Raw genomic sequence first — 57,671 nt, forward strand, 5'->3', positions numbered from 1 at the left:
TCCGCGATGAGCTTTCGCAGCCGATCGTGTTGCTCCCCTTTGCCGTAGATGCGCAACTGCCAGTCCGGGCGTTCGGCGGCGACCACGGCGAAGGCCTCGATCAGTAGGTCGTACCGTTTCACCGGGACCAGCCGGCCGGCCGCGACGACCACCTTCGCGGTGCCGTCCGCGGCGGGGAGCGCGGGATCGGGCACGCTGTTCGGGAGGGTCTCCACCCGTAGACCGGGCAGCCTCATCTTGCGCCGGTAGGCGGCGGCGTCCGCCTCGGTCACCGTGGTGAGCGCGTCGAGCCGGCGGTAGGCCCGGCGCAGCGTGTTGCGCAACCGTGGCGGATGGTTGTCCAGAGTGAGGTGCTCCTGCCCGATGCGTACGACGTGTCGCGGAGCCTGGAGCGCGAGATGCACGTTGAGCCCCGGCCGCGTTCCGATCACCACGTCGGCGTCGATCGTGGCGAGACAGTCGCCGATCCGCTGGTCGGTCAACTCGCTGTACTGCCGGTACCGGTACTCGGCGCGTGGGAACACCCTCGCCGGACTCAGATGCAACGGATGCCGCTCCTCCTGCCTGAGGTCCACCAGCGGCCGCAGCGACACGCTCGGGTCCAGGGTGAAGGTCGGGTGCTCCCGGTGCCGCAACACGGAGACGATCTCCACCTCGTGCCGCTCGGCCAGTGCGTGGGCCAGATTGAACGTGGTGGTGATCGTGCCCCCGATCCCGTAGGCGTTGTGGAGCAGGAAAGAGATCTTCATGGTGGGCTAGACCACGGCAAGTTCCTTACGGTTGTTGCCCGTTATCACTTCGTAGGCTCATCGGTGCAGCCTCGACAGGCCGCCCGGGACGCGTGCGGGGTGAGAGGCGGTCGGACACACCGGCCGGTACAGTCCTCCTTGACCGGTACGGCTCGAGGGATGAACGTGGCCATATGTGATGAATCTTGTCATCATGTGGTGAATACCCTCAAGGGAGGCCCTCGTGACCACGGCATCAGAGCCACGGGTATCGGGTCTGGAGATCCGCTCCATCGACTACGTCCCCCTGGACGAGCGGCACGGAAAGCTGTGGCACCTGGGGCCTCTGTGGTTCATGTCCAACGCGCAGATCGCCACACTGGCGGTCGGACTGATCAGCATCACCGAGGGCGGCAACCTCGTCTGGTCGCTGATCGCGATCGCCGCGGGCACCATCCTGGGCACGTTCTTCATGGCCTTCCACTCCGCGCAGGGCCCGCAACTCGGGCTGCCGCAGATGATCCAGTCGCGGCCGCAGTTCGGCTATGTCGGGGCCCTGCTGGTGTGGCTGTTCGCCTATGTGCAGTACGCCGGTTTCAACGTCTTCAACACGATCCTGGCCGGCGAGGCCCTGCACACCACGGTGCATGGCGGGGTCAAGTTGTGGGTCGTCGTGGTCACCCTCATCGCGTTGGTCATCGCGCTGGTGGGCTACGACGTCATCCACCGCGCCGAGCGGGTCCTCACCTACACCTTCCTGGTCATCTTCGGGATCTTCACCGTGGGCGTGCTGGTCACCCTGCACTATCCCCCCGGCTCCTTCGACCTCGGCGGCTTCAAGTGGACCCCGTTCCTCGCGCAGTTCGGTGTGGTCGCCGGTTACCAGATCAGCTGGGCCATCTACGTCTCGGACTACTCCCGCTACCTCCCTCCGGACGTGACCGTCCGCAAGACCTTCTACTGGACGTACTTCGGGTCCGCGCTCGGCGGCATCTGGCTGATGATGCTCGGGGCGCTGCTCGCCGCGTGGGCGGGAAAGGGTTTCGAGACGATCCGCTCGATCAACGCCGCCGGCGACAAGGTCTTCAGCGGGTTCGGCGCGATCGTGCTGCTCTTCGCCGCCCTGGGTCTGGTCTCGGTGACCGCGCTGAACATGTACGGCGGGTCTCTCACGCTCATCAGCGCGATCGACTCCTTCAAGAGAGTGCGGCCGACCCTCGCCGTACGGCTCGTGACGATCGGCCTCACCGCGGCGCTCTCCGTGGTGGGTGCGCTGGCCGCCACCGCCAACTTCCTGGAGAACTTCAACAACTTCCTGCTGCTGGTGCTCTACCTGTTCATTCCGTGGACGGCGGTCAACCTCATGGACTACTACGTGGTGCGCCGCGGCCACTACGCGGTCGCCGAGATCTTCAATCCGCACGGCATCTACGGCCGCTGGGGCTGGCACGGCATCATCGCGTACCTGGTCGGGTTCGTCGTCATGGTGCCTTTCTTCTCCGTGGGCACGCTCTACGTCGGACCTATCGCGGATGCGCTCGGCGGTGCGGACATCGCCTTGTTCATCGGACTGCCCGTCTCCGCGGTGCTCTACTGGCTGCTCACCCGGTCGATCGACGTCGATGCCGAGGCACGCCTGGCCGAGGCGGAGGCCGAGGCGCTGGAATCGGCGTCGCACGAGCACAGGGAGCCGTGATCCTCCCGCCGGGCCGCCTCATCGAGTGGCGGGAGCCGACCCGATGACCACCACTCGTGCCCAGTCGGGCGGCGGGTCCGGCACGTAATCGGGATCGTCCTCGTCCCACGACCGGGCGGCGTGCCGGGGGAACAGACCCACCACCGTCCGGCACGGTGGCCGCGTGCTAGGCCAGGGCGTCTGACCGTCGGTCAGGACCACGATGACATCGGGGCGGGGATTCACTCGGAGCGCCTTGGCGAAGCCTGTGCGAAGATCCGTACCCCCACCGCCCAACAGCGGTATTCCCTCACCACGGCACAGCGGATGCACGATGCGGGCTGCCGCGTCGCACGGCAGCACGGTGATCAGGTCGCGACGACCGCCCACGGCTCGGGAGATCGCGGCAACCTCCAGGAGCGCGCTGCCCAGTTCGATGTCACTGACCGAGCCGGATGTGTCGATGACCACGGAGACTCGGGGCGGCCTGCGCCGAAGGCTCGGCAGTACGGTGCCGGGCACCCCGGCCGAGCGCCGTGACGGCCGCCCGTAGGTGTAGTCCTCGCCGGCGCCCTGGCCGGAGGCCGCCGAGCGGACCGCCGCGCCCAGCAACTCCCGCCACGGCTGCGGGGGATGGAACGCCTCATCCGCCCACCGCTGCCACCCCTTCGAAGCGCTCCCCGGACGGCCGGTGATGCCCTGCGCCACCCGGAACCGGACGGCGTCCCGCTCCTGCTCACTGAGGCCGTGGGCGCCGTCCGGTCCCAGGTCCCACTCCCGCTCCAGTCCGTCGGCCCCACTGCCGCAGTCCAACCAGGCGGCAGTCAGCGTGAGGGGCTCGATCCGAAGCTTGCGCAGGTAGTCCTCCATGAGCCACCCCTCGGGCAGCCCCAAGGTTTTCGGCCGCACAGCGCCTTTGGGCCGGACCAGCCCGTCGCCGAACACGTCGTCGTTGATCTCGCAGTCCGCGGCGATGTTCATCCGCAGCCGTTCTCCCGGGCCGGTCAACTCGTGCTCCCGTGCCACCCGGTCACTGCGCCCGTGGTGGTCGCGAAGGAGGTGCGAGACCTCGTGCACCCAGACCCCGGCCAGCTCCTCCACCGGCGTCCGATCCACGAACGCCGGCGAGACGTAGCACCGCCAGTGCCGGTCGACGGCCATCGTGGGGACCCGTCGGGACTCGACGGTGTGCAGGGCGAACAGGGCCGTCGCCAAGTAGGGCCGGGCCCGGGCGGCATGCAGTCGGGCGGCGAAGAGCTTGTCGAGGTCCAGAGTCCCCGGTGCGTCCGCGATCACCGGCCCGCCTTCGCGGCGACGGCGGTCCGGGCCGCCGCGTGGTCGGCTCGCCGGGACAGGGTCACCACTCCGGTGAGCCGCTCGATCGACGCCGGGACGTCCCAGTCCTCCCGGCGCAGCGAAGCGAGGGTGGTCGCCGGGACGACGACCAGGTCCGGAGCTCCCGTCTCCACCGCCCGGACCAGGAGCGTCCACGCCGCGTCCCAGCGGGACTTCTCCGGGCGCTTGCGGACCGCGTCCACCACACCGTCCAGCACGGCCTGGCGCAGGTCTCCGCGCTCGGGCAGGACGACACCGTCCGGGTCGGCGAGGAGCACCTCGGGGTCCGGGAGGTCCATCCGGTCCAGGCTTGCCAGTAGTTCCAGTCCCGGACCGTCTCCCACGGTGCCTCTGACCAGCAGGGAGAGCACCTCCCGGGAGGAGCCGGCCGCGGTCGCGAAGGCGACCAGGTGCAGGGCCATCTCCCAGCTCCGGGGTGACGGCCAGGCGCCGCCCCGGCGTGTCTCACTGCTGGGCAGTTGGTGCACGAGTTTGGGCCGCCCGATGAGGAGCCCGCACACCGCGCGGCGGGCGAAGTCCACGGCCTCCGGAAGCTGTCCCGGGTCGAGCCGCGGCAGGGTCGCCCGGGGCCACGTCCCACCGAGGCCGCGTACGACGACCTCGTGGTCGTGGGTCCACTGAAGATGAACGAAACGGTTGGCCAGAGGCGGGCTCAGCTCCCAGCCGTCGGCCGCCGAGGAGCGCGGGTTGGCGGCAGCCACGATCCGTACCCCGGGCGGCAGTTGGAGGGCGCCGATCCGCCGCTCGAGGACGAGGCGGAGCAGAGCGGCTTGAACGGCCGGCGGTGCGGTGGACAACTCGTCGAGGAACAGCAGCCCGCGGCCGGCCCGTACCAGACGCACGGCCCAGTCCGGCGGGGCCATCGGGACACCGTGTTCCGCGGGATCGTCGCCGATGATGGGCAGCCCCGAGAAGTCCGACGGCTCGTGCACACTGGCGATCACTGTGGTCAGCGGAAGGTCCAAGGCCGCGGCGAGCTGTGTCAGGGCCGCGGTCTTGCCGATCCCCGGCTCACCCCACAGAAGTACGGGCAGGTCGGCGGCCACGGCCAGCGTCAGGGCCTCCAGTTGGGTGTCCGGGCGCGACTCCGTGGTGGCGTCGCGCAGCAGGGTCAGCAACTCGCCGGCGACGTCCAGTTGGGAGAGGGTGGTCGGAGCGGAAGAGGTGTCCGTTGCGACGGACGGGGTGCATGTGGGCATGTGTGATCACCTGTGGGTTCGTAGGTAGCCGAGTGAGTGCGGGGACGCAGGTCCCCGAGTCAGCGAGAGGTCGCGTGGCGCGGGTGCGAGCGCCGGTCAGGGGAACGGCGACGATCCGGCTCGACACGGACGCGGCCGGGGCCGGGTCCGGCCAGGCCTGCCCGGAACAGTCCGTAGGCGATCCGCCGCTGTGCGGCCGCCTCGAGTTCGTCCCGCAGAGCGCCGGTGCGCAGCAGTGCGTCGGGGCCCAGCAGGCCCTCGACGACGGCCAGCGCACCGGCGATGTCGCCGTGGTCCAGACGTTCGCGGACACCGGTGAGGCAGTCCGGGCGACGGTGCGCCTCGTCGATGGCCTGCAGGCAGGGAAGCGGAGTGCCGGTCAGCGCGGCCAGCAGTTCCTCCCGCCGGATCTCGGCAGGGTCGTGGTCCAGCGGCGCCAGTACCCCGTCGACCAGGCCGATCCGGTGCTGAGCTCCCCGGCACTCCACGAGGCGCGGTTGCCCCGCCCGCTGCGAAATCCGCGGCGAACCGGTCGGTGCACAGCCCGGTACCAGTGCCGAAGCGACCAGCGGGTGCAGTCGATCGACCTCGATCCGCCCGGTGCGGATCAGTTCCAGGTCGGGCAGCGCCCAGGTCGCCGCATCGGGCAGGACGGGCAGCGCGGAGGCGCCGCCATCCGTGGCGGCGGCCACGATGCGCAAGGCGGGCGGTGCGAGGCCGTCTCCGTCCGCGACCAGGTCAAGGACCAGCCGATGGCGGGTCTCGAACCGCACGGCGACGGTACCGGTGGACCGTCCTTCGGCGCGGAGCAGAATGCCCGCCTCGTCCGCCCACCGGTCAACGGCGCAGCGGTGCCCCTGCGGCACCGTCCCCAGCAGATCCGGGTCCAGCACAAGGCAGCCGTCGGCGGCCGGCCGATCGGCCCCGGACCGGGTCCGCAGCTCCTCGGTCCTGCGCGCGTCCCACAGGTGGCGGTGCAGGTCGAGGCGGAATCGACGGCTGGGTCGGGGATGGGGATGCGGACCACGGCAGGTGTCGGCCCCGGAGTGGGATCCGTCCCACAGCGCGAGGCTGATGCGCTGACCGCCGTCCGCCCAGGCGGGCGGAGTCCGGGCCACCAGGTGCACGGGGCCTTCGCCCTGACGCCCCGCAGGGGCGTACCGAGCCAGAGCGATGGTCAGACCTGGGCGCAGCAGTCCATCGGGAGCGATCCTCGGCATGTGCCAGCGCAACAGGTCAGGAGCCAGATGGCGGAGATCGGCCCGGACTTGGGCTGCGAGTTCCTCGCCATGGGTACGAGCCAAGGAACGCAGATGGAGATCGACATCGATGCCTGCGGCGGCGCACGCTCCGGCCCAGTCCCCGATACGACGGCGGGCAGTCGCAGTCTCGATCATGGACGGCGGCACGGCGAACTCGCGCACGCGCAGCCAGAAGGAAAGGCGGGAATCCCTGTTCGCGGTTCGAGTGAGCATCAGCACTCACCTTGCGCGGACGGGTCCCCCAATCTGTCAACAGAGTGAGTCGTCATCGAGGCGATCGTAGCGCTCCGCACTTCCATCTGCCAGGCGCCCCGGCTGCAGCGCCGCATGGGGCCCGAAGGGGGACCCCAGGCGCGCGAGTGGCAACCGCGGGTCCGAGCAGGGGAGTTGGCTCGCTGCCGGAGCGCGGAAGACGCCAAGTGGCGGTGTCAGAGCAGGTCTTCGATGGTGATGGGCGTCTTGCGTACGCGCCGGCCGGTGGCGTGGTGGATCGCATTGGCGATGGCCGCGGCCGCGCCCACCTGGCCGACCTCCCCAACGCCCTTGACTCCGAGCGGATTGACGATCTTGTCTTCGACCTCGATGAGTTCCACGTCGACCTCGGGGGCGTCGGCGTTCACCGGGATCAGGTAGTCGCCCAGGCTGGAGGCGACCCAGCGGCCGCGCACCGGGTCCATGTAGTTCGCCTCCAGGAGTGCCTGGCCGAGCCCCCAGATCATGCCGCCCATGAGTTGGCTGCGAGCCGTCTTGGGGTTGAGGACCCGTCCGGGGGCGAAGGCGCCGACCATGCGACGAACCCGGACCACGCCGAGTTCGGCGTCGACGGCGACCTCGGCGAACTGGGCGCCGAAGGTCATCATCCCGTAGTTGGCGGTCTGTGGGGCGGGCGACCAGGTCCCCATCGCCTCGGTGTCGGGAAGGAAGTTGCGGTGCAGCAACTCGCTGTAGCTCTCCCCGGTGTCGGGCCGGTCACGCAGCATCATGCGGCCGCCCCGTACGGTGACCGAGGCGGGATCGGCGCCGTGCAGCGGCGATTGGGCGTCGGCGACGGCCTGGGCGATGAGCTGGTCGCGCAGATTGCCGGCCGCGGTGTGGACGGCGGCGCTGATCATGCCGGCACCCGAGGAGCCGACGGCGGCGGCGATGGTGGGCAGCATGGTGTCGCCGCCCTCGAACCGGCAGCGCTCGATCGGGATGCCGAGCGCGTCGGCCGCGACCTGGGTCATCACCGTGGCCACGCCGGTGCCGAAGTCGGGCGTCGCGGCCTGGACGACGGCACTGCCGTCGGCGTAGATCCGGGCGCGGGCCCGTTGCGGGTTGTTCGGCCCGTAGACGGGATAGCCCGCGGCGGCCATGCCGTAGCCGATGAGCCAGTTCCCGTCCCGGTGCGAACGGGGTTCGGGATTGCGGCGCTGCCAACCGAAGCGCTCGGCACCGCGCCGCAGACACTCCTGGAAACCGTCGCTCGACCAGGGGTTGCCGGTGTTGGGGTCGACGTCGGTGTGGTTGCGCAGTCGCAGTTCGACGGGGTCCAGGCCCAGCTGCTGGGCGAGTTCGTCCATCGCGCATTCGAGGGCGAACATGCCCGACGCCTCACCCGGAGCGCGCATGAAGGTGGGCGTCATGATGTTGGCGCGGATCAGCTCGTAGACGCCCTCGTAGTTCGGGCATGCGTAGATCTGGGATGCGACACCGAGGGAGGGTTCGGCCCAGTCGTCGAAGGGGGAGGTGGGCGACAGCTTGTGGTGCCGCAGCGCGGTGAGGCGGCCCTCATGGGTCGCGCCCAAGGTGATGCGCTGCTCCTGCTCCTCGCGGTGGCCGACCGACGTGAACATCTGCTCGCGCGTCAGGGCGAGCTTGACCGGTCGCCCGACATGGCGCGCGGCGAGCGCGCTGAGCGCCGGGTGCGCCCAGATCATGGCCTTGCAGCCGAAGCTTCCTCCGACGAAGTGGGAGACGACCCGCACCTTGGACGGGGTGAGTCCCAGCAGCGCGGCGACGGTCAGCTGGGTGGCCGCCACCCCTTGTGTCGCGTCATAGAGAGTGAGCTCGTCGCCGTCCCACACCGCGGTGGTGGCCGACGGCTCGATCGGGTTGTGGTTGTTGGCCGCGTAGGTGAACGCGGCATCGATCTGCACCTCGGCCCGGGCGAGTCCCGCGCGGAAGTCGCCGCGTTGGTTACGACCAGGGATGAAGCCCGCGAAGATCGCCTCGGGCTCGTACACCTGATCGCGGCCCTCGTCGAGCGTCGTGACCGACGGCGTCCGATCGATCGTGACGCGTACGAGCGCGGCCGCGTGCTGTGCGCGCTCCAGTGTGTCGGCGACGACGACGGCGACGGGCTGGCCCGTGTAGTGGACCGCGTCGTCCTGCATGGGGAAGAACGTCTGCCCCGGGGCGGGCATGCCGGCCAGCGAGGGGATCAAGGGCGGCTGGGCAGCGGTCCTGGGCAGGTTCTCGTGTGTGAGGACGGCCAGGACCCCGTCGCAGTCCAGCGCCTCGGAGGTGTCGATGGCGGTGATCCGGCCGCTCGCCACACGCGCGCCGACCAGGAAGGCGTAGGACATGTTGTCGAGTACGTAGTCCGCCGAGTAGTGCGCGGTCCCGGAGACCTTGTGGCGGCCGTCGACCCGGTCGGTGGGCTGCCCGATCGCCATAGGGGCTGTCGTCGTCATGAAGGACGCTCCGGGTTCGTGAGGGTCTCCAGTGCGCGGACCATCGTCCGTTGCGCCAGCTCGACCTTGAACGCGTTGAGTGGCGTGGTCCGCGCGAGGGCGAGTTCCTCGCTGGCGGCCCGTGCGAACGTCTCACGGTCCGCGCGCGCTCCGCGCAGGACTTCTTCCACTCGCCGCGCCCGCCACGGCTTGGTGGCCACTCCGCCCAGCGCCAGCCGCACATCGCTGATGACACCGTCCGTGGTGGTCACGCCGACCGCGACGGAGGCCAGCGCGAACTCGTACGACTCACGGTCGCGCACCTTCAGATACAGCGAGTTGTCGGCCACAGGCGTGTACGGCACCTCGATGCCGACGATGAGTTCGCCGTGCTCGAGGGGGTGCTCCAGGTGGGGCGTGCCACCGGGCAGCCGGAAGAAGTCGTCGATGTCGTAGACGCGCCGTCCCGAGGCTCCCTCGGTGTGGATGCGGGCGTCGAGGGCCATCAGCGCCACGGCGACGTCGGAGGGGTGGGTTGCGATGCACGAGTCGCTGGTGCCGAGGACGGCGTGGCCGCGGTTGAAGCCGTCGAGGGCGCTGCAGCCGCTGCCCGGGTCGCGTTTGTTGCAGGGAGACACGGCGTCGCGGAAGTAGCCACACCGCACGCGCTGCATCATGTTGCCGCCCATCGTGGCCATGTGCCGCAGCTGCGCCGACGCACCGAGCACCAGCGCTTCGGCCATCATGGGGAATCGTTCCCGCACGCCCGGGGCCTCGGCTACGTCGCTCATCCGCGCCACGGCGCCGATGTACACGCCGCCGTCCGGGCGGTCTTCGACCTGGGTGAGCGGCAGATCGTTGATGTCGACGAGCCGACGCGGGAGCAGGACGTTCTGGCGCAGCAGATCGATCTCGGTCGTGCCGCCGGCCAGGAAGTCGCTGGTGGGGTCCGCCGTGACGGTGGCGACGGCGCTCGCGACGTCGCCGGCGCGCGAATAGCTGATGGGCCGCAACTCTGTCTCCCTACGCTCCGTCGCGGACCGCGCGGATGGCGGCGCGAATGTGCGGGTACGCGGCGCAGCGGCAGATGTTGCCGCTCATCCACTCCCTGATCTCGGCGTCGTCGCCCGCGTGCCCCTCCTTGAGGAGCGCGGCTGCCGACATGATCTGGCCGGGTGTGCAGTAGCCGCACTGGAACGCGTCCTCGGCGATGAACGCGTCCTGCATCGCGTCGAGTTGCTCGTTCTTGGCCAGGCCCTCGATCGTCGTCACCTCGTGGCCCTCGCAGGCGATCGCGAGGGTCAGACATCCCAGAACGCGCCGATCATCGACCCAGAGCGTGCACGCGCCGCAGGTTCCCTGGTCGCAGCCCTTCTTCGCACCCGTGAGATGCAGGTGCTCACGCAGCGCGTCGAGCAGGCTCACCCGGGGCTCGATCTCCACGGACCGCTCGGCACCGTTGACCTTCAACATGACCTTCACCGGGCCGGGACCGCGTTCCGGCAGCACGGAAGGAGCAGCCTTCACCGTGGGCGGTTGTTGGACAGACACGACGTTACCTCCCATGACGTGATGTCCATGGTGTGGCCGATGGGAGCCGGCGGCCACTGGAAGCATCGGCTCAGGCACCGTTCGAATTCGAAAAAATGAACGAACGTGAGGAATGCGCTGGGTGCAAGGATCATCACGTCAGAGCGACCAGGATCGCCGCACTGCGCCGCCGACCTTCACTCTCCGCCGAGGTCGCGGTTCACAGTTCCTTGGCGGGCCAGTCCAGCAGCCGGGCACCGATGACCGCGGTCTGGAGCATGTAGCGGTGGGCCGGGTCGGCGGGATTGGCGCCGGTGAGTTTGTGGATGCGTTCCAGGCGGTACGTGAGGGCGCGCACGCTCAAGGAGAGGCGACGGGCGGCTTCGGTGCCGACGCAGCCTGAATCGAAGTACGCGGTGAGGGTGTCCAGGAGGTGCTGGGCACCGCCGCGGGCGGCGGTGAGCGGGCCGAGGGCGGCGAGGACGAGGTCCGTCATGGCCTGGCGGTCGCGGGTGAGGACGGGGTAGACCAGCAGGTCGGCGGCGCGCAGCACCGGGTCGTCGAGTTCGAGCCGCTCTGCCAGCTCGAGGGCGTTCAGCGCCTCCTCGTAGGACTGGACGACCCCGCCGGGGCCGGGCTGGGGCCGGCCGATGGCGACGCGTCCGCCGTCGGTGGCCGCGTACGCGTGCTTGGCGAAGTGGGTGAGGACGTCCTCCTGGTCGCCGGGGGCGATGCACAGCATCCGGCCGTCCTTGGTGGTGAGCAGGATGTTGCGGTCCCCGAAGCGGGCGATGAGGGCCCGTTCCACCCGGCGCGGTACCGGGTCGGCCTCGTCGTACGCCGTCGCGGCCTGCGCGACCGCGACGGCGTGCGCGTGGGAGAGACGCAGCCCGAAGTGCTCGGCCCGCTCGGCGAGGCGTCCCAGGTCGCTGCGGCCGTAGAGGAGATCGTCGATGAACTCGCGGCGGGCCGCCTCCTCCTGTCGTACGGCGAGGAGTTGTGCCCGCTCGTAGCCTTCGGCGAAGGCGTCTATGACCTGCTGGATCGCGGCGAGCGTGCTGTCGGCGGAACCGGGCGTGGTGGACCAGGCGGCGCGGGCGGCGGACAGGTGCGCGCTGACCAGGGCACGCAGCGCGTGGCCGGCATCGGCGGCCCGTTCCCCGAGGACGCGGCGTGACTCGATCTCGTCGCGGGTGAGGCGGCGGCCGGTGGCCGAAACCTCCGCCAGAATCCGGGCACAGCCGTCCAGATACTGCTCGGGTATCTCCCGCTCCGTCACGTCGTCCCCCGTTTTCTTGACGGCCCGGTGACGACTTGTTAGCGGCGACCGGCATGCAGACCTTAATGAACACTGCCGGGAACCGGCAATGCGGGGATCGGTCCCGGCCATGCACGATGTGCCGAGGGGAGCACGACGGATGGTTCCGGTGCCGGACACCGGCAGGTGTCCGGCACCGGAACCCGGAGGGGAGTCGTGCGCCACCGGAGCAGGCCGTCCGACAGGAAGAAACGGGGGTGGGACACCATGTGGACGTTTCTCGTGGTCGTCAGTGGTTTTCCCACCATCCTGTTCACGGCCGCGCTCGTCGTGGTCGTCGCCTTCTGGCTGCTGGTCGCCGTGGGCGCGGCCGAGTCGCACGGCTTCGACGCCCACGCGCACTTCGACGCCTGGGGGATGGGCGGCGTGCCGGTGACGGTCGCCTTCTCGCTGCTCACCGCGATCGGCTGGTTCCTCAGTCTCGTCGCGACCGTCCTGCTCGATCCGGTCCTGCCCTCCGGAATGCTCCGCGGCCCGCTGGGCCTGGCGGTTCTGGCAGGAGCACTGCTGGTCGCATGGCGCGTGACCCGCCTGCTCGTACACCCTGTGCGGCGCCTCTTCCCCGATGAACCGGGGCCGTCCCGGCTGGACTTCGTGGGGTTGACCTGCACCATCCGCACGGGGCGGGTGGACGGCGGCTTCGGCCAGGCCGAGGTCGCCGCCAAGGACGGCTCCACCGCGGTGGTCCAGGTTCGCCAGCACGGCGCCGAGTCCCTCGGCAGCGGCAGCACCGGACTGCTGTACGCCTACGACGAGGCCGGCGAGTTCTTCTGGGTCGCGCCCTACGACGCGGCCATCGATCCGCGCGGCCGCGCCGGCTAGCTCCGCGCCGCCCCCGCCGCACCTCTTCTTCCGTACGCCTCAAGGACGTATCCCATGGATGCCATTTCGCTGGGCATCGGCGTGCTCGTCGCCGTTGTCCTGCTCATCGCGCTCACACTGCTGTTGGTCGTCGGCCGACTGTTCCGCAAGGTGGAGCAGGGACGGGCGCTGATCATCTCCAAGACGAAGAAGGTGGACGTCACCTTCACCGGGGCCGTGGTGCTGCCGGTGCTGCACAAGGCCGAGTACATGGACATCTCGGTGAAGACCATCGAGATCCGCCGTACCGGCCGCGAGGGTCTGATCTGCCGGGACAACATCCGCGCCGACATCCACATCAGCTTCTTCGTCCGGGTCAACAAGACGGTCGAGGACGTCATCAAGGTCGCCCAGGCGATCGGCACGCAGACCGCGAGCGACGCGGCGGCGATCCAGGACTTCTTCGCGGCGAAGTTCTCCGAGGCCCTCAAGACAGTCGGCAAGCAGCTGGACTTCGTCGACCTCTACACCAAGCGCGAGGAGTTCCGGGACCGGATCATCCAGGTCATCGGCACCGACCTGAACGGCTATCACCTGGACGACGCGGCGATCGACTTCCTGGAGCAGACGCCGATGTCCCAGCTGGACGCGGCGAACATCCTCGACGCGCAGGGCATTCGGAAGATCACCGAGCTGACGACGGTCGAACACGTCCGCACCAACGAGTTCCAGCGCACCGAGGAGAAGGAGATCACCCGGCAGAACGTCGACGCCCGGGAGACGATCCTGGAGCTGGAGCGGCGGCAGGCGGAGGCGGAGATCAAACAGCGGCGCGAGGTCGAAACGCTGCGGGCGCGCGAGGAGGCGGCCACCGCCAAGGTGCAGGAGGAGGAACGGCTGGGCGCCCAGGGCGCGTTCATCCGCACCGAGGAGCAGCTCGGCGTCCAGCGCGAGAACCAGGCCCGTGAGATCACCGTCGCGCAGAAGAACCGCGAGCGGGTCATCGCCGTGGAGAACGAGCGCATCGAGAAGGACCGTCTCCTGGAGGTCATCGCCCGGGAGCGGGAGACCTCGCTGTCCCAGATCGCCAAGGACAAGGAGGTCGAGGCGGAGCGCCGCGAGGTCGCGGATGTCGTCCGGGAGCGCATCGCGGTGGACCGTACGGTCGCGGAGCAGGAAGAGGCCATCAAGAAGCTGCGCGTGGTCGAGGAGGCGGAGCGCGGCCGTCAGTCGGTGATCATCGCCGCCGAGGCGGAGGCCCAGGAGAAGCTGGTCAAGGACATCAAGGCGGCCGAGGCGGCGGAGGCCGCCGCCAAGCACCGGGCGGCCGAGCAACTCACCCTCGCCGACGCCCGGTTGAAGTCGGCCGACCTCGACGCGCGCGCCAAGCTGCGGCTCGCGGAGGGTATCCAGGCGGAGACGGCCGCGGCGGGCCTCGCCGAAGTGCAGGTCCGCGACAAGGCGGCCGAGGTGACCGAGAAGGCGGGGCGTGCGGAGGCCGCGGCCACAGAGGCGCGGCTGCGCGCCGAGGCCGAGGGCGCGCGGGCCAAGGTCCTCGCGGAGGCCACGGGGATCGGCGAGAAGCTCAAGGCCGAGGCGGAGGGCCTCAACCAGAAGGCGGTCGCGATGGCCGCCCTCGACGACGCCTCCCGCGGCCACGAGGAGTACCGGCTGCGCATTCAGGCGGAGAAGGAGATCCGTCTGGCCGGACTCGACGTCCAGCGGCAGGTCGCCGAGGCACAGGCCACGGTCCTCGCCACCGGGCTGGAGAACGCGGACATCAACATCGTCGGCGGCGAGTCCGTCTTCCTCGACCGGCTGGTGAACTCGATCGCGCTGGGCAAGAGCGTCGACGGGTTCGTGAGCAACTCCGAGACCGCCCGGGCGCTGGCCGGCCCCTGGCTGGACGGCAGCTCCAGCTTCACCGACGACCTCGGCCGGCTCCTCGGCTCCATCTCCACCGCCGACGTGCAGAACCTGACCGTCTCGGCCCTTCTGATGCAGCTCATGAAGTCGGGTGGGGCCAACGGCGGTCGACTCCAACAACTGCTGGACAAGGCAGGGGAGTTGGGTCTGGCGGACACACCGCTCGCCGCCCTCAACGGCAGTGCCAGGGCCTGACCCCCATCGGTCCGGAGCCGCCGCACAGGGGACGGCGGCTCCGGACCACGCTCCTCGAAGGGAACCCCGCATCCATGGCAACCGGCCTGGACACCGGCACACACCATGCGTTCGCCTCCGGCGCCCGCGAGGCGGTCGACACCGGCACCTACGAGGTGCTCCGCGACCGGCTCGTCGCGCAGGCCGCCGAACTCGCGCGGCGCGCCGAGTCGCTCAACTCTCGCCGCATCGAGGAGTTCGGCTCGACCCGCCTGGAGATCACCGGCACCGAACGGCTGCGCACCGAGCACCACTGCGTACCGCGTGACATCGTCTCCGTCGGGGACGCGCTGCTGTTCGGCCACAATGTCTTCCTCGGCCTGAAGCCCGAGACGGCCGTCGCCGACGTCTTCGCAGCGTACGACCGCGAGCTGAACCGGCTGCCGCACGACGCGGTCCCCGGCCTGCTCGACGACCCCGGCTTCATACGGGAATTCGAGGCGCTGTACCGCTACTACCGCCAGGCACATCTCCTTCAACTTCGCCACGTCGACGGCAAGTTGCTGGCCGTCTTCCAGACGGGGGAGAAGACGGAGGACATCCGCGTACTGCGCTGGGCCCTGTCCGAGGACGGCGCGGCGCGCTTCCTCGACGCACGCGGCGAACGCGATCACGTCTTCCCGCCGTCGTACGACTTCGAGTGGCGTGAGGCCACGCGCGAGGACCATGTGCTCGGCCGTCATCCGCATGTCTCCATCGAGGGCGAGGTCTTCGTCGAGACGGTCGGCGGCACCCTCACGGTCAAGGTGGAGGACAACACCGAGACGAGCGAGGGCATTTACTCCGAGCCCGTCGACGAGCCGCTGCAGTCCCTCGCCGACGCCGACATCGCGTACGCGCGCGTGGGCGCCCTCATCCTGCTGCGCGTCCGCCCCTACAAGGAGGACGCCCACCGGTACCTGGTGTTCAACACGCTCACCAGGTTCGTCGTCCGCCTCGACGGAATCGGACAGGCGTGCCGCCGGCTGCCGGAGGACCAGGGGATCGTCTTCCCCGGCGGCTACTGCCTGGCCGCGGGCGCGCACAAGACGTTCGACGGCATCGACACCGACGAGCTGGAGTTCGAGCGGGAGGTACGGTCGCCGAACGGCGAGGACGTGCTGTACGCCTTCCATGCGCGCGCGGAGGGTCGCAGTCTGCTGCTCCCGTACAACCTGATCCGCAAGGAGGTCGTCACCCCGCTCTCCTGCCACGGCTGGGCCCTGTTCGACGACGGCACGCTGATGGTGCTGCGCGCCGAGAGCGACGAACCGGCGCGTGTTCACCCGCTCCAGCTGTGGACCTCCCCTTATGTCTCCGACACCCACGCCGCCGCCCGGCCCAGCGGCACCGGAGCGCTGGCCCGCGTCGGCAACGCCGACCTGGTCAGGGGCATCTCCGATTGCCTGTCGATCACCGGATCCGTCGCCGAATCGACCCCGACGACCGAGGTGTACGAGGCCCTGCTGGCGGCATGCGTCCGCGCGGCCGACACGTACCACTGGCTGGCGGACGGCGAGCTGGGCGATCTGCGGACCCCGCTGCGGGCGGTGCGGGAGACCGCCGAGCAGGTGCTCGCCGAGTTCGAGACCGTCCAGGCCCTGACCCGGCAGGCCGCCGACTCGCTCGGCGGGGCGGCGGCCCGCATCGCCGCCGTGGTCCGCCGGCTGCGCGGGGAAGCTCCGCGTGACGCCGCGGCCTGGGTGGCCGGACTCACCGAACTCCGTCGGGCCCAAGGGCATCTGCTCACGCTCAAGGACGTGCGGTACGCGGACACCGCCCGCATCGAGGCGCTGGCCTCGGACACCCAGGCCGACCTCGCCGGGTTCGGGCAGCGAGCCGTCGCCTTCCTCGCCCGCGACGACGCGTTCCTCGGCCACCATCAGGACGTCGAGCGGCTCGTCGCGGACGCCGGGGCCCTGGCCACCGTCGCGGACGCCGCACCCGTCGCCTCCCGCCTCGACGAACTCGCGGACGGGCTGCACACCGTGACCGACGTCGTCGCCGGGTTCGACATCGGCGACGCCACCGTACGTACGGCCATCCTGGAGCGCGTCGCCGAGGTCCTGGCCGGCGTCAACCGAGCCCGCGCCACCCTCGACGCACGCCGCCGCGCACTGAGCGAGAGGGAAGGGCGAGCGGAGTTCGCGGCCGAGTTCGCCCTGCTCGGCCAGGCCGTGACCGGGGCGCTCGCAGTCGCCGACAGCCCCGAGGCCTGCGACGAGCAACTCGGCCGGGCGCTGGTGCGATTGGAGAACCTGGAGTCCCGCTTCGCGGAGTTCGACGACTACCTCGGCGAGCTGGCCGACAAGCGCACCGAGGTCCACGAGGCATTCGCCGTCCGCAAGCAGACCCTCGCCGACGCCCGCGCCCGCCGCGCCGAACGGCTCGCTCAATCGGCGACCCGGGTCCTCGAGCCCCTTGCCCGCCGTGCCGCCGCACTGCCCGACGCGGACGCCGTCACCACCTACTTCACCTCCGACCCGATGACCGGCAAGGTCCGCCGAGTCATCGACGAACTGCGCGAACTGGGCGACCAGGTGAGGGCGGAGGAACTGGCCGGACGCCTTAAGGCGGCACGCCAGGAGGCGACCCGCGCCCTGCGTGACCGCACCGACCTGTACGCCGACGGCGGCCGTACCCTCCGGCTGGGCCGTCACCGCTTCGCCGTCAACACCCAGCCCCTCGACCTCACCCTGGTCCCGCACGGCGACGGTCTCGCCTTCGCGCTCACCGATACCGACTACCGCGCCCCGGTCACCGACCCGGACTTCGACGCCACCCGTCCCTACTGGAACCGGCCCCTGCCCTCCGAGTCGCCCGAGGTCTACCGCGCCGAACACCTGGCCGCCCGCCTCCTCGACGAACACGGGCCCGCCGCACTGGCCGGAGCGGACCTCCCCGTGCTCGTACGAAAGGCCGCGGAGACGGCGTACGACGAAGGCCACGAACGCGGCGTGCACGACCACGACGCCACCCTGATCCTCGCCGCCCTGCTGAGGTTGCACGAGGAAGCCGGAGCGCTGCGGCACACGCCTTCGGCGCGGGCTGCCGCCCAGCTGTTCTGGGCGCACGGCACGACCGCGGACGGCCGTGAGAGCTGGACCCGCCGTGCGAGGTCGCTGGCACGGGCCCGCGCCACGTTCGGGCCCGCCCCCGCCGCCCTCGCCGACTTCCGGGCGGAGCTGGCAGCGGAGATCGGCGAGGCGTCCGCCGCCTACCTCTTCGACGAGTTGACGACGGTGCCCGAGGGGTTCGTCATCAGCGCGGGGGCCCGGACCCTCCTCGACAAGTTCCGCCGCACGGTGGGCACTTCGGCCTACGACGACGACCTCGCCGCGCTCGACGACCTCGGCGCCGGGCGGCAGCTGGTCGAGGCCTGGCTGTCCGCGTACACCGCCGCCACCGGTACCGAGACAACCCCCGGTGATCTGGCCGAAGCCGTGGCCGCCGAACTCTGTCCGGACCTCGTGCGCTACGAGTCCGACGCCCCGCTGACCGAGACGGTCGAGGGGCTGCTCGGCACCCATCCCCGTCTCGACGGCGGGACACTCACGATCCGCGTCGATGAACTCCTCGCGCGTACACACCACTTCCGTGCACACGCCGTCCCCGGCCACCGCGCCTACCAGCGCCGGCGCACTGCCCTGGTGACCGCCGAGCGCACCCGCCTCCACCTGGACGCGTACCGCCCGCGCGTGATGTCCGCGTTCGTGCGAAGCCGCCTGATCGACGAGGTCTACCTCCCGCTCATCGGCGACAACCTGGCCAAGCAGCTCGGCGCCACCGGCGACATCGGGCGAACGGACACCGGCGGTCTGCTGCTGCTCGTCTCCCCACCCGGCTACGGCAAGACGACCCTCATGGAGTACGTCGCCGACCGCCTCGGCCTCGTCCTGGTCAAGGTCAACGGGCCCTCGCTGGGCAATGCCGTCACCTCGCTCGACCCGGCCGAGGCACCCGACGCCACCGCGCGCCAGGAGATCGAGAAGATCAACTTCGCCCTGGCGGCGGGCAACAACACGCTCCTCCACCTCGACGACATCCAGCACACCTCGCCCGAACTGCTGCAGAAGTTCATCCCGCTGTGCGACGCCACCCGCCGCATGGAAGGCGTGTGGAACGGCGAGCTGCGCACCTACGACCTGCGCGGCAAGCGCTTCGCGGTCTGCATGGCGGGCAACCCCTACACCGAGTCCGGCAGTCGCTTCCGCGTCCCCGACATGCTCGCCAGCCGCGCCGACGTCTGGAACCTCGGCAATGTGCTGACGGGCAAGGAGGACGTCTTCGCGCTCAGCTTCATCGAGAACGCGCTCACCGCGAACCCGGTCCTCGCGCCGCTGGCGGGGCGTGAGCACACCGACCTGGCCCTGTTGATCCGGCTCGCCGAGGGCGACGCCACCGCCCGTGCCGACCGCCTCACCCACCCGTACACCCCCGCCGAACTGGAGCGGATCCTCGCTGTTCTGCGCCACCTGCTCACGGCACGCGAGACGGTGCTGGCCGTGAACGCCGCGTACATCGCCTCCGCGGCCCGGACCGACGCGACGCGCACGGAGCCGCCCTTCCAACTCCAGGGCTCCTACCGCAACATGATCAAGATCGCCCAGCGCATCCAGCCGGTCATGAACGCGGCCGAGCTCGCCGCCGTCATCGACGACCACTACACCGCGGAGGCGCAGACCCTCACGACCGGCGCGGAGGCGAACCTGCTGAAGCTGGCCGAGCTGCGCGGCACCCTCACCACCGAACAGGCGGCCAGGTGGGGGGAGTTGAAGAACGCCCAGGTCCGCGACCAGAGCCTCGGCGGACCGGACGACGACCCACTGACCCGTACGGTCGGCGCACTCGGGCTGCTGGCCGACCGGGTGGCCGCCGTGGAGTCCGCGATCAACCGCGCTGCCGATCCCCGCCGGCCGACGCCCGGTCCCGCGGCCAGGCACGCCGCCGGGCCGCGGGGAACGCGAGAGCCCTACCGGCCCTGACCGACGCGGTCGCGGAACACCCCGGCCCCGACAGCCCACCAAGAAGCTGTCGTCGACGCGTCAAGGGCCTGTAAGGTCCCCGGCGGTGTGCCGGGAAGTCTGGTCGGCGAGCAGGGGATCGCTCTCTCTTCCGATGGGGGGCCACCGTCATGACGCACGGGTGCGGCGCCGCGCCGCTCAACGCGGAATGCGGCAGCAGCGACGGGCTCGTGCTGCCACTCGTCCTCGTGCCGAACGTCGAGGCCGGTCCGCCCCCTGAAAAGCGCGCGGCGCTGCCGACCGTCGGCGCGCCGTCGACCTCGGCGCCCTTCGGCGAGCACTCGTTCGAACCCGTCATCGGAGGACTGTGAACGACTGGCACAGTTGGGCGGCGATCGTCGTGTTCGTCGGCGCGTACGCCCTGATCATCAGCGAGAAGATCCACCGTGTCGCCGTGGCCCTGAGCGGCGCGGGCCTGATGCTGGCGATCGGGGCGACCGACGACGTGTCGGCGTTCTACTCCGAGGACTCCGGCATCGACTGGAACGTCATCTTCCTGCTCATGGGCATGATGATGATCGTCGGGGTGCTGAAGAAGACCGGCATGTTCGAGTACCTCGCGATCTGGTCGGTGAAGAGGGCCAAGGCCAAACCGTTCCGGGTGATGGCGATGCTCATCGTCATCACGGCGCTGGCCTCCGCCCTGGTCGACAACGTCACCACGGTCCTGCTCATCGCACCGGTCACCCTGCTGGTCTGCGAACGACTCGCGGTGTCCGCGGCCCCGTTCCTCATAGTCGAGGTGTTCGCGTCGAACATCGGCGGCACAGCGACCCTGGTCGGCGATCCGCCCAACATCATCATCGCCAGCCGCGCCGACCTGACCTTCAACGACTTCCTGGTCCATCTCGCCCCCCTGTCGGCGCTCCTGGTCCTCGTCCTCGTCGGGCTGAGCAGGGTCATGTTCCGCACGTACTTCGTCTATGACGAGGGCCGCGCCGCGGAGATCATGGCCCTGGAGGAGCGGCAGGCCATCAAGGACCCGCGCCTGCTGGTCCAGGGACTGGTCGTCCTCGCCCTGGTGGTGGCGGGCTTCGTCCTCCATCCCGTGTTGCACTACGAGCCGAGCATCGTCGCCCTGCTCGGCGCCGGACTGCTGGTCGCCGTCTCCACGGCCGAGACGAGCGAGGTCCTCGCCGAGGTCGAGTGGCCCACGCTCGCCTTCTTCGCGGGCCTGTTCATCATGATCGGCGGCCTGATCGACACCGGTGTGATCGGCAAGGTCTCCGAGATTCTCGCGGACACGATCGGCACGAACGAACTCGGCGGATCCATGATCATGCTGAGCGCCTCGGCGGTCCTGTCCGGGGTCGTCGACAACATCCCGTACGTCGCCACCATGGCGCCCATCACGAGCGACCTGGTGCACAACATGGGCGGCGAAGGCCCTCACGTCATGTGGTGGGCGCTCGCCCTGGGCGCCGACCTCGGCGGCAACGGCACCGCCATCGGTGCCTCCGCGAACGTCGTGGTCCTCGGGATCGCCGAACGCAACCGCCGGCCCATCGGCTTCTGGCAGTTCACCCGGTACGGCCTGATCGTCACCGCCGTCACCGTGGCCATCTCCCTCGGCTATGTGGGGTTGCGGTACTTCGGACCTGCCTGACGAAGCGCAGGGACCTCACCCGGGCGGCAGGCTCGCCGCGAAGGGGTGCCCTTCGTCGACTCACTCACCGAGCACGTCGTCCTCCGTCAGGGCGGATCCGGCGACGAGGATCCAGCCGCGCAGAGAGCGGCCGGTCATGACATCCGCTTCTCCGTGACGTCCGGATCCGCGCCCGGCCGCTCCCGCGTCCGCGCGGCCCGTCTTTCGTCGTACGCCATGAGTCCCCGATCCGTGAGTCGCAGTGGCGGGCCAGAAGCGGGCGCTGGAGGGTCGCGAGAATGGTAAATCCGTTCCCATCGGACGAGTGGGGCGTGACGTCGACACGGTAGAAAGGACGCATGGCGCAGCGCGAGATCCCCGCAGGGGGCACGGACGATGTCGATGCGGTCACTCGGGCGGTGCTGACCGCCTCCCGGCTGCTGGTCGCGGTCTCCGCGCGTTCTCTCGCCGCGGTCGAGGAGCGGGTGACCCTGCCTCAGTTCCGGATGCTGGTAGTCCTGTCCATCCGCGGAGCCACCAAGCTCGTCACACTCGCCGACCTGCTTCAGGTCGCGCCGTCGACCGCCATGCGCATGATCGACCGGCTGATCGCGGCCGGGCTCGCCGACCGGCAGACCAACCCCGACAACCGCCGCGAGACCCTGCTGCAGCTCACGCAGGAGGGGCGGCGCGCGGTCGAGGACGTGACCGCCCGACGCCGCGCCGAGATCGCCGCCATCGTCGAACGGCTCGTCCCGAAGCAGCGCGCGGCGCTCGTCGAGGCACTCACCGCCTTCAACGAGGCGGGCGGCGAACCCCTGGTTCCGGCGATGGACGATCCTGAGCCGCATCCACTGGGCTGGGTGGACGCTGTCGCGGGACGCAAGGCCTGAAGCCCCTGTTCCTGGCGCCCAGTCGGCAGGCCGGAGCGTGAGCCCCGGCCGGAGTTCCGCCAGTGGTCATCCCGTCGTCGGGGTCGGTGTCGGAGACGTCGTGTTCACATCCAGTCCCGGAGGCAGGTTGAGGGAGAGGACCGGGGACCCCGGCTGGGGAGGCGGCGGGGTCAGCTGGTCCTTGGGGAGTTTCGGCGGGGTCGTCTGCTGGAAGTTGGCCTGGTCGAAATTGACCAGTCCGGTCCGCTCCAGCACCGTGATGTGGTCCAGGACGGTGTCGTTGGCCTGATCGGCGAGTTGCCGCACCAGGGAGTTCTGGGTGCTGGCGCGGATCTTGGCGATGACGGGAAAGATCTGACCGTGGGTGACCCGCATGATGTTGACCGCGGTGGTGTCGAACTGCTTGCCGGTGCTCCCGTCGGCGGTGGCCACGAACTGCTGCTGTTGCGGGCTCGCCTGGTTGGGCAGGGTGATGCCCAGTTCGGGGGCGATCTTCCGGCAGGCTTCGTCGAGGCGTGAGTGCCCGACGACCAGGTGTTTGCCGGCCTCTTTCATCTCCGCAGTGGTGCCCCGCTTCATGGCCATCATGCCGAGGGGATGCTCCCACAGCCCCGCCGCGCGGACCTTGACGACGAAGTCCCGGTCGGCTTCGGTCAGCGGTCCGTAGCGGGTGTTGGCTATCACGCGGGTCGGGGAGGTCGTCGCGCTCTGCACGCCGAGCATCGCGGGGTAGGCGAGGGCGGCGAGAGTCATGCACAGTGCGCCGCCCACGAAGACGGTTCCTGCCATGTTGCGTGATAGGCGCATCGTGCCTCCTGAGGTCAGCGGCTGGTACGCCAGGGGGTACGGACACGCTGAACCGATCAATCATTGCGCTGCGCAAATTTTGCACTCCGCTGTGTGTTGTGCATCACATGTCGGTGGGAGTGTGGCGGCGCGGCAGAAGATGGACGGCGGTCCAGGTGAGGGCCGGTCGCCCGGCTCCGGACCCCCTGAACCCGGCGCAGGACCCCGGCTGTCGGGGCCGGGTGGAGGCTCGGCGCGCGCTTTCGGGTGACTCGACAGCCTGTCGCCGGAGCGGGACGGTTCGGCATGTCCGACCATCGCAGTCGACCGCACCGTCGCCGCCAGGAGGTCGCCGTGCACATCCTGCTCGTGGCCAGCGCGTTCAACAGCCTCACACAGCGCGTCCATGCCGAATTGCGCGACCGCGGGCACACGGTCGCGGTGGAACTCGCCCTGCGCGACCGTCCGTTGCCGGAGGCCGTCCGGCGGCACGCCCCGCAACTCGTCCTCGCCCCGATGCTGAAGACGGCGATCCCCCGGGAGGTGTGGGCCGCGTACCCGTGTTTCATCGTCCACCCGGGGCCGTTCGGGGACCGGGGACCGTCCTCCTTGGACTGGGCGATCCAGGAGGGCGCCGACCGGTGGGGCGTGACGGTCCTTCAGGCCGACGAGGAGATGGACGCCGGGGATGTCTGGGCGTCCGTGGCCTGCCCGGTCCCGCCGGTGGGCAAGAGCGACCTCTACCGCAACGAGATCGCCGACGCGGCGCTGTCGGCCGTCCTGCTCGCCGTGGAGCGCTTCGCCTCGGGGACCTACGCCCCGCGCAAACAGGGCGGGGCGCATGCGCCGGACACGCCCGTGCGCATCCGCCCGTACCTCGACCAGAGCGTCCGCCGAATCGACTGGGACGCGGACTGCACCCGGACCGTCCTGGCCAAGCTGCGTGCGGCGGACTCCCAGCCCGGCGTGCTCGACGTGCTGCTCGGTGCCGAGTGGTACCTCCACGGCGGCCACCCCGAGGCCGGCTTGCGCGGCGTCCCGGGTGAGCTGCTGGCCACCAGGACCGGTGCGGTCTGCCGGGCGACGAAGGACGGTGCCGTCTGGATCCCCGAGGTGCGCCGCCGGCGGGGTCCGGGGCAGCCGCCCACGTTCAAACTGCCCGCCGTACTGGCCCTCGGCGACCGGCTGCCTCCCCTCCCGGAGCTCGCCGCGCCGTGCTTCGCGGACCCGTCCGGGCGGACGTGGACCGACATTACGTACCGGGAGGAGGGGAGCGTCGGCTTCCTCTCGTTCTCGTTCCCCGGTGGAGCGATGAGCACCGCGCAGTGCCGGCGCCTGCTCGACGCCTATCGGGAGGCGTGCGCGCGTCCCACCTCGATGCTCGTGCTGGGCGGGCAACGGGACTTCTTCAGCAACGGAATCCACCTCAACGTCATCGAGGCCGCCGAGGATCCCGCCGCCGAGTCCTGGGCCAACATCAACGCCATCGACGATCTCGTCGAGGCGATCCTGACCACCACGGACAGGCTGGTGATCTCCGCTGTCGCGGGCAACGCCGCGGCGGGCGGCGTGATGCTCGCCCTGGCCGCCGACGAGGTGTGGTGCCGCACCGGCTCTGTGCTGAACCCGCACTACCGGCTCATGGGCCTGTACGGCTCGGAGTACTGGACGTACACGCTGCCGCGCCGCGTGGGCGCGGTGACCGCCGAAAGGCTCCTGAGCGAGGCCCTGCCGATGAGCGCCGGGAGCGCCCGCGACCTCGGGCTCGTCGACAGGGTGGTCGATTGCGCCCCGCAGGACTTCGCCGCGGAGGTCGGACGGCTGGCGGCCCGGCTGGCCTCACTGCCGGGATCGCGGTCGCGGATCGCCGGGAAGAAGGCGGAACTGGACCGCCAGGAGAGCAGTGAGCCCCTGGCCGCCTTCCGGGAGCGCGAACTGGCCCTGATGCGTCGGACGTTCGACGACCCGGACGCCCCCTACCACGCACTGCGGCGCGCGTTCGTCCGCAAGGAGCGACCTTCGTGCACGCCGCCACACTTCGACCTCGCCGCCGCGGCGAGGACGGGGCGGAGCCGGGCCGAACCGTGAGGGGCCGTGTCACCGGACCGGCCTACCGCCGCGTCACTGGAACGGCCCGCGATGACGTCTCACCACGGCCGGATGGCTGGTACGAAGAGGACTGACGGTCGAAATACAGGCTTTCATCCCGATATGGGTTTTCCTTAAAACCTGCGGGTTCTCATCCCTCACCTCTCCGAGGAGGCGGTCCCATGACAGCGGCGACGCCGAGCACGGCCGGCGCAACGGATGCCGGTGGTGCGCCTGCCGACGAGACGCCCACGATCCACATTCTCTGGATCAACGCCGGGCTGAGCTGCGACGGAGACTCGGTCGCGCTCACGGCGGCGATGCAGCCGAGCATCGAACAGATCGCGCTCGGTGCGCTGCCGGGCCTGCCGAAGATCGCTGTCCACTGGCCCCTCATCGACTTCGAGTGCGGCCCGGTGGGTGGCGCGGACACGTTCATCGAATGGTTCTTCAAGGGAGAGCGTGGCGAGATCGACCCGTTCGTCCTGGTGGTCGAGGGGTCCGTCCCCAATGAGGCGATCAAGCCCGAGGGCTACTGGTGCGGCTTCGGTGACAACCCGGAGACCGGCCAGCCGATCACCACCAGCGAGTGGATCGACCGGCTCGCGCCCAAGGCGCTGGCGGTCGTCGCCATCGGCACCTGCGCCACGTACGGCGGTATCCACGCCATGGCGGGCAATCCCACCGGCGCGATGGGCGTGCCCGACTACCTCGGCTGGGACTGGAAGTCCCAGGCCGGTATCCCGATCGTGTGCGTCCCCGGCTGCCCGATCCAGCCCGACAACTTCGCCGAGACGCTCACCTACCTGCTCTACCAGGCGGCCGGCTCCGCCCCGATGATCCCCCTCGACGACAAGCTGCGCCCGGCCTGGCTGTTCGGCGCCACCGTGCACGAGGGCTGCGACCGCGCCGGCTACTACGAACAGGGCGACTTCGCCGAGTCGTACGACTCGCCCAAGTGCCTGGTCAAGCTCGGCTGCTGGGGCCCGGTCGTCAAGTGCAACGTGCCCAAGCGGGGCTGGATGAACGGCATCGGCGGCTGCCCGAACGTCGGCGGCATCTGTATCGCCTGCACCATGCCCGGATTCCCGGACAAGTTCATGCCGTTCATGGACGAACCCCCGGGCGCGAAGCTGTCCACCAAGGCCAGCGGCGCCTACGGCTCGGTGGTCCGCAGACTGCGCTCCCTCACCCAGCAGACGGTCGACAAGGAACCCAAGTGGCGCCACACGGGACGCAAGCTCACCACCGGATACCGGCCGCCGTGGTGACTCCCCGCCACACCTGAGCCGCGTTCCCCGATCCGTCCACACCCTCCCGGAACACCCACGCGAAGAAGGGCACGACCCAGACGATGGCACCGACGACGAAGGCGGCCGGTGACGGTAGCGGCCTGATGGAGATGGCCTGGGACCCGATCACCCGGATCGTGGGCAGCCTGGGCATCCACACGAAGATCGACTTCAAGCAGAAGCGGGTCGCGGAGTGCTACAGCACCTCGTCCGTCTTCCGTGGCTACAGCGTCTTCATGCGCGGCAAGGACCCCCGCGACGCCCACTTCATCACCAGCCGCATCTGCGGGATCTGCGGTGACAACCACGCCACCTGTTCGGTGTACACGCAGAACATGGCGTACGGCGTGAAGCCCCCGCACCTCGGTGAGTGGATCATCAACCTCGGCGAGTCCGCAGAGTACATGTTCGACCACAACATCTTCCAGGAGAACCTGGTGGGGGTCGACTACTGCGAGAAGATGGTCAAGGAGACCAATCCCGGCGTCCTCGAACTCGCCGAGCGCACCGAGGCGCCGCACGCCGGGGAGCACGGCTACCGCACGATCGCCGACATCATGCGGTCCCTGAACCCCCTCGAGGGCGAGTTCTACCGCGAGGCGCTCCAGGTGAGCCGCTACACCCGGGAGATGTTCTGCCTCATGGAGGGACGCCATGTGCACCCCTCCACGCTCTACCCCGGCGGCGTGGGCACCGTCGCCTCCGTACAGCTTTTCACGGACTACCTCAGCCGCCTGATGCGCTACGTGGAGTTCATGAAGCGCGTCGTCCCTCTGCACGACGACCTCTTCGACTTCTTCTACGAGGCGCTGCCCGGATACGAGGAAGTGGGGCGCCGACGGGTCCTGCTCGGCTGCTGGGGAGCGCTCAACGACCCCGAGTACTGCGACTTCACCTACGCCAACATGACGGACTGGGGCCGACGGATGTTCGTCACCCCCGGCATCATCGTGGACGGCAAGCTCGTCACCAACGACCTCACCGAGATCAACCTCGGCATCCGCATCCTGCTGGGCAGTTCCTACTACGAGGACTGGCAGGGCCAGGAGCAGTTCGTCACCCACGATCCGCTCGGCAACCCGGTCGACCCGCGCCACCCCTGGAACCAGCACACCATCCCCGCCCCGCAGAAGCGGAACTTCGACGACAAGTACAGCTGGGTCATGTCGCCCCGCTGGTTCGACGGCAAGGACCACCTCGCCCTGGACACCGGAGGCGGGCCCATCGCCCGCCTGTGGTCCACCGCGCTGTCCGGGCTCGTCGACACCGGTTATGTGAAGGCCACCGGCAACAGCGTGGTCATCAACCTGCCCCGCACCATGACCAAGCCCGAGGCCACCTTCGAGTGGAAGATCCCGAAGTGGAGCAACGCGCTCGAGCGGAACCGGGCGCGGACCTACTTCCAGGCCTACACCGCCGCCGTCGCTCTGCACTTCGCGGAGAAGGGGCTGGAGGAGGTCAGGGCCGGACGCACCCAGACCTGGGAGAAGTTCGAGGTGCCCGACGAGAGCATCGGCGTCGGCTTCACCGAGGCCGTCCGCGGTGTCCTCTCCCACCACATGGTGATCCGCGACGGCAAGATCGCCAACTACCATCCGTACCCGCCCACCCCGTGGAACGCCAGCACCAGGGACACCTTCGGCACGCCCGGCCCTTACGAGGACGCGGTGCAGAACACACCGATCTTCGAGGAGAACACCCCGGAGAACTTCAAGGGCATCGACATCATGCGCGCCGTCCGCAGCTTCGACCCCTGTCTGCCCTGCGGCGTGCACATGTACGTCGGTGGCGGCAAGACCGTACAGAAGATGCATGTGCCCACCGGCCTGAGCGGGCTGGGCGGATGAGCGCGGGCACCACGATCGACCCGGCGAAGGCGGCACAGGCAGTGGACGCGGTGCAGACCGGGCGGCGGATCGAGGACGTGCTCGACCGGCTTGCCGCCACCGGCGACCCGGCCGTCCGCGCGGCGGCCGAGGAGCTGGTGCAGGCTCTCATGGACTTCTACGGGGCGGGCCTGGCCCGGATGCTCCAGTTGCTGTCCGCACCTGAGAACCGTGGTGCCGCCCCCGTGCCTGCCCTGCTCGGCGACGAACTGGTCGCCGGCCTCCTCGTCCTGCACGACCTCCATCCAGAGGACCGGACGACCCGTATCGGCAGGGCGCTCGACAGCGTCCGCGAACACGACCTGGAGGTCGTGGACTTCGACGAGTCGACCGGGACACTCCGGCTGCGGGCGGCCGCCGCCGCGGGATGCGGCTGCGCCGCAAGCGGTACGACGGCCCAGCAGGCGGCCGAGGACGCGCTCGCCTGTTTCGCGCCGGAGGTCACGGTCGTCGAAGTGCAGTCCGCGGTGACGCCCAGGGAGCCCGCACTGCTCCAGATCGGCGTCGGCCCCGGCACTCGCGCCGGCGCATGTCCCGCTCCGGCGAAGACCCCGTGAGCGCGTCCTTCGCCCCCGGCCGGGCCACCCGCGGCTCCGGACTGCGCCGATTCCTGACCGGGCGTCAGCCGCAACCGGAGCGGTGCGGGCTGTGCGCGGTGGCGGTGGACGACGCGCACCACCGGCACCTGGTGGACACCGAGAAACGGGCCATCGTCTGCGCCTGCCCGTCCTGCGCCCTGCTGATGGAGCAACCGGGTGCCGCCATGGGCCGCTTCCGTCTGGTGCCGGACCGCTGTCTCGTCGACCCGGACCACCACCTCGACGACGGTGCCTGGGAGGCACTGCAGATCCCCGTCGGTGTCGCGTTCTTCTTCCGCAACGCCGCGCTCGACCGGCTGGTGGCCCTCTATCCGAGTCCGGCCGGGGCCACCGAGAGCGAGCTCGAACCGGCGACCTGGGCGACCGTCCTCGGAGACAGCCGCCTCGCCGAGCTGCTCGAACCCGATGTGGAAGCGCTGCTGCTGCGCCGCACCGAAGGCCGCTGCGAGTGCTATCTCGTACCGATCGACATCTGCTACGAACTGGTCGGCCGGATGCGCCTGTTGTGGCAGGGCTTCGACGGCGGGGCCGAGGCCCGCGCCGCGCTCGACGCGTTCTTCGAGCAGGTCGGGCAGCGCGCCCGCACCGTGGAGAAGGAGGGCCGGCCGTGACCGAGTTCTCCTTCGCCTGCACCGGTGTACGCGCCGACCGGTACGCCGCCGGACCCACCCTGGTCTTCCGGCTGCGCATCACCGCGACCGGCGACGAACCGGTGCACGCCCTGGCGCTGCGCTGCCAGATCCGCATCGAGCCCGCCCGGCGCGGCTACGAGGCGGCCGAGGCCGGCGCTCTCGCCGACCTCTTCGGCGAGCGCTCGCGCTGGGGCAGCACTCTCCATCCGGTGCAGTTCGCCCAGGTCTCCGTCCTGGTCCCCGCCTTCACCGGGGAGACCGAGACGGACCTCGTCGTGCCCTGTACCTACGACATGGACATCGCCGCGACCCGCTACTTCGCCGCGCTCACCGGCGGCGAGGTGCCCCTGTTGATGCTTTTCTCGGGCACGGCGTTCACCGGAGCGGGCGGCTTCCGTGTCGAACCTGTCCCCTGGGACCGGGAGGCGGCCTTCCGGATGCCGGTCGCGATCTGGCGGGAGATGGTCGAGCAGCACTTCCCCGGCTGCGGCTGGATCCGGCTGCCCCGCGACACCATGGACGCCCTGCTCGCCTTCCGCTCACGACGGGCGCTGCCCTCCTGGGAGGCGACCGTACGGGCCCTGCTCGACGAGGCGGGTACGGCAGCCCCGCCTCGGCAGGGCCCGGCCCTGACCAGCATCCCCGGAAGGACCGCTCCGTGAGCGTGACCGCGTTCGCCCCGGAGACCGAGGAACGCCTCGCCGTCGCCCGGCAGGTGGCCGACGCCGTCCTCTTCGAGGGCTATGTGCTCTACCCCTACCGTGCATCGGCGGCCAAGAACCGGTTGCGCTGGCAGTTCGGCGTACTCGTACCGCCCGCCTGGGGCGCCGCGTGCGAGGAGCACGACTTCCAGCACACCGAATGCCTGATGGAACCGCGGGCGGGCGCCACCCTGGCGGTCGAGCTGCGCTTCCTGCGCGCCCGGCGTCGTACGGTCCAACAGGCGCGCCCGGACGGCAGCTTCGACACGGTCCCCGAACTCCGGCTCGGAGACCGGATCCTGGTCCCCTGGGACGAGGGAACGGAGGAGCGCATCGAGGCGGTCGTGCCGGTGGACGAACTCAGGGGCGACGGGGTCACGATCCCCTTCGACCGCCCCGCCGGGGAGGACAGGGAGCCCGTCCTCGACGATGCCGGGCGACTCGTCGGCCGCACGGTCCGCCGTTACGAGGAGATCAGCGGCGCACTCCGGTTGTCGGCGTGCGAACTCGACGGACCCTACCGGGCGTTGCGGCTGACTGCCGTAGTCGAGAACACCAGCACCTGGACACCCCCGGACGGCCGGGCCGCCGACCGGGATGCCGCCCTCCCGCGCTCCCTGGTGGCCTCCCACCTCCTCATGGGACTGAGCGCCGGGTCGTTCCTGTCGATGACCGATCCCCCCGAGTGGGCCAAGGGCGCGATCGCGTCCTGCCGCAATCTGCACACCTGGCCCGTACTGGCCGGCGAACCCGGCCGCGCCGATGTGCTGCTCTCCTCACCGATCATCCTGGAGGACCATCCGGCCATCGCTCCGGAAAGCCCCGGTGCCCTGTACGACGCCACCGAGATCGACGAGATCCTCGCGCTGCGTACGGCCGCCCTCACCGACGAGGAGAAGCGCGAGGCACGCGGCACCGACGAACGGGCTGCCGCAGTGATCGACCTTGCGGACTCGATGCCCCCCGAGGTCCTGGAGCGCCTGCACGGAGCGGTGCGCAGCCTGCGGGAGGTGACGGGACCGGCCCCCGCTCCGGCCGCGACCGGATTCCCCGACGAGTACGGCGTGCGGCGTCCGGACACCCCGTGGTGGGACCCGGCGAGCGAGGCCGGCTTCGACCCGGGACACGACCGGGTCGTCGTCGAGGGCCGGTCGCTGGGGGCGGGAAGCCGGGTGCTGCTGCGACCGGGACTGCGGCGCACCGACGCGCAGGACCTGTTCCTGAAGGGGCGTACAGCGAAGGTCGAGGCCGTCCTGCACGACGTGGACGGCGCGGTGCACCTGGCGGTGACAGTGGAGGACGACCCGGGCGCCGACATTCGCCGAGAGCAGGGACGCTTCCTGTACTTCCAGCCCGACGAGGTCACACCGCTGGAGGACGGCGCATGAGCCTTCACGCGGGGCCGCCCCGCCAGGAGCGTGTCCTCCCCGACCCGCCCCGCCAGGAGAGCGGCAGGGTACTCGTCGCCGGTATCGGAAACATCTTCCTCGGGGACGACGGCTTCGGCGTCGACGTCGTACGCGTACTCGCCGGGAGGCAACTGCCCCCGCACGTCGAGGCCGTGGACATCGGTGTACGGGGCGTGCACCTCGCCTACCAGGTGCTCGACGGCTACGACACCCTCATCCTGGTGGACGCGACCGCGCGGGGCGAGGATCCCGGCACGCTCTACGTGATCGAGCACGAGACCACCGGCGGAGGCGAGCCGCACGGCGCGCTCGACGGCCACCGGATGACCCCCGACACCGTGCTCGCGCTGCTGGGCACGCTCTGTGCCGGAACCGGCGGGCAGCCGCCGCGGCGCACGCTGGTAGTGGGATGCGAACCCGCGTCGGTGGCGGAGGGCATCGGGCTCAGCCCGCCGGTCTCCGCCGCCGTACCCGAAGCCGTCCGGCTGATCGAAGAGTTGCTGCGGGCCGACCAGCCGGGAGAGCCCGCGCCGCGGGCCACGGCCGGCGGCGCCGGCAAGTGAGGAGACACGGAATGATCAAGACCCTCGTCGTCGGCACGCTGGCCGCCGTTGTCGCCGTCGTCGTCGTGCAGTCCCTGCCCGACATCAGACGCTATCTGCGCATGCGCTGTATGTGATCCGATGCCCGCCCTGCGGGCATCAGCCATTGCGGCGAACGGCGTAGGCGGCCGGGCGGCGACGGCGTGCCGGTCCGCCGCCCGGTACCGCCTCCTCTCTAATGAGGGGCGGCGGACGCCTGCCCGACAGGCCGATCGGCTCGATGGCGGTCGGTGGAGAGCGGTCTCGCCGGGACGGAGACCGATGCACGAGATGTCCATCGCGCTGGCGGTGATCGGCCAGGTGGAAGAGGCGGCGGAGCGGGCCGGTGACATCACGGCCGTGCGCTCGGTGCGGCTTCAGGTGGGCGAGCTGGCCGGTGTCGTACCCGATGCCCTGTCCTTCTGCTTCGAACTGGCCTGCGCCGGGACGGTGCTGGAAGGTGCCGAACTGGTCACCGACGCTGTGCCGGGCCGGGCCCGATGCGCTCCGTGCGGACACGAATGGGCCGTCGGCATGCCGCCCCTGCTGACCTGCCCGTGGTGCGGCGGAGCCACCACCGACCTGCTGTCCGGCCGTGAACTGCAGATCGTCAGCGTGCACTGGGAGGACGGCCCGACGCACGCACTCACCCGCGAACCGATCCCCGAGGAGCGCTGAACCATGTGCCGTGTGGTTGACCTGCAGCAGGCCGTCCTGGCCAAGAACGACGCGACCGCGCACACTCTGCGCGCCGGCCTCGCGGCCCGCGGCACCACGGTCGTCAATCTGCTGTCCAGCCCCGGCAGCGGCAAGACCGCCCTGCTGGAACGGGAGTTGGTGCTGGCCCGGGAGCGGTTCGTGCCGGTTGCGGCACTCACCGCCGACCTCGCCACCGAGAACGACGCGGAGCGCCTGGCGCGCTCGGGCGTCCCGGTCAAGCAGGTCCTCACGGACGGGCTGTGCCACCTGGAGGCCGGGATGCTCGGCCGCCACCTGGAGGGCTGGCTGCCCGACGGCACCCGGTTGCTGTTCGTGGAGAACGTCGGCAACCTCGTCTGCCCGGCCTCCTACGACCTCGGGGAGACCCTGAGAGTCGTGCTCGCCTCCGTCACGGAGGGCGAGGACAAGCCGCTGAAGTACCCCACCGCCTTTGGCCTCGCCCACCTGGTGGTGGTCACCAAGACCGACATCGCCGAGGCCGTCGAGTTCGACGAGGGGGCGTTCCGCGCGAACGTCGAGCGGGTCAACCCGGGAGTGGAGGTGCTGCTCACCTCGGCCCGCCGGGACCGGGGCGTCGGTGCCCTGCTCGACCGGGCGACGGCGGCCGCGAACGGATCCCCCCTGCACGCTCCCGTCATGGCGCGTCGGCCCGACGTCTCCGCGCACGCCCACCATCACACCCATGAACACCCGCACGGCACCGGCGCCATGGCGCAGTCCCGCTCGTGAGCGCTCCGCAGTCCTCGACCGCGGTCGCCGCTGAGGCGCCGCTGCGCCGTCGGGTCATCGTGCGGGGCGTGGTGCAGGGTGTCGGCTTCCGGCCGTACGTCTACACCCTCGCCACCGGCTTGAAGCTGTCCGGGCATGTGACCAACACCCCCGAGGGCGTCATCGCGGAAGTCGAGGGAACCCCCGCGGCGGTGGCCCTGTTCTGCGACCGGATCGCCCCGCACGCACCGCCGCTGGCCCGGGTGGACTCCGTCGACCACCAGGAGGTGCCCGCCACCGGGGAGGCCGCGTTCACCATCCTCGCCTCCCGCACGGACGGACCGGCCGGGACGCTGATCCCCCCGGACACCGCGACCTGCGCCGAGTGCCTGCGCGAACTCGCCGATCCCGCCGACCGGCGCCATCGCCACCCTTTCATCAACTGCACGCACTGCGGCCCCCGGTTCACGATCGTGACCGGCCTGCCCTACGACCGGGCCGACACCACCATGGCCGGCTTCCCGATGTGCCCCGACTGCGCCCGCGAGTACGCCGATCCGGCCGACCGGCGGTTTCACGCGCAACCCCTCGCCTGCCCGGCCTGCGGCCCGCGGCTTCGCCTGCTCGTCCCTCGAGCGGGCCTCGGCGGGCCACCGACAGAGGTGTCCTCGCAAGCGGATCCCGTCGCCGAGGCACGCAGACTCCTGGCGAGCGGCGCGATCCTCGCCGTCAAAGGACTCGGCGGCTACCACCTGGCCTGCGATGCGACCGATCCCGCGGCCGTCGCCCTGCTGCGCCGCCGAAAGGCCAGGGGGGACAAGCCGTTCGCCGTCATGGCCCGGAGCCTCGACGACATCGAACACCTCGTCCGGCTCGGCCCCGAGGAGCGGAGCCTGCTCGCCGGTGCGACCAGACCCATCGTGCTGCTGCGGCGCCGCATGGAGGAACGGGTCGTGCCGGGGGCACCACGTCCGGCCGAGTCGGTCGCACCCGGCAGCCCCGACCTCGGTGTCATGCTGCCGTACACCCCTCTGCACCACCTGCTGTTCGGCCTGTCCGGCGACCCCGAGGGCCCCCGGCTGCTCATCATGACCAGTGGCAACGTGGCCGGCGAGCCGATCGTCACCGACGACGAGGAGGCGCTGGAGCGGCTGGCGCCCCTGGCCGACGGATGGCTCACCCACGACCGGCCGATCCATGTGCCGTGCGACGACTCCGTGGTGCGCGTGTGCGACGGAGAGCCGCTGCTGGTGCGCCGCGCCCGCGGCTACGCGCCCTTGCCGCTGACCCTTCCGGTGCCCGTGCGCCCGGCCCTGGCCGTCGGCGGGGACCTCAAGAACGTGTTCTGCCTCGGCGAAGGCCGCCGGGCCTGGCTCTCCGCCCACATCGGGGACATGGACGACCTCGCCACCCAGCGGGCCTTCGAGCGCGCCACGGCGCAACTGGAATCGATCACTCCAGTACGTCCCGAACTGCTGGCGGCCGACCGGCATCCCGGGTACCGCTCGGCACGCTGGGCCGACCGGAACGCGGCGGGCCGACCCGTCGTACGCGTCCAGCACCATCACGCCCATGTCGCCGCCGCGATGGCCGAACGAGGAATGGACGGCGGTCGGCCGGTGATCGGTGTCGCCTTCGACGGCACCGGCTACGGGGAGGACGGAGCGGTGTGGGGTGGCGAGATCCTGCTCGCGGACTACGACTGCTTCACCCGGTTCGGGCATCTCGCCTACGTGCCGCTGCCCGGCGGCGACGCCGCGGTGCAGCGGCCGTACCGCATGGCGCTCGCGCACCTGCGGGCTGCCGGGATCGGCTGGTCGGACGAACTCGCCTGCGTCGCCGCCTGCCCGCCCGATGAACGCCTCGTGCTGGAACGGCAGTTGGAGCGTGATCTGAACTGCGTTCCCACCTCAAGCATGGGTCGGCTCTTCGACGCCGTGTCCTCCCTCGCGGGCGTCTGCCACCGGGCCGGATACGAAGCCCAGGCGGCGGTCGAACTGGAGGCCGCCGCGCTCGGGGCGCCCGCCGAGGACAGCGTCGCGTACGCGTTCGCGGTACGGGAGGCCGGGCCGGACGGCCGTGCGGTGCGCGCGTCCACCGGCTCCGGGTTCGGCGGAGAAACGCGACGCGCTGTTTCCGGGCACGGCACGACAGGCGGCGTGCCGTGGCCGGCTGTCGCAGCCGAGCCGGGCGGCGGCGCGCTCCGGGCGGTCACCGGCCCGCAGCCGGCGGGCGGTGTCGCGACACGGACGGATACCGCGCCCGTTCCGGCGCATCAGGCACCCTTCGTGGCGGATCCGGGACCCGTGCTGGCGGCCGTCGTCGAGGATCTGCGCGCGGGCGCGGGGCCGGCCCTGGTCGCGGCCCGCTTCCACCGTGCCGTCACCGGTCTCGTCCACCGCGTCTGCGTGCTGGCGCGCGAGCGGCACGGACTGGAGACGGTCGCCCTGACCGGCGGGGTCTTCGCCAACGCCCTGCTCTCCTCGGCCTGCGCGGCGGCGCTGGCCGCGGACGGTTTCACGGTCCTGCGCCACCACTTGGTCCCGCCGGGCGACGGCGGTCTGGCTCTCGGCCAGCTCGTGGTCGCCGCGCGTGCCGCGGACCGACCCCGAGCCACCGACTGAACGAACCGGCCCGGCGGCGCCGGGCGATGACGCACGACCCACAGCGAGGAGAGGCCCATGTGCCTGGCGGTACCCGGCAGAGTGCTCGACATCGAGGAGCGTGACGGCACCCGGATGGCCAACGTCGACTTCGGCGGTGTGGTCAAGGAGGTGTGCCTGGAGTACCTGCCCGACCTCCAGGTCGGCGAGTACGCCATCGTCCACGTCGGCTTCGCCCTGCAGCGCCTGGACGAGGAGTCGGCCAAGCAGACGCTCGAACTCTTCGCCACCCTCGGCATGCTGCAGGAGGAGTTCGGCGACCCCTGGGAGATGGCCGCGGAAGCGGGCGCAGCCCTGCCGACCGCGGGAGAGGAGGCGCGGAAGTGAAGTACATCGACGAGTTCCAGGACCCGGACCTGGCGCGCCGGCTGCTCGACGACATCCACTCGACGGTCACCAGGCCGTGGGCGCTGATGGAGGTCTGCGGCGGCCAGACGCATACCATCATCCGGCACGGAATTGACCAACTCCTGCCGGACCAGGTCGAGTTGATTCACGGTCCCGGCTGCCCTGTGTGCGTGACTCCGCTGGAGGTCATCGACAAGGCGCTGGAGATCGCCTCCCGGCCAGGGGTGATCTTCTGTTCCTTCGGCGACATGCTCCGGGTGCCCGGCACGGGACGGGACCTCTTCCAGGTGCGCGGCGCGGGTGGAGACGTACGGGTTGTCTACTCGCCGCTCGACGCCCTGAGGATCGCACAGCAGAACCCGGACCGGGACGTGGTGTTCTTCGGCATCGGCTTCGAGACGACGGCGCCCCCCAACGCGATGACGGTGTATCAGGCCCGCAGGCTCGGCATCCCGAACTTCAGTCTGCTGGTGTCCCATGTGCGCGTACCACCCGCCATCGAGGCGATCATGCGGTCCCCGAGCTGCCGGGTCCAGGGCTTCCTGGCGGCCGGGCACGTGTGCAGTGTGATGGGTGTGGGGGAGTACCCGGAACTGGCGGAGCGCTTCCGCGTCCCGATCGTCGTCACAGGCTTCGAACCCCTGGACATCCTCGAAGGCGTACGCCGGAGCGTGGTGCAACTGGAGCGCGGCGAACACACCGTCGACAACGCCTACCCCCGTGCCGTCCGCCCGGAAGGGAACCCGGCCGCGCGGGCCATGCTGGAGGACGTCTTCGAAGTCACCGACCGGTCCTGGCGGGGCATCGGCGTGATCCCCGACAGCGGCTGGCGGCTGTCCCCGAAGTACCGTGACTACGACGCCGAGTACCGCTTCTCGGTCGACGGCATCCAGACCCGGGAACCGGCCGAGTGCCGCAGCGGCGAGGTCCTGCAGGGGCTGCTCAAGCCGCACGAGTGCGAGGCGTTCGGCACCCTGTGCACACCTCGCACCCCGCTCGGAGCCACCATGGTCTCCAGCGAGGGCGCCTGCGCCGCGTACTACCTCTACCGGCGACTGGACCTCACCCCCGCGACCCGGGAGGCGAGCCCCGTTGTCTGAGACGACACAAACCACCGGCCTGCGCACGCCGGTACTCGACCCCGCGGCCTGGACCTGCCCGGCTCCACTGCGCGACCAGTCCCGTGTCGTCATGGGCCACGGCGGGGGCGGGGCGCTCTCCGCCGAACTGGTCCAGCACGTCTTCGCGCCCGCCTTCGGCGGAGAGGTGCTCGGGCAGCTGGGAGACGCCGCGGCGCTGTCGCTGGGCGGTGTCCGCATGGCCTTCTCCACCGACTCGTTCGTGGTGCGGCCGTTGTTCTTCCCCGGCGGCAGCATCGGTGACCTTGCCGTCAACGGCACCGTCAACGATCTCGCCATGAGCGGGGCCAGGGCCGCCTACCTCTCCTGCGGCTTCATCCTGGAGGAGGGCGTCGAGATGGAGACCGTCGCCCGCGTGGCCGAGGCACTCGGCGCGGCGGCCCGGTCCGCGGGTGTCGAGGTGGCGACCGGCGACACGAAGGTGGTGGAGGCCGGTCACGGCGACGGGATCTTCATCAACACGGCCGGCATCGGGCTCATCCCGGCGGGTGTCGATCTGCGTCCGCAGCGGGTCGTTCCCGGCGATGTCGTGATCGTCAGCGGCGCGATCGGCGTGCACGGCGTGGCGATCATGAGCGTTCGCGAAGGCCTGGAATTCGGAGTGGAGATCGAGAGCGACTGCGCGGCTCTCGGCACTCTGGTCGAAGCCATGCTCGCTGTCACCCCGGACCTGCACGTACTGCGCGATCCCACGCGGGGTGGGCTGGCGGCCGCGCTGAACGAGATCGCGGCGGCGTCCGGCACAGGGGTCGTCATCCGGGAGCGCGACGTCCCCGTCCCGCCCGCGGTCGCCAACGCCTGCGCCGTGCTCGGCCTGGACCCCATGTACGTCGCCAATGAGGGAAAGCTGGTGGCCTTCGTCCCACGCGAGCACGCCGACGCCGTACTGGACGCGATGCGGGCGCATCCGCTGGGTGGGGAATCCAGGATCATCGGCGAGGCGGTCGAGGCCCATCCGGGCATGGTGGTGGCCCGCACCGGGCTGGGCGGAACCCGGGTGGTCGACATGCCGATCGGGGAGCAACTGCCCAGGATCTGCTGACGCGCGGCCGACCGAGGAGACGGCGGGGAGACGACGCGGAGACCGCGTCTCCCCGCCGCCGGGCCACGACCGCGCCGGCCCCGCCTCGTCCTGCGGATCCGCTGCCCGCAGCGGACGGAGAGGGCGCGACCGCCGACCGGCAAGATCGCCGATTTCGGCCGGGGTACTAGGCTGGCCGTCATGAGCGCACACTTTGACGTAGTGGTCCTGGGCGCCGGCCCGGGAGGATATGTCGCGGCGATCAGGGCCGCCCAGCTCGGCCTCAGCGCGGCCGTCGTCGAGGAGAAGTACTGGGGCGGAGTGTGCCTCAACGTGGGGTGCATTCCCTCGAAGGCGCTGCTGCGCAACGCGGAGTTGGCCCACATCTTCACGCAGGAGGCCAAGACCTTCGGCATTCGGGTGAACGGCGAGGTGAGCTTCGACTACGGCGAGGCCTTCACCCGCAGTCGCAAGGTGGCGGACGGACGCGTCAAGGGCGTCCACTACCTGATGAAGAAGAACAAGATCACCCAGTACACCGGCCACGGCACCTTCAGCGACGACCACACCCTCCAGGTTGCCCTCGCCGACGGCGGCACGGAAACCGTCACCTTCGGCCACTGCATCATCGCCGCCGGCGCCACCACGAAGCTGCTGCCCGGCACCTCGCTCAGCGAGCGCGTGGTGACGTACGAGGAGCAGATCCTGTCCGACACGCTCCCGGAGAGCATCATCATCGCGGGCGCGGGCGCCATCGGCGTCGAATTCGCCTACGTACTGCACAACTACGGCGTCGAGGTCACCCTCGTCGAGTTCCTCGACCGCATCGTCCCGCTGGAGGACGAGGAGGTCTCGGCGGAGCTGACCCGCCGTTACAAGCGGCTCGGCATCAATGTGCTGACCTCCACCCGGGTCGAGGCGATCAACGACTCGGGCGATTCCGTCAAGGTCATGGTGACCACGGGCGGCCAGCGGCAGACACTGCAGGCGGACAAGGTGCTGCAGGCGATCGGCTTCCAGCCGCGCGTGCAGGGCTACGGCCTGGAGAACACCGGTGTGAAGCTCACCGACCGCGGGGCGATCGACATCGACGGACGCTGCCGCACGAGCGTCCCGCACATCTTCGCCATCGGTGACGTGACGGCGAAGCTGATGCTCGCTCACGCGGCCGAGTCGATGGGCATCGTGGCGGCCGAGACGATCGCCGACGCGGAGACCATGGAGCTCGACTACATCATGATCCCGCGGGCGACCTACTGCCAGCCGCAGATCGCCAGCTTCGGCTGGACCGAGGCGCAGGCCCGCGATAGGGGCTTCGACGTCCGGGTTGCGAAGTTCCCGTTCACCGCCAACGGCAAGTCGCACGGTCTGGGCGACACCGCGGGCTTCGTCAAGATCCTCAGCGACGCCCGGTACGGCGAGCTCCTCGGTGCCCACCTGATCGGCCCCGAAGTCACCGAGCTCCTGCCGGAGCTGACCCTCGCTCAGCAGTGGGACCTGACCGTCCACGAGGTCGCGCGCAATCTGCACGGCCACCCGACGCTCGGCGAGGCGGTGAAGGAGGCCATCCACGGGCTGGCCGGTCACATGATCAACATGTGACCCGGGACAATCGTCGCCATGACCGACGGTATGGACGACGCCGAGAGCCGCCTGGCCAGGATCGAGCGGCTGCTGGAGAGCCGCGAGCGCGAAGTGGCCCCCGCGTGGCGCCGGGCGACGCAGGGTGAGCCGCGTTGGGCGGTGACCGCCGTGATCCTGGTGGCGGTCAGCCTCCAGCTGATGCTGCCGCACCGGCTCACCCTCCAGCCGTACTGGGTGCTGCCGGTCCTGGAGTTGGTGCTGCTGGCCGGCCTGATCGCGGCCAACCCCCGGCGGGTGGAGCCGCGGACCCGGTGGCTTCGGTGGCTGGGCCTGGCCCTGATCTGCGTGATCAGCCTGGCCAACGGCTGGGCGGCGGTCCAGCTGGTGGCCGGCCTGGTGAACGGCGCCGAGGGGAAGGACGCCGGGCCGCTGCTGCTGACCGGCGGGGGCATCTGGTTGACGAACGTCATCGTGTTCGCCCTGTGGTACTGGGAGTGGGACCGCGGCGGCCCGATGGCGCGGGCCCGCGGTCACCACCAGTTCGCCGACTTCCTCTTCGTGCAGATGCAGAGCCCGGAGGCCGCGCCGTCGGACTGGGAGCCGGCGTTCCTGGACTACCTGTACCTGTCGTTCACCAACTCCACCGCCTTCAGCCCGACCGACGTGATGCCGCTGTCGCGCTGGGCCAAGATGCTGATGATGCTGCAGTCCTCGGTCTCCCTGGTGACCGTGGTCCTGGTGGTCGCCCGGGCAGTCAACATCCTGCACTGACAGCGCGACGGGGGACGGTCATCCTGTGGACGCCTGCGCTTCGGCCCGCGCCCGGTCCCGCACCCGCCGTCGGCCGGTCCGGGCGGCGCGTTCGTCGTGCCCCCCTCGAACATCGTGTGCGACTCGTGGTGGAGGAAGGCGCCGTGCATGGGGTCGACGGCGACCCGGTCCGCGCCCGTTCGCCGATGCGCAGGGCTCGTCCGTCACACGGCAGGTACCTCCTCCATACGTACGGGACGGTGCCCGGCCAGCGACAGCGTGCACGCCTCGGCGATCCGGCTCGCCTCGACGGCGTCCGCCACCGTGCAGGGGGAGGGGCGCGTGCCGGCCACGACCTCGGTGAACGCGGTGAGTTCGGCGCGGTAGGCGGCGGCGAAGCGGTCCATGAAGAAGTGGTACGGGGGGCCCGCCGGGAAGGTGGCGCCCGGCTCGACGGAGCGCAGCGGCAGCCGGTCCTCCAGGCCGACGGCGATGCTGTCCCGCATGCCCTGCAGTTCCAGGCGTACGTCGTGACCCCGGGCGTTGTGACGGGAGTTGGAGACGACGGCGATGGTGCCGTCGTCGAGCGTGAGGAGCGCGGACGCGGTGTCGACGTCGCCCGCGGCCGCGATGTACTCGGCACCGCGGTTGCCGCCGGTCGCGTACGCCTCGACGACCTCGCGCCCCGTGACCCAGCGAACGATGTCGAAGTCGTGCACCTAGCAGTCCCGGAAGATGCCGCCGGACACCGCCACATAGGCCTCGGGCGGCGGCGCGGGGTCCAGCGTGGTGGGCCGTACGGTGTGCAGGGCGCCGAGTTCGCCGCTCACCACTGCCTCGCGTGCGGCGACACACCCCGCGTCGAAGCGCCGGTTGTAGCCGATGTGCACCTCGACGCCGCTGTCCTGAACGGCGCGCAGTACCTCCAGGCTCTCCGGGAGGCCGCGGGCCACGGGCTTCTCGCAGAAGACCGGGACGCCGGCCTTGACCGCGGCGAGGATCAGCTCCGGGTGCGCGTCGGTGGCGGCGGCGATCACGACGCCGTCGACGCCGGCCGCGAACACGGCCTCGGGGGAGTCCACCGCGGTGGCTCCGAACCGCTCGGCGGCCGCGGCGGCGGCCCCGGCCACCGGGTCGGTGACCACCAGGGAGTCCACCGCGTCCAGCCCGGCGAGGGTTTCCGTGTGGAGCGCGCCGATCCGGCCCAGCCCCATGATGCCCATGCGCATGTGAATCCTGCTCCTTCAGCCCCACGGAGGGGCTCAGTCGAGTCCGCCGAGGACGGTCTGGTCCCAGTCGATGACCGAGCCGGTCACCACTCCGCTGCGGTCGGACAGCAGGAAGACGACGAAGTCGGCGATCTCGTCGACCTGTCCGAGCTTGCCCATGGGCTGTGCCGCGGCGGCCTTCTCGCGCCAGTCGTCGCCCGCGCCGTGGAAGGCGCGCTGCGTGGCGTCCTCGCCCTCGGTGTCGGTCCAGCCGATGTTGAGCCCGTTGATCCGGACGCGGTCCCAGCGATGTGCGTGCGCGGCGTTGCGGGTCAGTCCGGCGAGTCCGGCTTTGGCGGCGACGTACGGGGCGAGGAACGGCTGACCGCCGTGCTCGGAGGACGTGATGATGTTGACGATGGTGCCCGGCGCCTCGCGGTCCACCAGGTGCCGGACGGTCGCCTGCATCGCGAAGAACGGTGCCCGCAGGTTGACCGCGATGTGCGCGTCGAACATCCCTGATCGTGCTCTCCCGTACACCGCCCCGGTCGTTGAGGACGCGGTCGACGGTGGCCGCACTCAGTCCGGACTGACGGGCGATCTCCAGTGCGCCAGGCGATCAAGGACCTGGATCGCCAGCGGACCCAGGTCCGCCTCGGTGGGCGTACCTTCATGATCGACATCGTGATGCAGGCGCCACAACGGTTCTCGGCCGCGGTGCGCGAGGCACTCGAGGCCGAGCTGCCCTCTTTGCGTCCCGCCGTGGTGCGCTCACGCTTCCACTTCCGGCAGACGGGCCCCTCCGTCGATCTGGTCGCGACCCTGGACAAGATCGCCAAGCGTGGTTCGCAAGGGGTGATCCTCAAGGCGCCGGACCTCCCGGAGGTCGGCGCAGCCGTCGGCCGGCTGGTCGAGGCCGGCATCCCCGTCGTCACCCTGGTCACCGACCTGCCGAGCAGCGCACGCATGGCATACGTCGGGATCGACAACCGCGCGGCCGGGGCGACCGCCGCCTACCTCCTCGGGCAGTGGCTCGGCTCCCGGCCCGGCAACGTGCTCACCACCATCAGCCGGGGCTCCTTCCGTGGCGAGGAGGAGCGCGAGATGGGCTTTCGCGGCGCGATGCGCGTCGCCCATCCCCAGCGATCCCTGGTGGAGGTCACCGACAGCGACGGTCTGGACGCCACCCAGCGCGACCTCGTCCTCGAAGCACTCGAGCGTGACGAAAGCATGGTCGCGGTCTACTCCATGGGAGGGGGCAACCTCGCCACCCTCGACGCCTTCGACGCCCTCGGCCGCACGTGCGCGGTGTTCATCGCCCACGACCTCGACCACGACAACACCCGGCTGCTGCGCGAGCGCCGCCTGTCCGCGGTCCTCCATCACGATCTGCGCCAGGACGTACGCCGCGCCTGCCAGAGCGTCATGCGGGCGCACAAGGCGCTCCCGGACGACGGCCTCTCGCTGCCCTCGGCGATCCAGGTGGTCACGCCGTACAACATGCCGCCCGGGATCTCTCCCCCTCCGTTCACGGGATGAGGCCGTCTGTACATGCAGATGGTATTCATGATGTAGAACGTCGGCTGAGGCATTCCGGGTCCCGGCGGCGTCGTGCGGGAGCGAGAGGGTCACGTGAAAGAACTGATCGCCGGTCAGTCGGGGCTCGGTGTTGCCCTGTTGCTCCTCGCGGCAGGGGTCGCCTCCGGGCTCGCCGGCTCGGTCGCGGGTCTGGCCTCGCTGTTCAGCTACCCCGCGCTGCTCGCTGCCGGCCTTCCGCCGGTGGCGGCCAACGTCACCAACACCGTGGCCCTCTTCTCCAACACCGTGGGAAGCGCCGCCGGATCCCGGGCGGAACTGCGCGGGCAGCGCGGGCGGCTCGTCCGCCTCGCGGTCACGGCGGCGTTGGGCGGGGCGATCGGCGCGGCCCTGCTGCTCGGGACACCGGCCTCGGCCTTCGAACTGGTCGTCCCGTGGCTCATCGCCCTCGGCTCGGTGCTGATCCTGGCGCGCGAACCCCTGCGGCGCCTGACCGCGAAGTTCAACCCGGACCCGGCCTCCGTGCCGCGGATTCCCCTCGCCTGCGCGGTCCTGCTGGTCGGCCTGTACGGCGGATACTTCGGCGCCGCGGCAGGCGTACTGATGCTGGCCGTACTCTCCCTCTCCGCGACGGAGCCGCTGCCGGTGACCAACGCCGTCAAGAACATCGCCACCGGCGCCGCCAACGTCACCGCGGCCCTCGCCTACGCCTTCCTCGCCCCGGTCGACTGGAGCGCGGCCGCCGCGCTCGGCCTCGGCTGCTTCCTGGGCGCCTGGATGGGGCCGGCGCTCGTGAGACGGCTGCCCGAGACGCCGCTACGGGTCGCGATCGCCCTCGCGGGACTGGGGCTCGCCTGGAGCCTGTGGCGCAATGCCACCGGGTGAGTGGCCCGGCTCACATGGCGCGGCGGAGGCGTCACCGACACCATGGTCCTCGTCACCGGCAGGCTGAAGGGATTGTGCATGTTCCGCAAGGTGCTGGTCGCCAACCGTGGTGAGATCGCGATTCGCGCGTTCCGCGCCGGCTATGAGCTGGGCGCGCGAACCGTCGCCGTCTTCCCGCACGAGGACCGTAATTCGCTGCACCGGCTGAAGGCCGACGAGGCTTATGAGATCGGTCAGCCGGGGCACCCCGTGCGGGCTTACCTCTCCGTCGAGGAGATCGTCCGTGCGGCGCGTCGGGCCGGTGCGGACGCCGTGTACCCGGGCTACGGGTTCCTGTCCGAGAACCCCGACCTGGCGCGTGCGTGCGAGGAGGCGGGCATCACGTTCGTCGGGCCGAGCGCGGAAACCCTTGAGCTGACCGGGAACAAGGCGCGCGCGGTGGCCGCCGCGCGTTCGGCCGGCGTACCGGTGCTCGGCTCCTCGGCGCCCTCCACCGACCTGGACGAACTCGTCCGTGCCGCCGAGGACATCGGCTTTCCCGTGTTCGTCAAGGCGGTCGCCGGTGGAGGAGGGCGCGGCATGCGCCGCGTCGAGGATCCCGCCCTGCTGCGGGAGTCCATCGAGGCGGCGGCGCGTGAGGCCGCGTCCGCGTTCGGCGACCCGACCGTCTTCCTGGAGAAGGCCGTCATCGAACCCCGCCACATCGAGGTGCAGATCCTCGCCGACGGGAGCGGCAACGTCATTCACCTTTTCGAGCGCGACTGCTCGGTGCAGCGCCGCCACCAGAAGGTGATCGAGCTGGCGCCCGCGCCCAACCTGGACCCGGCGCTGCGCGAGCGGATGTGCGCGGACGCGGTGAGATTCGCCCGACAGATCGGCTACCGCAACGCGGGCACCGTGGAGTTCCTGGTCGACCGCGACGGGAACCATGTCTTCATCGAGATGAACCCGCGCATCCAGGTCGAGCACACGGTGACCGAGGAGGTCACCGACGTCGACCTCGTGCAGGCACAGCTGCGGATCGCCGCCGGCGAGACGCTGGCCGACCTGGGCCTCGCGCAGGAGACCGTCACCGTGCGGGGCGCCGCGCTGCAATGCCGGATCACCACCGAGGACCCGGCCAACGGCTTCCGTCCGGACACCGGCAGGATCAGCGCCTACCGCTCGCCGGGCGGGTCGGGCATCCGGCTGGACGGCGGCACCACCCACGCCGGTACGGAGATCAGCGCGCACTTCGACTCCATGCTGGTCAAACTCACCTGCCGGGGCCGCGACTTCAAGACCGCGATCGGCCGCGCCCGGCGTGCCGTGGCCGAGTTCCGCATCCGCGGCGTGGCCACCAACATCCCGTTCCTGCAAGCCGTGCTGGACGACCCGGACTTCCAGGCCGGACAGGTCACGACGTCGTTCATCGAGGAGCGGCCGCACCTGCTCACCGCACGGCACTCCGCCGACCGCGGCACGAAGCTGCTCACGTACCTCGCCGACGTGACCGTGAACAGGCCCCACGGCGAGCGGCCCGACCTGATCGACCCGACCACCAAACTGCCGCCCGTGCCCACCGCCGAACCGCCCGCCGGTTCCCGGCAGCGGCTCGCCGAGCTCGGCCCGGAGGGCTTCGCCCGATGGCTGCGCGAGGCGCCGACCATCGGCGTCACCGACACCACGTTCCGGGACGCCCACCAGTCGCTGCTCGCCACCCGGGTCCGCACCAAGGACATGCTCGCCGTCGCCCCCGTGGTCGCGCGGACCCTGCCGCAACTGCTGTCTCTCGAGTGCTGGGGCGGCGCCACGTATGACGTCGCACTGCGCTTCCTCGCGGAGGACCCCTGGGAGCGGCTGGCCGCACTCCGCGAAGCCGTACCCAACCTCTGCCTGCAGATGCTGCTGCGCGGCCGCAACACCGTGGGCTATACCCCCTACCCGACCGAGGTGACCGACGCCTTCGTGCAGGAGGCGGCGGCCACTGGCATCGACATCTTCCGCATCTTCGACGCCCTCAACGACGTCGAGCAGATGAGGCCCGCCATCGACGCCGTGCGAGGGACCGGAACGGCGGTCGCCGAGGTCGCGCTCTGCTACACCGCGGACCTGTCCGACCCGTCCGAGCGGCTGTACACCCTGGACTACTACCTCCGGCTGGCCGAACAGATCGTGGCCGCCGGCGCCCACGTCCTGGCCGTCAAGGACATGGCGGGGCTGCTGCGCGCCCCGGCCGCCGCGACCCTCGTGTCGGCCCTGCGCCGTGAGTTCGACCTGCCGGTGCACGTCCACACCCATGACACCGCCGGAGGCCAGCTCGCCACCTACCTCGCGGCGATCCAGGCCGGAGCGGACGCGGTGGACGGCGCGGTGGCGTCCATGGCGGGCACCACGTCGCAGCCGTCGCTGTCGGCGATCGTGGCGGCGACCGACTACTCCGACCGGCCGACCGGCCTTGATCTGAAGGCGGTCGGGGACCTGGAGCCGTACTGGGAGAGCGTCCGCAGGATCTACGCACCGTTCGAGGCGGGCCTGGCCTCGCCGACCGGGCGCGTCTACCACCACGAAATCCCCGGCGGGCAGCTCTCCAACCTGCGCACCCAGGCCATCGCACTCGGCCTGGGGGACCGCTTCGAGGAGATCGAGGCGATGTACGCCGCCGCCGACCGGATCCTCGGGCGTCTGGTGAAGGTCACCCCGTCGTCCAAGGTGGTCGGCGATCTGGCCCTGCATCTGGTCGGCGCCGGAGTGACGCCGCAGGACTTCGAGGCGATGCCGGACAAGTTCGACATCCCCGACTCCGTGATCGGCTTCCTGCGCGGTGAGTTGGGCAATCCGCCCGGCGGGTGGCCGGAGCCGTTCCGCACCAAGGCGCTGGCGGGCCGCGCCGACCCCAAGCCCGTGCAGGAGCTGACACCGGAGGACCGTACGGGACTGGTGAAGGAGCGGCGCGCGACGCTCAACCGCCTGCTGTTCCCCGGGCCGTCGCGCGACTTCGACACACACCGTCAGACCTTCGGCGACACCAGCGTGCTGGACAGCAAGGACTTCTTCTACGGGCTGCGCCCCGCGAAGGAGTACGCCGTCGATCTGGAGCCCGGCGTACGGCTGCTCATCGAACTGCAGGCCGTCGGCGAGGCGGACGAACGGGGCATGCGCACCGTGATGTCCACCCTGAACGGCCAACTGCGGCCGATCCAGGTACGCGACACCGCGGCGGCCTCCGACGTTCCGCCGACCGAGAAGGCCGACCGGGCCAACCCCGGACAGGTGGCAGCGCCGTTCGCCGGAGTGGTGACGCTCGCGGTGGCCGAGGGCGACGAAGTGGCGGAAGGCGCCGTGGTGGCCACCATCGAGGCGATGAAGATGGAGGCCGCGATCACCGCCCCGAAGGCCGGAAAGGTGTCCCGGCTCGCCATCAACAAGATCCAGCAGGTGGAGGGTGGCGATCTCCTGGTCGAGATCGCCTGAGCCGTGGTTCGCGCCGGTCGTCGAACAGCCGAGGCTGTACCCCGACCTGACCGGCGCACAGCCATTGCCGTCGCGTCCGAGACGCCCGAGTCTGGGGGAATGTGCCGGATCGTGAGGAGGGCGGGCGATGGGGACGAGCGGTGGCACACCGGACGCCGAGCGCCGGCGGCTGGCCGAGGCCGACGATTCCGGGGTGCCCTGGCGTCGCTGGGGCCCGTATCTGAGCGAGCGTCAGTGGGGGACCGTCCGGGAGGACTACAGCCCGGACGGCGAGGCCTGGTCGTACTTCACCCATGACCAGGCCCGCTCCCGCGCCTACCGCTGGGGTGAAGACGGCATCGCGGGCGTCAGCGACGACAAGCAGCGGCTGTGCTTCGCACTGGCCCTGTGGAACGGCCGCGATCCGATCCTCAAGGAGCGGATGTTCGGCCTCACCAACGCCGAGGGCAATCACGGCGAAGACGTCAAGGAGTACTACTTCTACCTCGACAGCACGCCCACGCACTCGTACATGAGGTACCTGTACAAGTACCCGCAGACGGAGTTCCCCTATGGCGACCTCACCACGGCCAACCGGGCCCGGGGCCGCCGCGACGTCGAGTACGAACTCCTCGACACCGGCGTCTTCGACGAGGACCGCTACTTCGACGTGTTCGTCGAGTACGCCAAGGCGGGACCCGAGGATCTGCTGATCGAGATCACCGCGCACAACCGCGGACCCGACGAGGCGACGCTGCACCTGCTGCCCACCCTGTGGTTCCGGCACACCTGGTCCTGGGCCGGCGGCACCGCCGTACCGAGCATCCGGCAGGAACCCGGCGGCCCGCTGCGCGCCGCCCACGAGGAGCTGGGCCCGCGGTGGCTGTACTGCGACACGGACGCGCAGACCCTGTTCACCGAGAACGACACGAACAACGAGCGGATCTTCAACAGCCCGAACGCCTCCGGGTACGTCAAGGACGGCATCCACCGGTACGTCGTCCACGGGGAGATCGGAGCCGTGAACCCCGAACGGACCGGGACCAAGGCGGCCGTCCACCATGTGTCGGCCGTTCCCGGCGGGCAGAGCGCCACCCTGCGCCTGCGCCTCAGCGGCTCCGAACTAACCGACTGGCGTGCGGACTTCGACGCGATCATGGACCAACGCCGAGCCGAAGCGGACGAGTTCTATGACGGCATCACCCCGTCCGGCATGGACGAGGACGGACGGCGGCTCGTTCGGCAGGCGTTGGCCGGGATGCTGTGGAGCAAGCAGTACTACTACCTCGACGTCGAGCGCTGGCTGTCCGAGCACGGCGTCGACCCGCTCGGCTCCGACCCCCGGGTGCGCAACAGCAACTGGTACCACATGGTCAATGACGAGATCATGTCGATGCCGGACACCTGGGAATACCCGTGGTTCGCCGCCTGGGACCTCGCCTTCCACACTGTCGCGCTCTCGATGGTCGATCTCACCTTCGCCAAGGGGCAGTTGGACCTGCTGCTGCGCCGCCTCTACCTGCATCCCAACGGACAGATCCCGGCGTACGAGTGGAACTTCGGCGACGTCAATCCGCCGGTGCACGCCTGGGCAACCCTCTTCCTCTACGAGCTGGAGAAGCACCGCACCGGCCAGGGCGACCGCGTCTTCCTGGAGAACGCCTTCCACAAGCTGATGAAGAACTTCAGCTGGTGGCTCAACCGCAAGGATCCCGACGGCAACAACGTCTTCCAGGGCGGCTTCCTCGGCCTGGACAACATCGGCGTCTTCGACCGCAGCGCTCCACTGCCCACCGGCGGCCACCTCGACCAGGCGGACGGCACCGCGTGGATGGCGCTGTACTGCCAGAACCTGCTGGAAATCGCCATAGAGCTGGCCGTGGACAACCCTGTCTACATCGAGCAGGCGCAGTCCCTGTTCGAGCACTTCGCGTGGATCGCCGTGGCCATGAACCGCATAGGCGCGGACAACGCCAGCCTGTGGGACGAGGAGGACGGCTTCTTCTACGACGTGCTGCGACTGCCCGACGGCACGGCGACCCGGCTCAAGGTGCGCTCGCTGGTCGGGCTGATCCCGCTCGCCGCCACCAGCGTGGTCGGCGGCTGTGCGGACCAACGCTTCCCCGAACTGGTCGCGGGAGCACGGGAGTTCGCCGAGCGCCATCCGGCCGTCGAGGCCACCGCGTCCTCCCACGAGGCGCTGGGACCGAACGCCGAGGGCCGCTACCTGTTCGCCCTGTTCGGCGAGGACCGGCTCCGCCGGATCCTGTCCCGGATGCTCGACGAGTCCGAGTTCCTCGGCCCGCACGGCATCCGCTCGCTCTCCCGCCACCACGCCGATCACCCGTACACCTTTCAGGTGCGCGGCGAGACGTACGGTGTCGGCTATCTGCCCGCCGAGTCCGACTCCGGAATGTTCGGCGGCAACTCCAACTGGCGCGGGCCGGTCTGGTTCCCGGTCAACCTGCTGCTCATCCGCGCCCTGCTCAACCTGCACGCCTTCCATGGCACCGACTTCACCGTCGAGTGCCCGACCGGATCGGGCCGACAGCTCACTCTGTACGAGGTCGCCCGCGAGATCTCCGACCGGCTCACCGCCACCTTCCTGCGCGACGGCGACGGCCACCGGCCGGTGCATGGCGCGCGGGCCACATTCGCCAAGGACCCGCACTGGAAGGACCTGATCCTCTTCTACGAGTACTTCCACGGCGACAACGGCGCCGGCCTCGGCGCCTCCCACCAGACGGGCTGGACCGGCCTGGCCGCGGTGACCGCGACGCTGTTCCACACGCCCGGCGCCGAGGACTGGTCCGCCCGTGGCCGGGAGAGCCTGCGCCCGACCGGGGATCGAGAGGAACCGCTGTCATGACCGCATGGCCCGACCAGCCGGTGATCTACGAGGTCAACACCCTGGTCTGGCTGGGGGAGTTGAGCAGCCGGTACTGCCGCCCGGTCACCCTCGGCGAGGTGCCCGCGGCGGCCTGGGACGAGGTCGTCCCGCGTGGCGTCGACGCCGTCTGGCTGATGGGCGTCTGGGAGCGCAGCCCGGCCGGGCTGGAGATCGCGCTGCTCGACGAGTCGCTGCAGGCCTCGTTCCGCGCGGCGCTGCCCGACCTCCGCCCGGAGGACGTGGTCGGATCGCCGTACTGCGTCCGTAACTACGCCGTCGACCAGACGCTCGGCGGCCCCGAGGGGCTGGCCGCCGCCCGCGCCGAACTGGCCGCCCGCGGCGCACGGTTGATCCTCGACTACGTCCCCAACCACGTGGCCCCCGACCACCCGTGGCTAGCCGATCGTCCGGGCTGTCTCCTCCAAGGCACCCTGGACGATCTGGCCCGGGACCCCGGCGCCTTCCTCGAAGCCGCCGGTCAGGTCTTCGCCCGAGGCCGCGACCCCTACTTCCCACCCTGGCCGGACGTCGTCCAGCTGAACGCCTTCAGCGATGAACTCCGCACGGCGGCTGTCGACACCCTCGCCGCGATCGGCGACCAGGCCGACGGCGTGCGCTGCGACATGGCCATGCTGCTCATGACGGACGTGTTCGCGAAGACATGGGGCGATCGGGCGGGCGCCGCACCGGCCGAGGACTTCTGGCCGTACGTCATCCCCAAGGTACGGGAGCGCCACCCGGACCTCCTTTTCGTCGCCGAGGCCTACTGGGACCTCGAATGGGCGCTCCAGCAGCAGGGGTTCGACCACTGCTACGACAAGCGGCTCTACGACCGGCTGTTGCACGAGGGTGCCGACTCGGTGCGTCCGCATCTGCTGGCCGACCTCGGCTACCAGCGCGGGCTCGTCCGCTTCCTGGAGAACCACGACGAACCCCGGGCCGCCGCCACGTTGTCGCCCGAGCGGGAGCGGGCGGCGGCCGTCACCATCGCGACGCTGCCCGGCGCGACGCTCTGGCACGAGGGCCAGTTCGAGGGGCGCCGGGTGCGGCCGCCGGTCTTCCTCTCCCGCCGCCCGGAGGAGCCCCTCGACAAGGAACTGCTCGCCTTCCACCACCGGCTGCTGGCCTCGGTCGCCTCGTCCGGCATGCGTACGGGAGGGGACTGGCGGCTGGTCGACTGCACGGGCTGGCCGGACAATCCGTCCCACGGCAACCTGGTCGCCTGGTGCTGGACCACCGGATCCGCCCGCCACCTCGTGGTCGTCAACCTCTCCGACCAGCCCGCCCAGGGCCGGATCCGCCTGCCGTGGACCGACCTCCGCGGCCGCCCGTGCCGCCTCGCCGAGCTGCTCACCGAGCGCACCTACGAGCGGGACGGCGACGAATTGGTCGACGCCGGCCTGTACGTCGACCTGGAGGGCCGGCACTGGCACGTTGTCGCCGTGCCTGTGGGCCCTTAGAACGACCGGCAATAGGCATCGGGTGTGGGGGAGGATGCAGAGCAGGCACGGGTCCTCGTGATCATGGAGTCTCTACGCTCAGTGATTACGAAGGACGGCCGTGCCCGCGCTGCCGCCTTGCTGCTCGAAACCGCTCAGCGTCGGAGGACGACGATCACGACCGCCGTGCTCCGGGTCGGCCTACCGTGCCGGGCGGAACGGCTGCAGGAATCGGATCCCGTCCTCGATGCTGCCGTCCATCAGTTCCAGCAGTTGGGGCACCAGGTCCTGCACGCGGGGTGCCTGCAGGTGGCCTTCGAGGGCCTCGCGGCTCTCCCAGCGCTCGAAGATGACGAACGCGCCCGGTTGTCCCGCGACCTGGTGAGCCTCGTAGTCGATGTTGCCCGCGTCGTAGCGTGATGCGGTGACGGCGGCTGTCATGAACGCCTTCATCGCGGCTTCCTTCCCGGATTTGGCCCGGGCTTCCCACAGCACGGTGACGTAGTGGTTCGACGTGGTGGTCATGCTTGCTCCTCCTGACTCCGAACAGCATCGTTGTGCGCCGTTCACGACTCGACACTGAGCCCAGGGGAGCGTCGGCGGGAGCTACGGGGCTTCGTGGTACAGCGCGTACCACCCAGCGTTGCGGGGTGTGCGGGAGGATGGTGTGCATGGATCAACTCGGTGCCGCGCTGCGGGCGTGGCGGGACCGGCTGGATCCCGTGACGGTGGGCTTCGCACACGGGTCACCCCGTCGGGTCCCCGGTCTGCGACGCGCGGAGCTGGCGACGCTGGCCGGCATCTCGGTCGAGTACGTGGTCCGGCTGGAGCAGGGACGGGTGGCGACACCCTCGGCGCAGGTCTGCTCGGCCCTGGCTCGCGCCCTGCACCTGTCCGACGACGAGCATGCTCACCTTTTGCGCATGGCTGGTCACGCAGCGGATCCGAGCCGGGTTCCGCGAATGATCCCAGGGAGCCTGTACCGGATCGTGGACCAGCTCGCCGGCAACCCGTTGGCGATCTACGACGCCACCTGGCAGTTGCTGCACTGGAATCCGCTGTTCGCGGCCACGTTCGGCGATCCCACGGTCCGCGGTGTGGGAGATCGCAACGTCCTGGTCTGGCAGTTCCTGGGTGAGCTGCCCCGGGTCCGGCAGACGGCGGCCGAGCGGGCGGCGTTCGAGGAGTCCCTCGTCGCCGACCTGCGCGCGACGACGAGCCGGTACCCCGACGATCCCGACCTCGCGGCGTTGGTATCGAGGCTGAACCTCAGCCCACGGTTCTGCGAGTTGTGGAGCCGCCGAGCGGTGGGCGGTCACCAGAGTGCGCACAAACTCGTCCAGCACCCGGATGTCGGAGACATCGCCATGAACTCCGACATCCTCAACACCCAGGACACGAACCTCCGCCTCGTGGTGTACACGCCTCAGCCAGGCACCGACGCCCGCAGCAAACTCGAATTCCTTGCGGCCATTGGGGTCCAGAGGATGTCTCCTCAGAAATGAAGGCCCGCGTTCCGCCTCGTCCGGTGGACCAGGCTGCTGGGTGGTACGCGCGGTACCAGGAAGTCCCGTAGCTCCCGCCAACCCTCCCGGGGACCCAGCATGGAGTGCGTGAACAGCGCACGACCGTGCTGTTCGGACCAGGAGGAGCCAGCATGACCACCACATTCATCACCGGGGCCAACAAGTCCCTCGGTTTTGAAACCGCTCGTCGCCTCGTCGAGGCGGGGCACACCGTCCTCCTCGGTGCCCGCCACCGTGAGCGCGGTCGGGCCGCGGCCGAGTCGCTCGGCGCCCGGTTCGTTCAGATCGACGTGACCGACGACGCCTCGGTCCAGGCCGCGGCCGCGGATGTCGCCGCGCATGAGGGAACGATCGACGTCCTGGTCAACAACGCCGGCGTCCTTGGCAAGGTCGGCCCCGTCGAGGAGTACACCGCGGCCGACGTGAGCGCCGTGCTCGACGTGAACGTCGTCGGGATCGTGCGCGTCACGCACGCCTTCCTCCCGCTGCTGCGCAAGTCGCGGAACCCCGTCATCGTCAACGTGTCCAGCGGGATGGGCTCCTTCAGCATGACCCAGGACCCGGCGCGGATCGAGTCGCGGTATGCCCTGCCCCTCTACTGCGCCTCGAAGGCCGCGGTCACGATGCTCACGACGCAGTACGCCAAGGAACTGAAGGACGTGAAGGTCAACGCCGCAGACCCCGGGCAGACCGCGACCGACTTCACCGGCGGCCTCGGACACAGCGTCGCCGACGGCGCAGAGTCCATCGTGACCCTCGCGACGATCGGCCCGGACGGGCCGACGGGACAGTTCATCGACCGATCCGGGAACCTCCCGTGGTGAACCTGCCCTGAGCTCAGGGTCGGTCGACCCGCCGCCCTGCGCGTACCTCATGCTCGTAATCTCTACGCTCAGTGATCACGAAGGACGGCCGTGCCCGCGCTGCCAGCTTGCCTGCTCGAACCCCTGTGGGACCAGTTCGCCGCGCTCCTCCCCGTCCGGGAGGAGTTCGTCGTCGGCCACCCGCTGGGCTGTCACCGCCGCCGGATCCCCGACCGAACCGTCTTCGAGCACGTCGTGCTCGCGCTGGTCCATGGTTCCGGCTACGAGCGGATCTCCACACCCGGATGCTCGGACCGCACCATCCGCCGACGCCTCAAAGAGTGGTCCCGGCAGGGGATTTCCAAAGCGCTGCACGCTCTCGCCCTGGACGCCTACGACCGGATGATCGGCCTCGACCTTGGCGAGATCTCGGTGGACGGCTGCATCACCAAGGCCCCGTCCGGCGGGGAGAAGGCCGGCCGCTCGCCGGTCGACCGGGGCAAGCAGGGGCTGAAGCGCTCCGCCGCCTGCGACGCCCGCGGCGTCCCGCTGGGGATCGTCTCCGAGGGGGCCAATAGGCATGACTCGCCACTGCTCGGACTGACCCTGGACGCCGCGCAGGAGCAGGTCGGCATGCTGCCGGACACCGTGAACGTCAACCTCGACCGGGACTACGACAGCATCAAGTCCCGTGCGTTGATAGCCGAGTTGGGGTTCACTGCCGAGATCGCCCGCAAGGGTGTGCCCGCCCCGATCCAGGCCAGCAGGCGCTGGCCCGTCGAGCGCACGCATTCGTGGATGAACGGCTACGGCAAGCTTCGGCGCTGCACCGAGAGAAACGGCAGGGTCGTGGACTTCTACCTCTACCTCGCCGCTACCCTCGTCACACTTCGCATGCTGATCTGGCAGGCACGCAGCCGCTACCGCTGGGATGGCCGACCCATCAGCCGCCGCCTCAAGTGATCCATTTGCCGGTCGGTCTTAGTCGCGTCAGCTGCCGTGGGGGATGAACCGGCCGACTGCCTTCCACGCGGCCGGAACCCGACGGTGGCGGACGGCCGCGGAGGCTCCCGCGCGTGGCGAGAGAACCGCCTGAGGCTGCCAGTCGCAGAGCGTTGAGGGTCCCTCGGGAAGTAGGTCGCCTCCGGCCCTGTCGTGCTCCTTGAGAGCGACGCTGATCAGCGTGAGCAGGAGCGCCACATCGGCGTCGCAGTCCAGCAGCACGGTGATCCACGAAGAGCCGGGGTGCACCCGCACAGCGGTGCTGTGTTGCAGGTGCGGGAGCAGCCGATGGACGGCCGCATGCGTGAGATGCAGGTCCGCGGCGTCGTCGGAGTGGAAGTGGACGATGTCGTGCCCCGACGTCCCGAAGGCGCGCCCTGCGGCGCATCGGGGTGAGCCACTTATCAGGTTCGGCCATGACTCCAGTTGGGTCATGGCGCGATCGGCCACGGTCATGCGCACCATGGTCGCGCACTATTCACCCTGCCAACTACCCCTCTTCACCCTCAGCTTGGTCAGCCGGCTGTTCCGTGCCCCTCACGATCCCTGAGCGGCCCCGCGCACCGACGCCGCAGTGCTCACGCGGGCCGCGCCGCGCTGTGGATCGCCGAGGCTCCGGCGTAGAAGATCGACTCCTCGCGCACGTATGCCCCCGGGCTCGGCGCGTGGATCATCATGCTGTCGCCGATGTAGAGGCCGACGTGGCTGATGTCGCCGTAGAAGAAGATCAGGTCGCCGGGCCGGATGTCGGCGAGGGGGATGGCCGTACCGACGGTCGCCTGATCGCGCGCGGTGCGCGGGAGTGCGACCCCTGCGGTTCTCCAGGCGGCCTGGGTGAGGCCCGAGCAGTCGTACGAGCCCGGTCCGGACGCGCCCCAGACACATGGCCTGCCGATCTGTCCACGGGCGAAGGCGAGTACCTTCGCGGCTTTGCTGCCGTACCCGGTGTCCGAGGCGCTGTCCGCGCCGATGGGCACGACCGCGGCGATGGAGGTGGTGGTGCCGAGAGCGGCCGATTGCTGCGGCTGCCATTCCTCTTCGGGCCGGAGAGGAGTCGGTTGCTCGTAGGCACGCCAGGAGTCTTCCGCCGGCCGGGATTCGATCGCGGGGACGGCGGCTGTCAGCTGCGGGGTGTGCAGGGAGAGCAACTCGCGGGCCACCGCGAGCTTCTGCTGGATCTGCTCCTTGGAAGTCTTCAACGAGGCCGAGGGCCGACCCGGTTCCGCGGCGGGTGCCGGCAGGGCCTTGGCGACTTCCTGCCGTGTCCGCGGCGCGGCCGGCAGCGCCGCGACGGCGCCGGAGGTCAACTCCGCCACCGGACCCGCAGTCACTCCGGCGACAGGCCCGGCGGTCAACTCCGGGACGGGCCGGGCGGCCGACTCCAGCCCACGGCGGGCGAGTCCGTCCGCCGGACGTTCCACCGGACGTGTGGGCCGTGCCTCGGCCGGGCGCTTCGGCATCCTGTCGGCCGGCAGCCTCGCCGGGACGGTCGGCCCCAACTGCGCGCGCGCCACGTCGAACCATTGCCTGGTGACGTCGTCGAGGGCGGGATCGCTGGGCCTGCGCCGGCTGTCGAGCGCAGGGTTGAGGCTCCTGCGCGTTCCCGTGGACATCGCACGGGTGGCGTTGTAGTTTCCGGTGGCGGTCTCGGCCTGGTCGTAGAGGCTGCTGATCCGCTGCCGCACCTCTTCGCGGCTCGGTCCGTCCGCTGCGGGCGGCGTGGCGTCGGGAGCCATGGGGGACGCACTCCTTCCGTATTCCGCCTACCGAGTCGGCTGTCGGGTTCGGGCGGACGGTTCGCGGAAGGCATGCCCTACGGCCCTTGCCCTGCTGGGCAGTTGGGCCGATTCACCCCAAAGTCGGTCGGGTTCCCGGCCCC

Annotated in this window: 44 protein-coding genes, 3 pseudogenes and 1 riboswitch (2 of these 48 cut by a window edge); of the genes and pseudogenes, 32 read left to right on the forward strand and 15 right to left on the reverse strand. The window is 70.4% G+C overall.

Going from position 1 to position 57,671, the window contains the following annotated elements; translation table 11 throughout:
- A protein-coding gene (locus ACIBK0_RS34330; RefSeq protein ID WP_399088474.1) for a glycosyltransferase family 4 protein crosses the window boundary here: on the reverse strand, positions 1-749 show its 5' portion. 517 nt of this gene lie to the left of the window's left edge; the window shows 749 of its 1,266 coding nt (coding positions 1-749); it begins with the start codon at positions 747-749; its stop codon lies off the left edge, out of view.
- 223 nt (positions 750-972) lie between these two features.
- Here ACIBK0_RS34330 and ACIBK0_RS34335 point away from each other — a divergent pair, with 223 nt between their 5' ends.
- Complete coding sequence (locus ACIBK0_RS34335; protein WP_399088476.1) at positions 973-2,424, forward strand: purine-cytosine permease family protein; 1,452 nt, start codon at positions 973-975, stop codon at positions 2,422-2,424.
- An 18-nt stretch (positions 2,425-2,442) separates the two neighbouring features.
- Here ACIBK0_RS34335 and ACIBK0_RS34340 read toward each other — a convergent pair whose 3' ends face one another.
- From ACIBK0_RS34340 to ACIBK0_RS34370, 7 genes are all read right to left on the reverse strand, one after another.
- Positions 2,443-3,699, reverse strand: coding sequence for a VWA-like domain-containing protein (locus tag ACIBK0_RS34340; RefSeq protein WP_399088478.1), 1,257 nt, complete (start codon positions 3,697-3,699; stop codon positions 2,443-2,445).
- Positions 3,696-4,958 carry an AAA family ATPase gene (locus ACIBK0_RS34345; RefSeq protein WP_399088480.1) on the reverse strand — a complete coding sequence of 421 codons (1,263 nt, stop codon included), beginning with the start codon at positions 4,956-4,958 and terminating at the stop codon, positions 3,696-3,698. The genes ACIBK0_RS34340 and ACIBK0_RS34345 overlap by 4 nt, the downstream gene beginning before the upstream one ends.
- A 59-nt stretch (positions 4,959-5,017) precedes the next feature.
- Positions 5,018-6,433 carry a hypothetical protein gene (locus ACIBK0_RS34350; RefSeq protein WP_399088482.1) on the reverse strand — a complete coding sequence of 472 codons (1,416 nt, stop codon included), beginning with the start codon at positions 6,431-6,433 and terminating at the stop codon, positions 5,018-5,020.
- Between the two features lie 215 nt (positions 6,434-6,648).
- Entirely contained in the window at positions 6,649-8,895 is a 2,247-nt protein-coding gene (locus ACIBK0_RS34355) for a xanthine dehydrogenase family protein molybdopterin-binding subunit (RefSeq protein ID WP_399088484.1), read from the reverse strand.
- Positions 8,892-9,887: an FAD binding domain-containing protein gene (locus ACIBK0_RS34360; protein ID WP_399088486.1), complete on the reverse strand. Its 996-nt coding sequence runs from the start codon at positions 9,885-9,887 to the stop codon at positions 8,892-8,894. The genes ACIBK0_RS34355 and ACIBK0_RS34360 overlap by 4 nt, the downstream gene beginning before the upstream one ends.
- 10 nt (positions 9,888-9,897) lie before the next feature.
- Complete coding sequence (locus ACIBK0_RS34365; protein WP_399088488.1) at positions 9,898-10,440, reverse strand: (2Fe-2S)-binding protein; 543 nt, start codon at positions 10,438-10,440, stop codon at positions 9,898-9,900.
- Positions 10,441-10,624: 184 nt separating this feature from the next.
- Positions 10,625-11,683 (reverse strand): PucR family transcriptional regulator, encoded by a 1,059-nt coding sequence (locus ACIBK0_RS34370; RefSeq protein WP_399088490.1) that lies wholly within the window; start codon positions 11,681-11,683, stop codon positions 10,625-10,627.
- Between the two features lie 246 nt (positions 11,684-11,929).
- Between ACIBK0_RS34370 and ACIBK0_RS34375 the strand changes: the two genes are divergently transcribed.
- The 6 genes from ACIBK0_RS34375 to ACIBK0_RS34400 all read left to right on the forward strand — a co-directional run bounded on the left by ACIBK0_RS34375 (position 11,930) and on the right by ACIBK0_RS34400 (position 22,164).
- Positions 11,930-12,544, forward strand: a complete 615-nt coding sequence (locus tag ACIBK0_RS34375; protein WP_399088492.1) for a hypothetical protein — start codon at positions 11,930-11,932, stop codon at positions 12,542-12,544.
- Positions 12,545-12,598: 54 nt separating this feature from the next.
- Positions 12,599-14,644 (forward strand): flotillin family protein, encoded by a 2,046-nt coding sequence (locus ACIBK0_RS34380; protein WP_399088494.1) that lies wholly within the window; start codon positions 12,599-12,601, stop codon positions 14,642-14,644.
- A gap of 74 nt (positions 14,645-14,718) precedes the next feature.
- The gene (locus ACIBK0_RS34385; protein WP_399088496.1) at positions 14,719-19,647 is read left to right on the forward strand and encodes a DNA repair ATPase; all 4,929 of its coding nucleotides are present in this window, start codon (positions 14,719-14,721) and stop codon (positions 19,645-19,647) included.
- A 149-nt stretch (positions 19,648-19,796) separates the two neighbouring features.
- A complete protein-coding gene (locus tag ACIBK0_RS34390) occupies positions 19,797-19,997 on the forward strand; it encodes a hypothetical protein (RefSeq protein ID WP_399088499.1) in 201 nt (66 codons plus the stop codon).
- A complete protein-coding gene (locus ACIBK0_RS34395; protein WP_399088501.1) occupies positions 19,994-21,292 on the forward strand; it encodes an SLC13 family permease in 1,299 nt (432 codons plus the stop codon). Before ACIBK0_RS34390 ends, ACIBK0_RS34395 begins: the two co-directional genes overlap by 4 nt.
- Positions 21,293-21,630: 338 nt before the next feature.
- On the forward strand, positions 21,631-22,164 hold the full coding sequence (locus ACIBK0_RS34400; RefSeq protein ID WP_399088503.1) for a MarR family winged helix-turn-helix transcriptional regulator: 534 nt from the start codon (positions 21,631-21,633) through the stop codon (positions 22,162-22,164).
- A 66-nt stretch (positions 22,165-22,230) separates the two neighbouring features.
- On the opposite strand, the gene ACIBK0_RS34405 is transcribed toward ACIBK0_RS34400, so the two are convergent.
- Positions 22,231-22,971: a DUF4142 domain-containing protein gene (locus tag ACIBK0_RS34405; protein WP_399088505.1), complete on the reverse strand. Its 741-nt coding sequence runs from the start codon at positions 22,969-22,971 to the stop codon at positions 22,231-22,233.
- Between the two features lie 333 nt (positions 22,972-23,304).
- On the opposite strand from ACIBK0_RS34405, the gene ACIBK0_RS34410 reads away from it, so the two are divergent.
- The 17 genes from ACIBK0_RS34410 to ACIBK0_RS34490 all read left to right on the forward strand — a co-directional run bounded on the left by ACIBK0_RS34410 (position 23,305) and on the right by ACIBK0_RS34490 (position 41,092).
- On the forward strand, positions 23,305-25,038 hold the full coding sequence (locus ACIBK0_RS34410; protein WP_399088646.1) for a hydrogenase maturation protein: 1,734 nt from the start codon (positions 23,305-23,307) through the stop codon (positions 25,036-25,038).
- A gap of 182 nt (positions 25,039-25,220) precedes the next feature.
- Positions 25,221-26,309 carry a hydrogenase expression protein HypE gene (locus ACIBK0_RS34415; protein WP_399088507.1) on the forward strand — a complete coding sequence of 363 codons (1,089 nt, stop codon included), beginning with the start codon at positions 25,221-25,223 and terminating at the stop codon, positions 26,307-26,309.
- A gap of 83 nt (positions 26,310-26,392) precedes the next feature.
- Entirely contained in the window at positions 26,393-28,177 is a 1,785-nt protein-coding gene (locus tag ACIBK0_RS34420; protein ID WP_399088509.1) for a nickel-dependent hydrogenase large subunit, read from the forward strand.
- A complete protein-coding gene (locus ACIBK0_RS34425; RefSeq protein WP_399088511.1) occupies positions 28,174-28,773 on the forward strand; it encodes a hypothetical protein in 600 nt (199 codons plus the stop codon). The genes ACIBK0_RS34420 and ACIBK0_RS34425 overlap by 4 nt, the downstream gene beginning before the upstream one ends.
- Positions 28,746-29,426: a DUF5947 family protein gene (locus ACIBK0_RS34430; protein WP_399088513.1), complete on the forward strand. Its 681-nt coding sequence runs from the start codon at positions 28,746-28,748 to the stop codon at positions 29,424-29,426. The genes ACIBK0_RS34425 and ACIBK0_RS34430 overlap by 28 nt, the downstream gene beginning before the upstream one ends.
- A complete protein-coding gene (locus tag ACIBK0_RS34435; RefSeq protein ID WP_399088515.1) occupies positions 29,423-30,109 on the forward strand; it encodes a DUF6084 family protein in 687 nt (228 codons plus the stop codon). Before ACIBK0_RS34430 ends, ACIBK0_RS34435 begins: the two co-directional genes overlap by 4 nt.
- Positions 30,106-31,536, forward strand: a complete 1,431-nt coding sequence (locus ACIBK0_RS34440; RefSeq protein WP_399088517.1) for a hypothetical protein — start codon at positions 30,106-30,108, stop codon at positions 31,534-31,536. Before ACIBK0_RS34435 ends, ACIBK0_RS34440 begins: the two co-directional genes overlap by 4 nt.
- A complete protein-coding gene (locus tag ACIBK0_RS34445; RefSeq protein ID WP_399088519.1) occupies positions 31,533-32,120 on the forward strand; it encodes a hydrogenase maturation protease in 588 nt (195 codons plus the stop codon). Before ACIBK0_RS34440 ends, ACIBK0_RS34445 begins: the two co-directional genes overlap by 4 nt.
- Positions 32,121-32,131: 11 nt before the next feature.
- Positions 32,132-32,236, forward strand: coding sequence for a DUF6893 family small protein (locus ACIBK0_RS34450; RefSeq protein ID WP_399088521.1), 105 nt, complete (start codon positions 32,132-32,134; stop codon positions 32,234-32,236).
- Positions 32,237-32,420: 184 nt separating this feature from the next.
- Positions 32,421-32,816 carry a hydrogenase maturation nickel metallochaperone HypA gene (locus ACIBK0_RS34455; protein WP_399088523.1) on the forward strand — a complete coding sequence of 132 codons (396 nt, stop codon included), beginning with the start codon at positions 32,421-32,423 and terminating at the stop codon, positions 32,814-32,816.
- Positions 32,817-32,819: 3 nt separating this feature from the next.
- On the forward strand, positions 32,820-33,587 hold the full coding sequence (hypB, locus tag ACIBK0_RS34460) for a hydrogenase nickel incorporation protein HypB (protein ID WP_399088525.1): 768 nt from the start codon (positions 32,820-32,822) through the stop codon (positions 33,585-33,587).
- The gene (hypF, locus tag ACIBK0_RS34465; protein ID WP_399088527.1) at positions 33,584-36,190 is read left to right on the forward strand and encodes a carbamoyltransferase HypF; all 2,607 of its coding nucleotides are present in this window, start codon (positions 33,584-33,586) and stop codon (positions 36,188-36,190) included. The genes hypB and hypF overlap by 4 nt, the downstream gene beginning before the upstream one ends.
- Positions 36,191-36,247: 57 nt before the next feature.
- Positions 36,248-36,556 (forward strand): HypC/HybG/HupF family hydrogenase formation chaperone, encoded by a 309-nt coding sequence (locus tag ACIBK0_RS34470; RefSeq protein WP_399088529.1) that lies wholly within the window; start codon positions 36,248-36,250, stop codon positions 36,554-36,556.
- Entirely contained in the window at positions 36,553-37,677 is a 1,125-nt protein-coding gene (gene hypD / locus ACIBK0_RS34475) for a hydrogenase formation protein HypD (protein ID WP_399088531.1), read from the forward strand. The genes ACIBK0_RS34470 and hypD overlap by 4 nt, the downstream gene beginning before the upstream one ends.
- Positions 37,670-38,758 (forward strand): hydrogenase expression/formation protein HypE, encoded by a 1,089-nt coding sequence (gene hypE / locus ACIBK0_RS34480; protein ID WP_399088533.1) that lies wholly within the window; start codon positions 37,670-37,672, stop codon positions 38,756-38,758. Before hypD ends, hypE begins: the two co-directional genes overlap by 8 nt.
- A 180-nt stretch (positions 38,759-38,938) precedes the next feature.
- Positions 38,939-40,339: a dihydrolipoyl dehydrogenase gene (lpdA, locus tag ACIBK0_RS34485; protein ID WP_399088535.1), complete on the forward strand. Its 1,401-nt coding sequence runs from the start codon at positions 38,939-38,941 to the stop codon at positions 40,337-40,339.
- 18 nt (positions 40,340-40,357) lie between these two features.
- Entirely contained in the window at positions 40,358-41,092 is a 735-nt protein-coding gene (locus ACIBK0_RS34490; protein WP_399088537.1) for a hypothetical protein, read from the forward strand.
- Positions 41,093-41,295: 203 nt separating this feature from the next.
- On the opposite strand, the pseudogene ACIBK0_RS34495 reads toward ACIBK0_RS34490, so the two are convergent.
- From ACIBK0_RS34495 to ACIBK0_RS34505, 3 pseudogenes are all read right to left on the reverse strand, one after another.
- Positions 41,296-42,300, reverse strand: a pseudogene (locus ACIBK0_RS34495) (Gfo/Idh/MocA family oxidoreductase).
- Positions 42,301-42,333: 33 nt separating this feature from the next.
- Positions 42,334-42,795: pseudogene (locus ACIBK0_RS34500) on the reverse strand (oxidoreductase); the annotation flags it as partial.
- Positions 42,782-42,886, reverse strand: a pseudogene (locus ACIBK0_RS34505) (LacI family DNA-binding transcriptional regulator); the annotation flags it as partial. The pseudogenes ACIBK0_RS34500 and ACIBK0_RS34505, both read right to left, overlap by 14 nt.
- Between ACIBK0_RS34505 and ACIBK0_RS34510 the strand changes: the two are divergent.
- The 5 genes from ACIBK0_RS34510 to ACIBK0_RS34530 all read left to right on the forward strand — a co-directional run bounded on the left by ACIBK0_RS34510 (position 42,886) and on the right by ACIBK0_RS34530 (position 52,482).
- Positions 42,886-43,818 carry a substrate-binding domain-containing protein gene (locus tag ACIBK0_RS34510; protein WP_399088539.1) on the forward strand — a complete coding sequence of 311 codons (933 nt, stop codon included), beginning with the start codon at positions 42,886-42,888 and terminating at the stop codon, positions 43,816-43,818. The pseudogene ACIBK0_RS34505 and the gene ACIBK0_RS34510 sit on opposite strands and share 1 nt — an antisense overlap.
- Before the next feature lie 93 nt (positions 43,819-43,911).
- The gene (locus ACIBK0_RS34515) at positions 43,912-44,700 is read left to right on the forward strand and encodes a sulfite exporter TauE/SafE family protein (RefSeq protein WP_399088541.1); all 789 of its coding nucleotides are present in this window, start codon (positions 43,912-43,914) and stop codon (positions 44,698-44,700) included.
- A 78-nt stretch (positions 44,701-44,778) separates the two neighbouring features.
- A complete protein-coding gene (locus ACIBK0_RS34520) occupies positions 44,779-48,153 on the forward strand; it encodes a pyruvate carboxylase (protein WP_399088648.1) in 3,375 nt (1,124 codons plus the stop codon).
- A 127-nt stretch (positions 48,154-48,280) separates the two neighbouring features.
- Entirely contained in the window at positions 48,281-51,001 is a 2,721-nt protein-coding gene (locus ACIBK0_RS34525) for an MGH1-like glycoside hydrolase domain-containing protein (RefSeq protein WP_399088543.1), read from the forward strand.
- Positions 50,998-52,482, forward strand: coding sequence for an alpha-amylase (locus ACIBK0_RS34530; RefSeq protein ID WP_399088545.1), 1,485 nt, complete (start codon positions 50,998-51,000; stop codon positions 52,480-52,482). The genes ACIBK0_RS34525 and ACIBK0_RS34530 overlap by 4 nt, the downstream gene beginning before the upstream one ends.
- Before the next feature lie 180 nt (positions 52,483-52,662).
- On the opposite strand, the gene ACIBK0_RS34535 is transcribed toward ACIBK0_RS34530, so the two are convergent.
- The gene (locus ACIBK0_RS34535) at positions 52,663-52,986 is read right to left on the reverse strand and encodes a putative quinol monooxygenase (protein WP_399088547.1); all 324 of its coding nucleotides are present in this window, start codon (positions 52,984-52,986) and stop codon (positions 52,663-52,665) included.
- Positions 52,987-53,132: 146 nt separating this feature from the next.
- Between ACIBK0_RS34535 and ACIBK0_RS34540 the strand changes: the two genes are divergently transcribed.
- The 3 genes from ACIBK0_RS34540 (at position 53,133) to ACIBK0_RS34550 (ending at position 55,753) form a co-directional block, all read left to right on the forward strand.
- A complete protein-coding gene (locus ACIBK0_RS34540; RefSeq protein ID WP_399088549.1) occupies positions 53,133-53,966 on the forward strand; it encodes a helix-turn-helix transcriptional regulator in 834 nt (277 codons plus the stop codon).
- 152 nt (positions 53,967-54,118) lie between these two features.
- Positions 54,119-54,811, forward strand: a complete 693-nt coding sequence (locus ACIBK0_RS34545; RefSeq protein ID WP_399088551.1) for an SDR family NAD(P)-dependent oxidoreductase — start codon at positions 54,119-54,121, stop codon at positions 54,809-54,811.
- A 90-nt stretch (positions 54,812-54,901) separates the two neighbouring features.
- Positions 54,902-55,753: an IS5 family transposase gene (locus tag ACIBK0_RS34550; protein WP_399088553.1), complete on the forward strand. Its 852-nt coding sequence runs from the start codon at positions 54,902-54,904 to the stop codon at positions 55,751-55,753.
- A 27-nt stretch (positions 55,754-55,780) separates the two neighbouring features.
- Here ACIBK0_RS34550 and ACIBK0_RS34555 read toward each other — a convergent pair whose 3' ends face one another.
- Together ACIBK0_RS34555 and ACIBK0_RS34560 are read right to left on the reverse strand one after the other, a co-directional pair.
- Positions 55,781-56,248, reverse strand: a complete 468-nt coding sequence (locus ACIBK0_RS34555; RefSeq protein ID WP_399088555.1) for a luciferase family protein — start codon at positions 56,246-56,248, stop codon at positions 55,781-55,783.
- A gap of 122 nt (positions 56,249-56,370) precedes the next feature.
- Positions 56,371-57,528, reverse strand: a complete 1,158-nt coding sequence (locus tag ACIBK0_RS34560) for an NlpC/P60 family protein (RefSeq protein ID WP_399088557.1) — start codon at positions 57,526-57,528, stop codon at positions 56,371-56,373.
- 8 nt (positions 57,529-57,536) lie between these two features.
- Positions 57,537-57,671, reverse strand: a riboswitch (cyclic di-AMP (ydaO/yuaA leader); it runs 26 nt beyond the window's last position.

Origin of the sequence: Streptomyces sp. NPDC050564, assembly GCF_044457265.1 — a bacterium.
Classification (GTDB): domain Bacteria; phylum Actinomycetota; class Actinomycetes; order Streptomycetales; family Streptomycetaceae; genus Streptomyces.

Coding starts and splice junctions, on each gene's coding strand:
- ACIBK0_RS34490 (WP_399088537.1), top strand. CDS start 40,358: ATGACCGACGGTATGGACGACGCCGAGAGCCGCCTGGCCAGGATCGAG.
- ACIBK0_RS34455 (WP_399088523.1), top strand. CDS start 32,421: ATGCACGAGATGTCCATCGCGCTGGCGGTGATCGGCCAGGTGGAAGAG.
- ACIBK0_RS34365 (WP_399088488.1), bottom strand. CDS start 10,440: ATGGGAGGTAACGTCGTGTCTGTCCAACAACCGCCCACGGTGAAGGCT.
- ACIBK0_RS34350 (WP_399088482.1), bottom strand. CDS start 6,433: ATGCTCACTCGAACCGCGAACAGGGATTCCCGCCTTTCCTTCTGGCTG.
- ACIBK0_RS34380 (WP_399088494.1), top strand. CDS start 12,599: ATGGATGCCATTTCGCTGGGCATCGGCGTGCTCGTCGCCGTTGTCCTG.
- ACIBK0_RS34405 (WP_399088505.1), bottom strand. CDS start 22,971: ATGCGCCTATCACGCAACATGGCAGGAACCGTCTTCGTGGGCGGCGCA.
- ACIBK0_RS34375 (WP_399088492.1), top strand. CDS start 11,930: ATGTGGACGTTTCTCGTGGTCGTCAGTGGTTTTCCCACCATCCTGTTC.
- ACIBK0_RS34445 (WP_399088519.1), top strand. CDS start 31,533: ATGAGCCTTCACGCGGGGCCGCCCCGCCAGGAGCGTGTCCTCCCCGAC.
- ACIBK0_RS34450 (WP_399088521.1), top strand. CDS start 32,132: ATGATCAAGACCCTCGTCGTCGGCACGCTGGCCGCCGTTGTCGCCGTC.
- ACIBK0_RS34560 (WP_399088557.1), bottom strand. CDS start 57,528: ATGGCTCCCGACGCCACGCCGCCCGCAGCGGACGGACCGAGCCGCGAA.
- ACIBK0_RS34545 (WP_399088551.1), top strand. CDS start 54,119: ATGACCACCACATTCATCACCGGGGCCAACAAGTCCCTCGGTTTTGAA.
- hypB (WP_399088525.1), top strand. CDS start 32,820: ATGTGCCGTGTGGTTGACCTGCAGCAGGCCGTCCTGGCCAAGAACGAC.
- ACIBK0_RS34530 (WP_399088545.1), top strand. CDS start 50,998: ATGACCGCATGGCCCGACCAGCCGGTGATCTACGAGGTCAACACCCTG.
- ACIBK0_RS34390 (WP_399088499.1), top strand. CDS start 19,797: ATGACGCACGGGTGCGGCGCCGCGCCGCTCAACGCGGAATGCGGCAGC.
- ACIBK0_RS34355 (WP_399088484.1), bottom strand. CDS start 8,895: ATGACGACGACAGCCCCTATGGCGATCGGGCAGCCCACCGACCGGGTC.
- ACIBK0_RS34520 (WP_399088648.1), top strand. CDS start 44,779: ATGTTCCGCAAGGTGCTGGTCGCCAACCGTGGTGAGATCGCGATTCGC.
- ACIBK0_RS34415 (WP_399088507.1), top strand. CDS start 25,221: ATGACAGCGGCGACGCCGAGCACGGCCGGCGCAACGGATGCCGGTGGT.
- ACIBK0_RS34420 (WP_399088509.1), top strand. CDS start 26,393: ATGGCACCGACGACGAAGGCGGCCGGTGACGGTAGCGGCCTGATGGAG.
- ACIBK0_RS34535 (WP_399088547.1), bottom strand. CDS start 52,986: ATGACCACCACGTCGAACCACTACGTCACCGTGCTGTGGGAAGCCCGG.
- ACIBK0_RS34525 (WP_399088543.1), top strand. CDS start 48,281: ATGGGGACGAGCGGTGGCACACCGGACGCCGAGCGCCGGCGGCTGGCC.
- ACIBK0_RS34400 (WP_399088503.1), top strand. CDS start 21,631: ATGGCGCAGCGCGAGATCCCCGCAGGGGGCACGGACGATGTCGATGCG.
- ACIBK0_RS34430 (WP_399088513.1), top strand. CDS start 28,746: ATGTCCCGCTCCGGCGAAGACCCCGTGAGCGCGTCCTTCGCCCCCGGC.
- ACIBK0_RS34555 (WP_399088555.1), bottom strand. CDS start 56,248: ATGACCGTGGCCGATCGCGCCATGACCCAACTGGAGTCATGGCCGAAC.
- ACIBK0_RS34425 (WP_399088511.1), top strand. CDS start 28,174: ATGAGCGCGGGCACCACGATCGACCCGGCGAAGGCGGCACAGGCAGTG.
- lpdA (WP_399088535.1), top strand. CDS start 38,939: ATGAGCGCACACTTTGACGTAGTGGTCCTGGGCGCCGGCCCGGGAGGA.
- ACIBK0_RS34470 (WP_399088529.1), top strand. CDS start 36,248: ATGTGCCTGGCGGTACCCGGCAGAGTGCTCGACATCGAGGAGCGTGAC.
- ACIBK0_RS34385 (WP_399088496.1), top strand. CDS start 14,719: ATGGCAACCGGCCTGGACACCGGCACACACCATGCGTTCGCCTCCGGC.
- ACIBK0_RS34540 (WP_399088549.1), top strand. CDS start 53,133: ATGGATCAACTCGGTGCCGCGCTGCGGGCGTGGCGGGACCGGCTGGAT.
- ACIBK0_RS34345 (WP_399088480.1), bottom strand. CDS start 4,958: ATGCCCACATGCACCCCGTCCGTCGCAACGGACACCTCTTCCGCTCCG.